Annotated in this window: 54 protein-coding genes and 1 tRNA gene (2 of these 55 running past the window's edge); 32 read left to right on the forward strand and 23 right to left on the reverse strand. The window is 64.6% G+C overall.

Annotated features, from left to right (window positions below; genetic code table 11):
- The 4 genes from BKY27_RS06095 to BKY27_RS06110 form a co-directional block, all read right to left on the reverse strand.
- Window positions 1-380, reverse strand: partial view of a thiamine pyrophosphate-dependent dehydrogenase E1 component subunit alpha gene (locus BKY27_RS06095; protein ID WP_071673560.1) — the 5' end (the start) only. It extends 628 nt beyond the left edge of the window; only the first 380 of its 1,008 coding nucleotides appear in the window; it begins with the start codon at window positions 378-380; its stop codon lies beyond the left edge, outside the window.
- A 104-nt stretch (window positions 381-484) separates the two neighbouring features.
- Complete coding sequence (locus tag BKY27_RS06100) at window positions 485-1,783, reverse strand: M24 family metallopeptidase (RefSeq protein WP_071673561.1); 1,299 nt, start codon at window positions 1,781-1,783, stop codon at window positions 485-487.
- 71 nt (window positions 1,784-1,854) lie between these two features.
- On the reverse strand, window positions 1,855-2,664 hold the full coding sequence (locus BKY27_RS06105; protein WP_071673562.1) for an SDR family NAD(P)-dependent oxidoreductase: 810 nt from the start codon (window positions 2,662-2,664) through the stop codon (window positions 1,855-1,857).
- An 11-nt stretch (window positions 2,665-2,675) separates the two neighbouring features.
- Complete coding sequence (locus BKY27_RS06110) at window positions 2,676-4,448, reverse strand: ABC transporter substrate-binding protein (protein WP_146636192.1); 1,773 nt, start codon at window positions 4,446-4,448, stop codon at window positions 2,676-2,678.
- Window positions 4,449-4,721: 273 nt separating this feature from the next.
- Here BKY27_RS06110 and BKY27_RS06115 point away from each other — a divergent pair, with 273 nt between their 5' ends.
- The 7 genes from BKY27_RS06115 to BKY27_RS06145 all read left to right on the forward strand — a co-directional run bounded on the left by BKY27_RS06115 (window position 4,722) and on the right by BKY27_RS06145 (window position 11,717).
- Complete coding sequence (locus BKY27_RS06115) at window positions 4,722-5,690, forward strand: sugar ABC transporter substrate-binding protein (RefSeq protein ID WP_084667875.1); 969 nt, start codon at window positions 4,722-4,724, stop codon at window positions 5,688-5,690.
- A 94-nt stretch (window positions 5,691-5,784) separates the two neighbouring features.
- Window positions 5,785-6,582, forward strand: a complete 798-nt coding sequence (locus BKY27_RS06120) for an SDR family NAD(P)-dependent oxidoreductase (RefSeq protein WP_071673563.1) — start codon at window positions 5,785-5,787, stop codon at window positions 6,580-6,582.
- A gap of 60 nt (window positions 6,583-6,642) precedes the next feature.
- The gene (locus BKY27_RS06125) at window positions 6,643-7,623 is read left to right on the forward strand and encodes an ABC transporter permease (protein ID WP_071673564.1); all 981 of its coding nucleotides are present in this window, start codon (window positions 6,643-6,645) and stop codon (window positions 7,621-7,623) included.
- Window positions 7,624-7,634: 11 nt separating this feature from the next.
- On the forward strand, window positions 7,635-8,636 hold the full coding sequence (locus tag BKY27_RS06130) for an ABC transporter permease (protein ID WP_071673565.1): 1,002 nt from the start codon (window positions 7,635-7,637) through the stop codon (window positions 8,634-8,636).
- Window positions 8,633-10,147, forward strand: coding sequence for a sugar ABC transporter ATP-binding protein (locus BKY27_RS06135; RefSeq protein WP_071673566.1), 1,515 nt, complete (start codon window positions 8,633-8,635; stop codon window positions 10,145-10,147). The genes BKY27_RS06130 and BKY27_RS06135 overlap by 4 nt, the downstream gene beginning before the upstream one ends.
- Window positions 10,147-11,016, forward strand: coding sequence for an NAD(P)-dependent oxidoreductase (locus BKY27_RS06140; protein WP_071673567.1), 870 nt, complete (start codon window positions 10,147-10,149; stop codon window positions 11,014-11,016). The genes BKY27_RS06135 and BKY27_RS06140 overlap by 1 nt, the downstream gene beginning before the upstream one ends.
- Complete coding sequence (locus BKY27_RS06145; RefSeq protein WP_071673568.1) at window positions 11,013-11,717, forward strand: ThuA domain-containing protein; 705 nt, start codon at window positions 11,013-11,015, stop codon at window positions 11,715-11,717. Before BKY27_RS06140 ends, BKY27_RS06145 begins: the two co-directional genes overlap by 4 nt.
- A gap of 21 nt (window positions 11,718-11,738) precedes the next feature.
- On the opposite strand, the gene BKY27_RS06150 is transcribed toward BKY27_RS06145, so the two are convergent.
- From BKY27_RS06150 to BKY27_RS06165, 4 genes are all read right to left on the reverse strand, one after another.
- Window positions 11,739-11,823: transfer RNA gene (locus BKY27_RS06150), tRNA-Leu, on the reverse strand.
- A gap of 13 nt (window positions 11,824-11,836) precedes the next feature.
- On the reverse strand, window positions 11,837-13,555 hold the full coding sequence (gene metG, locus BKY27_RS06155; RefSeq protein ID WP_071673569.1) for a methionine--tRNA ligase: 1,719 nt from the start codon (window positions 13,553-13,555) through the stop codon (window positions 11,837-11,839).
- Window positions 13,556-13,635: 80 nt separating this feature from the next.
- Entirely contained in the window at window positions 13,636-14,856 is a 1,221-nt protein-coding gene (locus BKY27_RS06160; protein ID WP_071673570.1) for an MFS transporter, read from the reverse strand.
- 144 nt (window positions 14,857-15,000) lie between these two features.
- Window positions 15,001-15,621, reverse strand: a complete 621-nt coding sequence (locus BKY27_RS06165) for an ImuA family protein (RefSeq protein WP_071673571.1) — start codon at window positions 15,619-15,621, stop codon at window positions 15,001-15,003.
- 105 nt (window positions 15,622-15,726) lie between these two features.
- Between BKY27_RS06165 and BKY27_RS06170 the strand changes: the two genes are divergently transcribed.
- Entirely contained in the window at window positions 15,727-16,773 is a 1,047-nt protein-coding gene (locus BKY27_RS06170) for an aldo/keto reductase (RefSeq protein ID WP_071673572.1), read from the forward strand.
- A 22-nt stretch (window positions 16,774-16,795) separates the two neighbouring features.
- On the opposite strand, the gene BKY27_RS06175 is transcribed toward BKY27_RS06170, so the two are convergent.
- Window positions 16,796-17,770, reverse strand: coding sequence for a GlxA family transcriptional regulator (locus BKY27_RS06175; protein WP_071673573.1), 975 nt, complete (start codon window positions 17,768-17,770; stop codon window positions 16,796-16,798).
- A gap of 76 nt (window positions 17,771-17,846) precedes the next feature.
- Between BKY27_RS06175 and BKY27_RS06180 the strand changes: the two genes are divergently transcribed.
- The 3 genes from BKY27_RS06180 to BKY27_RS06190 are packed head-to-tail and all read left to right on the forward strand — an operon-like array spanning window position 17,847 to window position 20,991.
- Window positions 17,847-18,761 carry a BKACE family enzyme gene (locus tag BKY27_RS06180; protein WP_071673574.1) on the forward strand — a complete coding sequence of 305 codons (915 nt, stop codon included), beginning with the start codon at window positions 17,847-17,849 and terminating at the stop codon, window positions 18,759-18,761.
- 9 nt (window positions 18,762-18,770) lie between these two features.
- Complete coding sequence (locus BKY27_RS06185) at window positions 18,771-19,547, forward strand: SDR family oxidoreductase (RefSeq protein ID WP_071673575.1); 777 nt, start codon at window positions 18,771-18,773, stop codon at window positions 19,545-19,547.
- Between the two features lies 1 nt (window position 19,548).
- Window positions 19,549-20,991, forward strand: a complete 1,443-nt coding sequence (locus BKY27_RS06190; protein ID WP_071673576.1) for a carnitine 3-dehydrogenase — start codon at window positions 19,549-19,551, stop codon at window positions 20,989-20,991.
- A gap of 198 nt (window positions 20,992-21,189) precedes the next feature.
- Here BKY27_RS06190 and BKY27_RS06195 read toward each other — a convergent pair whose 3' ends face one another.
- A complete protein-coding gene (locus tag BKY27_RS06195) occupies window positions 21,190-22,047 on the reverse strand; it encodes a helix-turn-helix domain-containing protein (RefSeq protein WP_071673577.1) in 858 nt (285 codons plus the stop codon).
- Between the two features lie 135 nt (window positions 22,048-22,182).
- On the opposite strand from BKY27_RS06195, the gene BKY27_RS06200 reads away from it, so the two are divergent.
- From BKY27_RS06200 to BKY27_RS06210, 3 genes are read left to right on the forward strand one after another with little or no spacing between them, the layout of a single operon-like run.
- Complete coding sequence (locus BKY27_RS06200; protein WP_071673578.1) at window positions 22,183-23,064, forward strand: fatty acid desaturase; 882 nt, start codon at window positions 22,183-22,185, stop codon at window positions 23,062-23,064.
- A gap of 41 nt (window positions 23,065-23,105) precedes the next feature.
- Window positions 23,106-24,017, forward strand: coding sequence for a DMT family transporter (locus BKY27_RS06205; protein ID WP_071673579.1), 912 nt, complete (start codon window positions 23,106-23,108; stop codon window positions 24,015-24,017).
- Between the two features lies 1 nt (window position 24,018).
- Window positions 24,019-24,951: an AEC family transporter gene (locus BKY27_RS06210; protein WP_071673580.1), complete on the forward strand. Its 933-nt coding sequence runs from the start codon at window positions 24,019-24,021 to the stop codon at window positions 24,949-24,951.
- A gap of 63 nt (window positions 24,952-25,014) precedes the next feature.
- Here the strand turns inward: BKY27_RS06210 and BKY27_RS06215 are convergent, their stop codons facing one another.
- Window positions 25,015-25,683, reverse strand: a complete 669-nt coding sequence (locus tag BKY27_RS06215; RefSeq protein ID WP_267888886.1) for an NUDIX hydrolase — start codon at window positions 25,681-25,683, stop codon at window positions 25,015-25,017.
- The gene (locus BKY27_RS06220; protein ID WP_071673582.1) at window positions 25,680-26,063 is read right to left on the reverse strand and encodes a DUF983 domain-containing protein; all 384 of its coding nucleotides are present in this window, start codon (window positions 26,061-26,063) and stop codon (window positions 25,680-25,682) included. Before BKY27_RS06220 ends, BKY27_RS06215 begins: the two co-directional genes overlap by 4 nt.
- A 197-nt stretch (window positions 26,064-26,260) precedes the next feature.
- Here BKY27_RS06220 and BKY27_RS06225 point away from each other — a divergent pair, with 197 nt between their 5' ends.
- The 4 genes from BKY27_RS06225 (at window position 26,261) to BKY27_RS06240 (ending at window position 28,333) form a co-directional block, all read left to right on the forward strand.
- Complete coding sequence (locus BKY27_RS06225) at window positions 26,261-26,830, forward strand: EF-hand domain-containing protein (protein WP_071673583.1); 570 nt, start codon at window positions 26,261-26,263, stop codon at window positions 26,828-26,830.
- Window positions 26,831-26,904: 74 nt separating this feature from the next.
- The gene (locus BKY27_RS06230) at window positions 26,905-27,489 is read left to right on the forward strand and encodes an RNA polymerase sigma factor (protein WP_071673584.1); all 585 of its coding nucleotides are present in this window, start codon (window positions 26,905-26,907) and stop codon (window positions 27,487-27,489) included.
- Window positions 27,479-27,835: a hypothetical protein gene (locus tag BKY27_RS06235; protein WP_146636194.1), complete on the forward strand. Its 357-nt coding sequence runs from the start codon at window positions 27,479-27,481 to the stop codon at window positions 27,833-27,835. Before BKY27_RS06230 ends, BKY27_RS06235 begins: the two co-directional genes overlap by 11 nt.
- Before the next feature lie 3 nt (window positions 27,836-27,838).
- Window positions 27,839-28,333 carry a periplasmic heavy metal sensor gene (locus BKY27_RS06240; protein ID WP_071673586.1) on the forward strand — a complete coding sequence of 165 codons (495 nt, stop codon included), beginning with the start codon at window positions 27,839-27,841 and terminating at the stop codon, window positions 28,331-28,333.
- A gap of 19 nt (window positions 28,334-28,352) precedes the next feature.
- Here BKY27_RS06240 and BKY27_RS06245 read toward each other — a convergent pair whose 3' ends face one another.
- Window positions 28,353-29,732 carry a diguanylate cyclase gene (locus BKY27_RS06245; protein WP_071673587.1) on the reverse strand — a complete coding sequence of 460 codons (1,380 nt, stop codon included), beginning with the start codon at window positions 29,730-29,732 and terminating at the stop codon, window positions 28,353-28,355.
- Window positions 29,733-29,823: 91 nt separating this feature from the next.
- Between BKY27_RS06245 and BKY27_RS06250 the strand changes: the two genes are divergently transcribed.
- Entirely contained in the window at window positions 29,824-30,102 is a 279-nt protein-coding gene (locus tag BKY27_RS06250) for a DUF3572 domain-containing protein (protein ID WP_071673588.1), read from the forward strand.
- A 216-nt stretch (window positions 30,103-30,318) separates the two neighbouring features.
- Here BKY27_RS06250 and BKY27_RS06255 read toward each other — a convergent pair whose 3' ends face one another.
- Window positions 30,319-30,771, reverse strand: a complete 453-nt coding sequence (locus tag BKY27_RS06255) for a MarR family winged helix-turn-helix transcriptional regulator (RefSeq protein ID WP_071673710.1) — start codon at window positions 30,769-30,771, stop codon at window positions 30,319-30,321.
- A 103-nt stretch (window positions 30,772-30,874) separates the two neighbouring features.
- On the opposite strand from BKY27_RS06255, the gene BKY27_RS06260 reads away from it, so the two are divergent.
- From BKY27_RS06260 to BKY27_RS06275, 4 genes are all read left to right on the forward strand, one after another.
- On the forward strand, window positions 30,875-31,630 hold the full coding sequence (locus BKY27_RS06260) for an HAD family hydrolase (RefSeq protein WP_071673589.1): 756 nt from the start codon (window positions 30,875-30,877) through the stop codon (window positions 31,628-31,630).
- Window positions 31,631-31,688: 58 nt separating this feature from the next.
- Window positions 31,689-33,245 (forward strand): trimethylamine methyltransferase family protein, encoded by a 1,557-nt coding sequence (locus tag BKY27_RS06265; protein ID WP_071673590.1) that lies wholly within the window; start codon window positions 31,689-31,691, stop codon window positions 33,243-33,245.
- 74 nt (window positions 33,246-33,319) lie between these two features.
- Window positions 33,320-33,907 (forward strand): heme NO-binding domain-containing protein, encoded by a 588-nt coding sequence (locus tag BKY27_RS06270; protein ID WP_071673591.1) that lies wholly within the window; start codon window positions 33,320-33,322, stop codon window positions 33,905-33,907.
- Window positions 33,904-34,926: a GGDEF domain-containing protein gene (locus tag BKY27_RS06275; RefSeq protein ID WP_071673592.1), complete on the forward strand. Its 1,023-nt coding sequence runs from the start codon at window positions 33,904-33,906 to the stop codon at window positions 34,924-34,926. Before BKY27_RS06270 ends, BKY27_RS06275 begins: the two co-directional genes overlap by 4 nt.
- Before the next feature lie 61 nt (window positions 34,927-34,987).
- Here the strand turns inward: BKY27_RS06275 and carB are convergent, their stop codons facing one another.
- A complete protein-coding gene (gene carB, locus BKY27_RS06280; RefSeq protein WP_071673593.1) occupies window positions 34,988-38,329 on the reverse strand; it encodes a carbamoyl-phosphate synthase large subunit in 3,342 nt (1,113 codons plus the stop codon).
- Between the two features lie 203 nt (window positions 38,330-38,532).
- Here carB and BKY27_RS06285 point away from each other — a divergent pair, with 203 nt between their 5' ends.
- The gene (locus BKY27_RS06285; protein ID WP_071673594.1) at window positions 38,533-39,663 is read left to right on the forward strand and encodes an aminodeoxychorismate synthase component I; all 1,131 of its coding nucleotides are present in this window, start codon (window positions 38,533-38,535) and stop codon (window positions 39,661-39,663) included.
- Window positions 39,618-40,253: an aminotransferase class IV family protein gene (locus tag BKY27_RS06290; protein WP_071673595.1), complete on the forward strand. Its 636-nt coding sequence runs from the start codon at window positions 39,618-39,620 to the stop codon at window positions 40,251-40,253. Before BKY27_RS06285 ends, BKY27_RS06290 begins: the two co-directional genes overlap by 46 nt.
- Here the strand turns inward: BKY27_RS06290 and BKY27_RS06295 are convergent.
- Window positions 40,218-41,450: an SAM-dependent methyltransferase gene (locus tag BKY27_RS06295; RefSeq protein ID WP_071673596.1), complete on the reverse strand. Its 1,233-nt coding sequence runs from the start codon at window positions 41,448-41,450 to the stop codon at window positions 40,218-40,220. The two genes, BKY27_RS06290 and BKY27_RS06295, sit on opposite strands and share 36 nt — an antisense overlap.
- A gap of 197 nt (window positions 41,451-41,647) precedes the next feature.
- Here BKY27_RS06295 and aspS point away from each other — a divergent pair, with 197 nt between their 5' ends.
- Window positions 41,648-43,546 (forward strand): aspartate--tRNA ligase, encoded by a 1,899-nt coding sequence (aspS, locus tag BKY27_RS06300; protein WP_071673597.1) that lies wholly within the window; start codon window positions 41,648-41,650, stop codon window positions 43,544-43,546.
- 101 nt (window positions 43,547-43,647) lie between these two features.
- Entirely contained in the window at window positions 43,648-44,361 is a 714-nt protein-coding gene (locus BKY27_RS06305) for a GNAT family N-acetyltransferase (RefSeq protein WP_071673598.1), read from the forward strand.
- Here the strand turns inward: BKY27_RS06305 and BKY27_RS06310 are convergent.
- Window positions 44,358-45,077, reverse strand: a complete 720-nt coding sequence (locus tag BKY27_RS06310; protein WP_071673599.1) for a response regulator — start codon at window positions 45,075-45,077, stop codon at window positions 44,358-44,360. The two genes, BKY27_RS06305 and BKY27_RS06310, sit on opposite strands and share 4 nt — an antisense overlap.
- A gap of 151 nt (window positions 45,078-45,228) precedes the next feature.
- Between BKY27_RS06310 and mce the strand changes: the two genes are divergently transcribed.
- Window positions 45,229-45,633 carry a methylmalonyl-CoA epimerase gene (gene mce, locus BKY27_RS06315; protein WP_071673600.1) on the forward strand — a complete coding sequence of 135 codons (405 nt, stop codon included), beginning with the start codon at window positions 45,229-45,231 and terminating at the stop codon, window positions 45,631-45,633.
- Complete coding sequence (locus BKY27_RS06320; RefSeq protein WP_071673601.1) at window positions 45,633-45,917, forward strand: DUF1467 family protein; 285 nt, start codon at window positions 45,633-45,635, stop codon at window positions 45,915-45,917. The genes mce and BKY27_RS06320 overlap by 1 nt, the downstream gene beginning before the upstream one ends.
- Here BKY27_RS06320 and BKY27_RS06325 read toward each other — a convergent pair.
- The 6 genes from BKY27_RS06325 to tldD all read right to left on the reverse strand — a co-directional run bounded on the left by BKY27_RS06325 (window position 45,883) and on the right by tldD (window position 53,232).
- Window positions 45,883-46,593 (reverse strand): EI24 domain-containing protein, encoded by a 711-nt coding sequence (locus BKY27_RS06325; RefSeq protein ID WP_071673602.1) that lies wholly within the window; start codon window positions 46,591-46,593, stop codon window positions 45,883-45,885. The two genes, BKY27_RS06320 and BKY27_RS06325, sit on opposite strands and share 35 nt — an antisense overlap.
- Window positions 46,590-47,183 (reverse strand): nitroreductase family protein, encoded by a 594-nt coding sequence (locus tag BKY27_RS06330; protein ID WP_071673603.1) that lies wholly within the window; start codon window positions 47,181-47,183, stop codon window positions 46,590-46,592. The genes BKY27_RS06325 and BKY27_RS06330 overlap by 4 nt, the downstream gene beginning before the upstream one ends.
- Before the next feature lie 167 nt (window positions 47,184-47,350).
- Window positions 47,351-49,945: a type I DNA topoisomerase gene (gene topA, locus BKY27_RS06335; protein WP_071673604.1), complete on the reverse strand. Its 2,595-nt coding sequence runs from the start codon at window positions 49,943-49,945 to the stop codon at window positions 47,351-47,353.
- Window positions 49,946-50,071: 126 nt separating this feature from the next.
- Window positions 50,072-51,262 carry a DNA-processing protein DprA gene (gene dprA, locus BKY27_RS06340; RefSeq protein WP_071673605.1) on the reverse strand — a complete coding sequence of 397 codons (1,191 nt, stop codon included), beginning with the start codon at window positions 51,260-51,262 and terminating at the stop codon, window positions 50,072-50,074.
- Window positions 51,263-51,319: 57 nt separating this feature from the next.
- Window positions 51,320-51,811 carry a GNAT family N-acetyltransferase gene (locus BKY27_RS06345; protein WP_071673606.1) on the reverse strand — a complete coding sequence of 164 codons (492 nt, stop codon included), beginning with the start codon at window positions 51,809-51,811 and terminating at the stop codon, window positions 51,320-51,322.
- Window positions 51,808-53,232: a metalloprotease TldD gene (tldD, locus tag BKY27_RS06350; RefSeq protein ID WP_071673711.1), complete on the reverse strand. Its 1,425-nt coding sequence runs from the start codon at window positions 53,230-53,232 to the stop codon at window positions 51,808-51,810. The genes BKY27_RS06345 and tldD overlap by 4 nt, the downstream gene beginning before the upstream one ends.
- Before the next feature lie 184 nt (window positions 53,233-53,416).
- Between tldD and coxB the strand changes: the two genes are divergently transcribed.
- The 3 genes from coxB to BKY27_RS06365 all read left to right on the forward strand — a co-directional run.
- Complete coding sequence (gene coxB, locus BKY27_RS06355; protein WP_071673607.1) at window positions 53,417-54,301, forward strand: cytochrome c oxidase subunit II; 885 nt, start codon at window positions 53,417-53,419, stop codon at window positions 54,299-54,301.
- 77 nt (window positions 54,302-54,378) lie between these two features.
- On the forward strand, window positions 54,379-55,317 hold the full coding sequence (cyoE, locus tag BKY27_RS06360; protein ID WP_071673608.1) for a heme o synthase: 939 nt from the start codon (window positions 54,379-54,381) through the stop codon (window positions 55,315-55,317).
- 1 nt (window position 55,318) lies between these two features.
- Window positions 55,319-55,347, forward strand: the start of a protein-coding gene (locus BKY27_RS06365; RefSeq protein WP_071673609.1) for a hypothetical protein. The gene runs 160 nt beyond the window's last position; the window shows 29 of its 189 coding nt (coding positions 1-29); it begins with the start codon at window positions 55,319-55,321; its stop codon lies off the right edge, out of view.

Consider the following 55,347-nt stretch of genomic DNA (forward strand, 5'->3'; position numbering starts at 1 on the left):
GTGGCGATGCCCATGGACCCGCCCACGATGGCGTTGGCCCCAAGGTTTCCGTGGCTTTGGTCGGCGATGTGCATCGAGCCGCCCTTGCCGCGACAATAGCCCTCTTCCTTGCCCAGAAGCTCGCAGAACATCTGCTTGAAGTCGGCCCCCTTGGCCACGCAATGGCCATGGCCCCGGTGGGTCGAGGTGATGCGGTCGCTGTCGGTCAGCGCCTCGCAAATTCCCACGGCAACGGCTTCTTCGCCGGAATACATATGGGTCAGCCCCGGCATCTTGGCCGAGAGGTAAAGCTGGTTGGCATTGTCTTCGAAGACGCGGATGCGCACCATCTGGCGATACATCCGCAGGTAGTCTTCGGTGTTGGTCTTGGCTTTGGCCATCTGACTGGTCCTTCTCGGGTGCGAATCCCTGTCGTCTTCTTCTTGGCGAAAATACTCTCGGGGGGTGCGGGGGGCAGACAGCCCCCCGCGGATCCCGTCAGGGATCAGTAGCGGTTCGCGATCGGCAGTTCCTGCGCCGGGAACAGCGAGATCACTTCGCAGCCGGTGTCGGTCACGACCACCTCTTCTTCGATCCGGGCGGCAGAATAGCCGTCGGAGGCCGGGCAGTAGGTTTCGAGGGCGAAGACCATGCCGGTCTGGATTTCCATCGGGTTGTCCAACGACACCGCGCGGCTGATGATCGGGCGTTCGTGCAGCGCCAGGCCCAGACCGTGGCCGAATTGCAAGCCGAAGGCGCTCAGCTCGTCGGGGAAGCCGAATTCCTCGGCCTTGGGCCAGAGCTTGGCGACCTGGTCAGTGGTGACGCCGGGGCGGATCGCCTGGATCGACGCGTCGATCCATTCGCGGGCCCGGATATAGGCGTCGCGCTGCGAGGGCGTGGACATGCCGATGTTGAACGTCCGGTAATAGCAGGTCCGGTAGCCCTGGTAACTTTGCAGGATGTCGAAGAACGCCTGATCGCCGGGGCGGAACTGGCGGTCGGTGAAGTTGTGGGGGTGCGGGTTGCAGCGTTCGCCCGAGATGGCGTTGATCGCCTCGACATCGTCCGAGCCCCATTCGTAGAGCAGCTTGTTCGACATGGCGACGATCTCGTTCTCGCGTACGCCGGGTTTCAGCTCTTCGTAGATCATGTGGTAGACGCCATCGACCATGCTGGCCGCTTGCGTCAGCAACTGGATTTCGTCCCAGTTCTTGATCTCGCGCGCGCTCAGCATGATCTGCTGGCCATCGACCACGTTCAGCCCGGCCTCTTTCAGGGCGTGGAACATGGCGGTTTCGGCGTAGTCCACGCCCACGGGCATGTCCTTCATCCCGGCGTCTTCGATCAGGCCGGCGATTTCTTCGGCGTATTTCTTCATCAAGCCAAAAGAGGGCGGGATCGTGCCCCGCATGCCGACGACACCGGCGCGGCAATGGTCGGGGACCAGCCAGTCGGAGTATTTCTTGTGGTGTACGGCTGCAGAGCCGAAATCCCACACGTAAGGCGCGTCGTCGCCGGTCAGCAGGCAGAAACGGCACATCTTGTCGCGTTCCCATTCACCGATCTTGGTGGCCGAGACGTAGCGGATGTTGTTCACGTCGAACAGCAGCAGGGTGCCGCAATCGCTGGCCTTCAGCGCTTCGCGGGTGCGCGACAGGCGATACCGGCGCAGGCGGTCATGATCGACGCGGCGTTCGAAATCAACCGAGGTGTGCCCCCAGGCGGGCAGGCGGCCTTCCCACTTCCAGTTCGGGTCGAGATCCTGCGGGGTGAGGACATTCGGGGTGAGTGCGCGGTTCATGGGTCTAAATCTCCTGCGGGTGCGCCATTGCGCACCCGGTTTGTTGGTGAATTGTCAAAGGGCCGGGGGGGCTACTGGATGCACCAGCCGCCGTCGATGTGGATCATCTGGCCGGTCATGTAGTCGCTGTCGTCGCTGGCGAGGAACGATGCGGTTCCGACGATATCCTTGGGATAGGAGACCCGCTTGATCACCAGTTCGTTCTCGACGATGTCGTCATAGGCCTGACCGGCGCGTTCCTTGAACCCGATCTCGACCAGATCCTTGTCGAGCTGTTCCCAGAGCGGTGTGACCACGACGCCGGGCGCGTAGCCGTTGACAGTGATGTTGTGTTCGGCCAGCCCGAGTGCGCCGCAATGGGTCAGCGCGAGGCAGCCGTATTTCGAGGTGCAATAGACGGTCACGTCGATCAGTGGCTTGCGCGAGGCGATCGAGCCCACGTTGATGATCTTGTAGGGGTGATCCTCCATCGGACCCTGCGCGATCATCTGGCGGGCGGCTTCCTGCATGCCCAGCCACATCGCCTTGGTGTTGACGTTCATGATCATGTCCCAGTTGTCTTCGTCGATATCCATGAAGAACCGGGGCTTGTTGAGGCCTGCGTTGAACAGGGCCACGTTGATATTGCCGAAGGCCTCGACCGTGGTGGCGACGGCGGCGGCGTTGTCCTCGCGCTTGGTTACGTCCATCCGGACGGCAATCGCCTTGCCGTTGCCGGCGGAATTGATGCGCTCGGCAACTTCCTGCGCCTCGTCGAGGTCGAGGTCACCGATACACACATTCGCGCCTTGCGCGGCGAAGGCCTCGGCATTGCCAGCACCCATGCCGCGCGCGGCCCCGGTGATGAGAATATTTTTCCCTTTCAGGCGATTGGGGTCCATGGGGTCCTCCTCTAGTCCCTTGTCGATTGCATCACCGCCTCGGCGCGGGACTGGGCCCGGGACAAGGCGTCGCGCGGGGTCGTGATGCCCCGCAACATGTCGTGGATTTCCTGACCGCAGATGGCGATCATCTCGGAAATCTGGGGCGCCGGCGGGCGCGGCCAGAATTGCAGCTCGTCGCGCCAGGACATGGCGTCGACGGCCTCGAAAATCGGTGAGAGCTGGCGCACCTCGGGGTCGGCCCCGACCGAGTAGCGGGGCGCCGTGCGGCTGCCGTTCATGACGTAGAGCTTCTGCGCCTCGGGCGAGGTGAAGGCGACCAGCGCCTCTGCCGCCTGCTGCTTGCGCTCGGCTGGCAGGTTCGACGGCAGGCACAGCACATAGCCGCCCACCGGCGCGATCGGCTGGCCATGCGGACCGGCGGGATGCGGCAGGTAGCCGGTGGCGCCGTGGGCGGGCGAGGACTCGTCCAGCTCGAAATAGGGCGCCAGCAGAGTGTAGCCGTAGGCCATGGCAATCTTGCCGGCGGCGTAGGGGCGCACGCGCTCGTACCACGACATCGACAGGATGTCGGTCGGCGAAAATTCCAGCAGCGCCATCAGGTATTCCGCCGCTTCCAGCGCGCGGGGGGTGTTCAATGTCGGCACCAGATCGCGACGGTCGAGATGATCGGCATCATAGCCGCCCGCGATGGCGTCGAGGTTGAAGACCGGCTGGCCGAAATCTGCGCAGGTCATCATGAAGGTGTGGCCAAGCGCAGTGCCGCGGGCCGCGTTCCACGCGATGCCATAGCGGCCACGGGCGGGATCGTGCAGGGCTTTCGCGGCGCGCAGCAGGTCGTCGGTGGTGGCGGGCGGTTCCAGCCCCGCCTCGGCGAACCAGTCCTTGCGGTAAAACAGCAGTTCCGGGGTGGTCTGGCTGGGCACACCGTAGGGACGCCCGCCCCAATGCGCCGCCCGCCAGCCCGCCGTGTGAAAATCGCTGGGGTCAAGCCGGTCGATGTCGAGCACATCGTCAAGCGGTGTCAACAGTCCGCGGGCAACGAACTCTCCCAGCCATGGCAGATCGACGGCGATGATGTCGTAGCGGCTGGCGCTGTGCTCGGCGTTGCGGATCGCCTCTTCGTGCAAGCGGTCAATGGAAAAGGCGCGCTGGCTGATCTTGGTGCCGATCACCTGCTCGAACTGGCGCTTGAGGTTTTCCATGACCATGAAGGTGGGGTCGCCGTGAACGAGGATGCGCAGGCCGCCCGGCAGCTTGAGCGGCTCTGGCAAAACCTTCGGCGGCTGGATCGACCGTGCCGATTTGTAGGAGCCGCCGAAGTAGTAATCGGCGCCCTCGCGGCTGTCCGGCGAGGGCGCGATCTGGTTGAGCCGGGTTTTCGCCAGCCGCAGGATGCGGTCCGACAATTGCGCCCAGTTTTGCAGCATGGCGGCACTTGGGTGCAGCGAAAAGCTCTTGCCTGACCGCGTGCGGGGGCGCTGTTCGATCAGGCCGGCGTCTTGCAACTCGGTCAGTTTTCGCCGCGCGGTGGCGTAGGGCACGCCCGAGGCCGCGATCACCGAGGACGCGGTGCAGATGCGGCCTTCGAGGTGGTTGCGGACAAGGTGAATGGCCATGTTGAGATAGGGGTTTGGCGCCGCGATATCGAGGGCCGTCTCGACCTCTGCTGAGAAATCTTCAATAAGATCAATGGCCTGATGGATTTCGGATGGACCAAACGGGGGCATTCCAGCAGTCACTGGCTTGCCTCCGAGTAAATATTCGTTTTGAACATTTTTCATGGCCCGCTCTTCTTCGGATGGGGGGCGAAAGCCTTGGCCTGGGCCCCGATTCACGTCGGTCATTGATCGACTCCCTCTGTTGTGTCGGAGTGGGTGTTCCGAGAGAACATCACAAATATCCGTTTTGAACTATCAGATGTTCAAAATGAACAAATCCAATACGGATCGAAAACCGTAAACAAGGGATCAATGCGGCGTCCGGTTGCCGGGCAGGGGTGATTCCCGCTTGGAGGTTGGCAACTGCGATCTATGAAAATCCAAGGGAGAGAGAGAATGACGAAACTGAACACTGCGATGCTGGCCGCCACCACCGCCCTCGCGGGCATGGCCTTTGCCGGTGCCGCGACCGCGCAGGACACCTGGCGCATCGGGATTACCCAGAACAACGTGGGCGTGGACAGCTACCAGACGACGTATGAAAGCGCCTTCATCGCCGCCGCAGAAGCCAACCCGAATGTCGAGGTGGTCGTCCTTGATGCCGGTGGCGACGTGGCCCGCCAGATCGCGCAAGTGCAGGATCTCATCCAGCAGGAAGTCGACGCGATCATTATCTGGCCGACCAACGGTCAGGCCGTGATCCCCGCTGTGCGTGAAGCCTTCCAGTCCGATATCCCGGTGATCGTGACCAACTCGAACATCGCGGAAGACGGCTTCCCGTTCGTGGCGTCCTTCTCGGGGCCCGACAACATTACCCAAGGCCGTCGCGCGGCGGAAATCATGTGCACCCGCTTTGAAGACCTGGGTATTCAGGACGAAGCGCAGATCGTGCAGATCACCGGTCAGCCGGGCTACACCACTGCCATCGAGCGCGCGCAGGGCTTTGAAGAACGCCTGCCCGAGGTCTGCCCGAACGTGACGCTGGTGGAAAGCCAGCCGGGCAATTGGAACCGCGAAGACGCGCAGCGCGTGATGGAAGCGTTCCTTGTCCAGTATGACAATATCGACGGTGTCTATTCCGGCGATGACAACATGGGCGTTGGCGCACTGAACGCTGCCCTTGCAGCCGGTCGCGCAGAGGGCATCACCTTCGTGGGGGCCACCAACTTCGCCGTGGGCTACGACGCCATGGGTCGTGGTGAATACTGGGGGTCCATCTACCAGTCGCCGGTGGATGACGCCGAGGCCGCGCTGCAAACCGCGCTCGACGTGCTGAACGGCGAGGACGTGCCGTTCCTCAACTACTTCGACACGCCGAAGATTACGCAAGAGAACATGGACCAGTACGACCGTCCGGTGTTCTGATTTTCCTCCCGCAGGGGGCCGGCCGGATCTTCCGCGTCGGCCCCTCGCACTGGAACGTCTCACAAGCCAGAATACAAAACCAAGGGAGGGCGTCATGGGACGTGTCTCGGGACGTGCCTGTATCGTGACGGGTGCCGCACAGGGGATCGGGCGCGCCATCGGGGAAGCGCTGCTCGACGAAGGGGCGGATGTGTGTTTCGCCGATATCAACGCCGACAAGGTGGCCGCCGTTGCCGATGCCAACCGCGAGCGGGCCGCGGAAAACGGCGGCAAGGTGATCTGGGCCGCCGTCGATGTGACCAAGCGCGAGCAGGTTCGCGCGATGATCGACAAGGCCGTCGCGGCCTTTGGTCGGCTCGATGTGAAATTCAACAATGCCGGGGTGAACAAGCCGATGAACTTCCTCGACGTGACCGAGGATAACTGGCGGTTCATCATGGATATCAACGGGCTTGGCTGCATGATCGGAATGCAGGAAGCCGCGCGCCAGATGATTGCGCAGGGCACGGGCGGCAAGATCGTGAACACCGCTTCGATCGCCAGCCGGCAAGGGTTCGATAACGTCGCGCCCTATTGCGCGTCGAAATTCGCCGTGGTCTCGTTGACGCAATCGGGTGCGCGCGATCTTGCCAAGCATGACATCACGGTGACCGGCTTTGCGCCGGGCGTGGTGGCCACGGAAATGTGGGAAGAGGTGGACCGCGACCTGATGGCCATCGGCGCAGCCGAGCGTCCGGGGCAGGCGATGGAGGAGTTTTCGGCCGATATCCTGAAAGGGCGGGTTGCCCGTCCTGACGATATCACCGGAACCACCACGTTCCTTGCGTCGCGCGACAGCGATTACATGACCGGTCAGATCGTGATGATCGACGGCGGCATGACACTGGTCTGAGGATCGGACGTTTCCGGCACCTCCCGAATGGCGGGGCTGGAGACTACTGGGAGGAAAGAGATGACGGACAGCAGAGCGAAGGCCCTTGGCGGCCTTCTGGCACGGCAGGGCATCCTGGTGGCCTTCGTGCTATTCATGGTCGGGTTTGCCCTGTGGAACCCGAGGTTCATCGGCATCGACAACGTGTTCGGGGTAATCCGGTCCTCGGCCATTCTGGGGGTCATGGCGCTTGGCGTGACCTTCGTGGTGATCGGCGGCAACCTTGACCTGTCGGTCGGGTCGATGATGTCGTTCTCGGCTATCGTGGTTCTGGACCTGCACGAAAATCCGGCTTTCGGGCCGGCGCTGGCGATTCCGGCGATGTTTGCCATGACCATGGCGCTCGGGGCGCTGATCGGCTTCCTTGTCGGCTATCTCAAGCTTAATTCGCTGATTGTCACGTTGGGAATGCTCTCGGCCATTCATGGGCTGACGCTGGCCTATAGTGGCGGGCAGAACATGGACATCGCCAACCAGCAGGCGACATGGTTCGGTGTCTTCGGACGCGGCACCGTGGCGGGCGTGCCGATCCCGGTGCTGATGTTCGGTGGGCTGGCGTTGATTCTGGCGGTCATATTGGCGAAGACGCCCTTTGGCCGAAAGGTCTACGCGGTCGGCGGCAACGGCACGGCGGCGACCTTTTCCGGTATCCCGCGCGCGCGGGTCGTTTTCATGACCTACCTGATCTCGTCTTTCTGCGTCGCCACGGCCGGCCTGATTCAGGCCAGCCGAACCATGGGCGCGCAGAACACCGTGGGCCAAGGGATGGAGCTTGAGGTTCTGGCCGCGGTTATCCTTGGCGGGGCCTCGCTGCTCGGCGGGTCCGGCACCGTGTTCAAGACCGTGATCGGCGTGCTGATCCTTGGCTTCATTCAGAACGGCCTGCTGTTGGCCGGACTGCAATTCTACGCTCAGTTCGTCGTGACCTGGGTCATCATCATCCTTGCGGTCTGGCTGGATATCGCGGCCAAGCGTGGCCGTCTCTGGTCACCGATCGCGTGAGGGAGGGGACAATGACAAAACCGACCCTATCCGGCCTGATCAAGAACGGCGCGATCTGGGGCTTCATCGTGTTGGAGCTGATCTTCTTCTCGGTCGCGGGCCATTTCTGGTCGATGTCCGAGAGCGCCTTCATGGATTTCGGCAACATGCTGCTGTTGCTCAAGCAATCGGCCCCCATCGGCATCATCGCCGTGGGCATGACCGTCATCATGATCAACGGCAATATCGACCTGAGCGTCGGGGCTACCTATGCCCTGTCCGCCGTGGTCATGCTCGACTCGATGAGTTGGCCGATCTTCGCCGGGCTTGGCGATTGGGTGATCCCGGTGGCATGGCTCTTGGCCCTGTTGACCGGTGTGACCCTTGGCCTGATCAACGGGTTGATCGTTTGGAAAACCGGCGTCGATGCCTTCATCGTGACCCTTGGCGCGATGCTGGGCTATCGCGGTCTGGTCTTCATGTATAACGGCGAGCAGCCGACCTATCACCTGAACTGGACCATGGTCGACATTGCCGAGGCCAACGTGCTGGGGCTGGAGACGCCCTCGCTCGTCCTGATCGCGGTGGTTGTGATCGTCTGGCTTTTGATGACGCGCACGGTGCATGGCCGCAACGCCTATGCCATCGGCGACAACCGCGAAGCGGCGGTGAATGCCGGTATCCGGGTCGGGCCACACATGCTGCTGAACTTTGCGTTGATCGGGTTCCTGTCTGCGCTGTCGGCGGTGGCCTTCTATTCCGCCAGCGGCTCGGTGAACCCCAATGACGGCACATTGTTCGAGTTGTGGGCCATCACGGCAGTGGTGCTTGGCGGCACCAAGCTGACCGGCGGCAGCGGCTCGATCATCGGCACCTTCGGCGGTGTCATTGCCATCCAGCTATTGCGCAAGGGGCTTGGCTATATCGGGGCTGACACCGAGACTGTGAACCTCGTGATCGGAACGATCCTGATCGCTGTCCTGTTCCTCGACAAGCAACTCAACCGCAAAGGACAAGAGGAGCTGAAGGTATGACCGATCAAACACCGGCCCTGCGGCTTGAAAACATCGTCAAGACCTTCCCCGGCGTGCGTGCGCTCGGCGGGGTGAGCTTCGAAGTCTTCCCCGGCGAAGTCCATGCCCTGATGGGCGAAAACGGGGCGGGGAAATCGACGCTTATGAAGGTGCTTGGCGGCATCTACCAGCCCGAGGAAGGCCGCATCTTCGTGGAAGAGGTCCAGACCGTGATGACATCGCCGCTTCAGGCCAAGGCCAAGGGCGTGATGTTCATCCACCAGGAACTGAGCCTTGCGGAAGAGTTGAGCGTGGCGGAAAACGTCTATCTGGGCGAGTTGCCGCGCAAGAGCTTTGGCCGCGTGGACTGGGCACGACTGTATGCCCAGACCGATGAAATCCTCGACCGGCTAAAGGTCAGCTTCAATGCCCGCACGCGGGTTGGGGATTTGTCGATCGCCAACCAGCAGATGGTGGAAATCGCCCGCGCCCTGACCGTGGAGGCCAAGGCGGTGATTTTTGATGAACCGACCGCCTCGCTGACCGATGCCGAGAAAGTCGTGCTGTTCGACGTGATCAGCGACCTGCGGGCCGATGGGGTGGGGATTGTCTACATTTCGCACCGGATGGAAGAAATCTTCAAGATCACCGACCGGATCTCGGTTCTGCGCGATGGCGAATACCGGGGCACCTTGGTCACCGCCGAGACCGACGAGGATGAAATCACCCAAATGATGATCGGGCGCAGCCTGGACCTGAGCCGGAACGCGGCCCCGGTCGAGGTCGGCGAGGTCGCCTTGCGGGTCGAAGGGCTGTCCTGTGGAGACCTGTTCCAGGATGTGAGTTTCGAGTTGCGGCAGGGCGAGGTCGTCGGCTTCTACGGTTTGGTGGGTGCAGGGCGCACCGAGATTGCCGAGACCCTCTTTGGACTGCGCACACCGTCGAGCGGCCGCATCTTCCTGAAAGACGAGGAGCTGAAAATCTCGTCGCCCATCGAGGCCATCGGGCACGGCATTTCGCTGGTGCCGGAAAGCCGCAAGGAACAGGGCCTGATCCTTGGCATGAATTGCCGGGACAACATCACCTTGCCACAGGTCGATGACATGACGGCGGGGCCCTTCGTGGCCGACGGGGCCGAGGTAGCGATCTTTGACCAGTACCGCGACCGGCTGCAAATCAAGACGCCGAGCTGGCGCACCTCTGTGGGCAGCCTGTCGGGCGGCAACCAGCAAAAGATCGTCATCGGCAAATGGCTGGCGATGCGGCCCGATGTGCTGATCGTCGACGAACCGACGCGCGGGATCGACGTGGGCTCCAAGTCGGAAATTCACAACCTGCTGCGCGATCTGGCCGCGCAGGGCTATGCCGTCATGGTGATCTCGTCGGAAATGCCCGAGGTGCTGCATGTGTCTGACCGGATCATCGCCATGTATCACGGGCGCATCATGCGCAAGTTCGGCGTCGGCGAGGTGACCGAGGACAGTCTGGTGCAGGCGATCTCGGGCATCGGCGGAGACGGGCAGGCCGCGTAATGCGTGTTGGATTTGCGGGGCTTGGCCGTATGGGCCAGCGCATGGCTGCGAACCTGATCGGGGCGGGGTATGACCTGACGGTCTGGACGCGGAACAGCGACAAGGCACAGGCGTTCGCGGTGGCGCAGGGATGCGCAGTCGCCGACAGCCCGCGCGCCCTGTCCGATGCGGTGGACGTGTTGGTCACGATGTTGGCCGACGATCCCGCTTCGCAAGACGTGCATCTGGGCGCGGACGGGCTGTTCAGGGGCACTCGCGCGCGCACCTTCGTGGAGATGGGCACGATGAGCCCCGCGCATATCGCCGCGCTGGCCGCCGCCGCGCCAGAAGGAGCCACCGTGATCGACGCGCCGGTGTCCGGTGCCACGCAGGCCGCCGCCGATGCGCAGCTGCTGATCATGGCAGGGGCAAAGGCCGACACGGTGGCAGAGGTCCAGCCGCTCTTTGACGCCATGGGCAAGGAGACCATCTGCCTTGGCCGCACTGGTGCGGGCGCGGTGATGAAACTGGCGGTCAACATGCTGATCCACGGCATCAACCAGACCTTCGCCGAGGCGATGACGCTGGCCGAGGCCTCCGGCATCCCCACCGGTGCAGCGTTCGAGGCGATCGAAGCGAGTGCCGCCTGCGCACCGATGCTGACGTATCGCAAGCCGCTCTACCTCGACGAGGCGGCCCATGACGTGACTTTCACCGTGGCACTCGCCCAGAAAGACATGCGGGTGACGGCGGCGCTGGCCGATTCCTACAACGTCGCGCTACCGCAATCGCGGGCCACGCTCGATATCCTCAACAAGGCGGTCGCCGCCGGGTATGACGCCCGCGACATGGCCGCCATCCTTGATTTCATGCGGGAGAGCAAACCATGAAAGCTGCGCTTTTTGTCGGGGGTTGGGAAGGCCACGCCCCCACCGATTTCAGTGATTGGTGCGAGGCCCTGCTGACCGACAACGGCTTTGAGGTCGATGTCTACAACACGCTGGAACCGCTGGAGCACCCCGAGACCCTGTCCGATGTCGACCTGATCGTGCCAATCTGGTCCTCGGCCCGGTCGGGCCACAAGGAAGAGTTCGGCAACATGACCAAGCCGCAGGAAGACGGGCTGTTGCAGCTTGTCTCGGAAGGGCGGGGCATCGCGGGCTGGCATGGCCATATGGGCGACGCGTTCCGCGACCGGCCAACCTATCATTTCTTGATCGGCGGGCAGTTCGTGGCGCATCCGCCGGGCTGGCCGGACAACCTGCAACCGCGCGAGGACTACATCGACTACGATGTGACCATCTGCAAACCCGCCGACCCGCTGGTCGAAGGCATCAAGAGCTTTCGCCTGCGGTCCGAGCAATATTACATGCTGGTGGACCCTTCGAACGAGGTTCTGGCCACGACGACCTTTTCCGGCGATCACCTGTGGTGGATCGAAGGCACGGTCATTCCCGTCGTCTGGAAGCGTCGGTGGGACAAGGGCCGCGTCTTCTATTGCTCGATCGGGCACGAGCTGGACGACCTGAAGGTGCCGCAGGTCACGGAAATCCTGCGCCGGGGCATGATCTGGGCGGCAACGCGGGGGTAAAACCCTGACTGGAAAGGGAAATGGTGCGGGCGGTGGGACTCGAACCCACACGGCACAAGGCCTTCGGATTTTAAGTCCGATATGTCTACCATTCCATCACGCCCGCATCTGGCCACCCGTCAATCGCGGGTGCCTGCAAACCGTTCCTGCCATGCCTCGCGGTCTTCGTCACTGATCTTGGCAAAAAGAACCTCTGGCACGGTAAAGCCGTGGCCCGGCTCCAGCACCGCCAATGCGTCACCGACCGAGCCCGGCCAGTCCGCGCCCTCTGTGCCCATGGCCGCCAGCATCTTGGCCGAGGCGTCGGGGATAAAGGGTGCCGACAACACCGCGTAGAACCGGATCAGGTTCAGCGATAGCCGCACGATGGCGGCGGCGCGCTCGGGGTCTTGTTTGAAGGCGGCCCAAGGCGCGGCGGCTTGCAGGTATTCGTTCCCGGCCACCCAGATCGCGCGCAGTTCGGCGGCGGATTTGCGGATTTCCATCGCCTCCATATGCGCTTCAAAGGCGTCGAGCTTTTCCTGAAGCTCGGCCACCAGCGCGAATTCCTGTTCGCCGTAGTCGCCGCCCTCTGGCACGACCTCGCCGAATTTCGACCGGCAGAACTTGGTGACGCGGCTGACGAAATTGCCGAGGACGTCGGCAAGGTCCTTGTTCACGGATTGCTGGAAATTTTCCCAGGTGAATTCGCTGTCCGAGCTTTCGGGCGCATGGGACAGCAGCCACCAACGCCAGTAGTCGGCGGGCAGGATGTCCAATGCCTGATCCATGAACACGCCGCGCCCGCGCGAGGTGCTGAACTGGCCACCGTCATAATTGAGGTAGTTGAACGACTTGATGTAATCGACCAGCTTCCACGGCTCGCCGGAACCGATGATCGTGGCCGGGAAGCTGAGGGTGTGGAAGGGCACGTTATCCTTGCCCATGAACTGGACATAGCGCACATCGCCCGCACCCTTGTCGGTGCGCCACCAGCGTTCCCAGTCGGCGTCGGTCTTGCCATTCGCCTCGGCCCATTCGGCACCGCAGGCGATGTATTCGATGGGGGCGTCGAACCAGACGTAGAAAACCTTGCCTTCCATGCCCGGCCAGTCCTCGTCCCCGCGCTTGACCGGGATGCCCCAGTCGAGATCGCGGGTGATGCCCCGGTCTTGCAGGCCGTCACCGTCGTTCAGCCATTTCTTGGCGATCGAGGTGGTCAGGACGGGCCAGTCGGACTTGGAGTCGATCCACGCCTCCAACTGGTCCTTCATCTGGCTTTGGCACAGGAACAGGTGCTTGGTTTCGCGCATTTCCAGATCGGTGGAGCCGGAAATCGTGGAATGCGGGTCGATCAGGTCGACCGGGTCAAGCTGCTTGGTGCAGTTGTCACACTGGTCGCCGCGCGCGCTGTCGAACCCGCAATTGGGGCAGGTGCCCTCGATGTAGCGGTCGGGCAGGAAGCGGCCATCGGCCTTGGAATACATCTGGTTTTCAGTGACTTCACGGATCAGCCCGGCCTCGGCCAGCGTGCCCGCGAAATGCTGGGTCAGGCGATGGTTCTGCGGGCTGGACGAGCGACCGAAATAGTCGAAGCTCAGGCGGAAGCCCTCGGCGATCTTGGCTTGGACCTCATGCATTTCGGCGCAATACGCGGCCACCGGCTTGCCGGCCTTGGCCGCGGCCAGTTCGGCAGGTGTGCCGTGCTCGTCCGTGGCGCACAGGAACATGACCTCGTTGCCGCGTCCACGTTGATAACGGGCATAAAGATCGGCGGGCAACTGAGAGCCCACGAGATTGCCCAGATGCTTGATCCCGTTGATATAGGGAATTGCCGAGGTGATGAGAATCCGTGCCATCTGACGCGCCTTTTTCCGTCTTCCACCGCCCCCTTTAACGAATGCATCCGGCTAGTTCCAGAACCCATGGGCGCTTGTGGCTAGGGTTTGGGCGACTTGCGGAAGATACGCCCCACGAGGAAGGTGGTGCGCGGCACCCAGACATAGGGCTGGCGCGTGCCAGAGCTTGGGCGGCGGCGCATCCTGATCAGGCCGAAGATCACCAGGATCAGGTGCGCGGCGGCGATGAAGACGAACAGCGCTGTCGGCCCGTAGAGCGTGATCAGGGCCGAGGTCAGCCACGGTGCGACGATGGCCCCGGCGGCAAAGAAGAACATCAGCGCGGCCGAAAGTTCGACCCGCTGGTGATCTTCGGTCCAGTCATGGGCATGGGCCGCCGAGATCGAGTAGATCGGGAAGGTCATCAGCCCGAAGAAGAACGCCGCGCTCATCACGGCCACTGTGCCAAAGCCCGATACCGCGATGGTGACGCCGCAGGCGGGCAGGGCGGCGATGGACATACCGATCAGAACCCACCGGCGATCGTAGCGGTCTGCCAGCCAGCCGACGGGCAGTTGCGCAATTGCGCCGCCCAAAACGAAGGCTGACAGGAAAAAGGCGATCTGGTCTGCCCGCAGGCCAACCTGCGCGCCGTAAAGCGGGCCGACCATTCTGAACGAGGCAGAGGACACGGCGGCCACCATTACCCCCGCCACCGCGAGGGGGGATTTGGACCACGCCAGCCCGGGGTTGAGGCGCGGGGCATTCGGGGTCTCGGGCTGCTTGGCCCGCGACAGCGTGATCGGCAGCAGCGTCGCACAGCACAGCAGGGCCAGCAGGTTGTAGGACACGTAGCTTGCCGGTTCGAGGATGCCGATCAGCATCTGCGCGGCCAGCGATCCGCCCATGTCCACCATCCGGTAACTGCCCATGGTGCGCCCGCGCGTGGCGTTGGTGACCTTGGACTGCAGCCACGCCTCGACCACCGTGTAGCAGCCCGCCACCGACAGGCCCGACGCCACCCGCATCAACGCCCATGCGTGCGGATCAAGCACCAGCATATGCGCCAGAAGCCCGATGGCGCCGGTCGCCGTGAAGGCCGCGAAGGCGCGGGAATGGCCGATCGTTCCCATCAGGCGCGGGGCCCACCAGCAGCCGATGAAAAAGCCGAGGTAATGGGCCGAGCCGAGCAGGCCGATCTGGTTGTTCGAGAACCCCAGAACGCTGCCTGACAGCACGTCGAGCGGCCCAACACCCCCGGTCGAGATCTGCAACAGGAAGATCGACAGGAACAGGGCGGCGAAGGAAATGAGCATGCGCATGGGCGGAGGGACCGGTGTTTTCGCTCAACCTGAGCGGGGCGGGAAGGCCCTGCTTTCTCATCCGCGACGTTTTCGGGGTCGTTTGAGGGCGCGTCTGTAAGGTGTAGCGATCTCTTCCGTCTGGGCAAGCCGGTTCATGGGCTGTCAGGCGGGGTGCAGGTCGCGGGGTGGGGCCGTGCCGGTGGCCTGGGCGATATCCGTGTCGGTCAGGGTCCAGCTTTTCGGTGGGGCCTGCCGTGCGCGCAGGCGGTGCAAGGTCCAGCGGCTGCGGCTGGCCTCGTGATCGGGCAAAAGCTGCCAGCGGGTTTCCACCCCCGCCGCGCCCCCGGTGCCGGGGGTCAGCAGCAGGCATAGCGGGGCTGCCCGCGCCTCGGCCCCGGTCTCGGCGGCCAGATGCAGGCGGCGCACCGGGGTCAGTCCCGGCGGTTCGGGCAATTCGCCGATCACCAGCGGCACTGCACCGGGGCGCAACGCCTCTTCCAGCGTCCACAGCAGATCCTCGGGCCGCGTCACCTCGACAAAGATCAGGCGACCGGGGTCGATCACCGGTTGCACCCCGCCCATATGCAGCCGGTCCGGGTGCCACGCGGGCCGCACCCACAGGATCGGGCCGGTGGTTTCGCGCGCTACCCACAGCGCCAGCCGCCGCCGGGCCGAGCCGCAAAATTCATGCGCCCGCGCCCGCGCCAGATCGAACCGCCCCAAGAGGCGCAGGGGCGCGGGGCCGGAACGCGGCGCGGTGCGGGTGAGGCGGGCAATCGACATGGGGGAAGTCTACATGTTCGCTAAATGTTCTGCAATCCGTGGCTTGTGCCCTGCCGGGAATGGCCTAGGTTTGGGCCAACGAAACGACGGACAGGACAGGATAAAATGCGCAAGGTTCCCTTTGGCTCGACGGGCCTGACGGTCTCGGAACTGTGCCTCGGCACGATGACATGGGGCAACCAGACCCCGCCAGAGGACGCGCATCGGCAAATGGACATGAGCCTCGCCGCCGGGATCGACATCGTGGACACTGCTGAGATGTACCCGGTGAACCCGGTCAGCAAAGAAACCGTGGGCGGCAGCGAGGCCATTCTCGGTGACTGGAACGCGGCCAACCCGTCGCGGCGCGGGGACTACATGCTCGCCACCAAGATTTCCGGCGAAAACGGCGGGTTCGTGCGTGATGGCGTGCCGATCAGCGGGGCCGAACTGCGCCGCGCACTGGACGGCTCGCTGAAACGGCTCAAGACCGATTATGTCGATCTCTACCAACTGCATTGGCCCAATCGCGGCTCGTTCCAGTTCCGCCAGAACTGGACCTATGACCCGAGCGGCCAGAACAAGGCCGAAACGCTGGCCCATATCACCGACGTGTTGGAAGAGGCCGAAAAACTGGTGGCCGAAGGCAAGATGCGGTTCATCGGTCTGTCCAACGAATCCTCGTGGGGCACCGCGCAATGGCTGCGCGTGTCCGAAGATCGGGGCCTGCCGCGCGTGCAGACGGTGCAGAACGAATATTCCCTGCTGTGCCGGATGTATGACACCGACATGGCCGAGATGTCGGTGAACGAGGACGTGACGCTCCTCTCCTTCTCGCCGCTCGCCGCAGGCTTCCTGACCGGGAAATACCAGAACGGCGCGGTGCCCGAGGGCTCTCGCATGTCGTTGGTGCCGGAAATGGGCGGTCGTAAATCCGCACGGGTGTTCGGCGCGGCGGCGGCCTATCTGGACATCGCAGACCGGCATGGGCTGGACCCGGTGCATATGGCACTGGCGTGGCAGCAAACGCGGCCCTTCCCGATCTCGGCCATTTTCGGCGCGACGACCTCGGCGCAACTGGACCGCATCCTTGACGCGGTGGATATCGAGCTGTGCCAGGACGTGCTGGACGAGATCACGGCGGCCCACAGGGCGCACCCGATGCCCTACTGAGCGGCCGGGCGCCGCCTGCGCCCTACCGCCCGGCCCTGAGGTCCGACACCGACTGGCCGAACGCCTTGCGAAAGGCGCGGGCCAGTGTCGAGGGGCCGGAAAACCCGGTGCGCACCGCGATTTCCTGCACCGTCAAGCCGGTGTCCAGCGCCAGTCGCCGGGCCTCGTTCAGGCGCAACCGCAGAAAGAAGGTGCCGGGGCCGATTTCCAGATGCTGGCGAAACAGCATTTCCAACCGCCGCGCCGACAGCCCGACCTGGCGGGCGATGGCGGCCATGGCGGGCGGCTCTTCCATCCGGTCTTCCATGATCGTCACGGCCTGCGCCACGGGGGGCGCGACAGCGGCCAGTCGGGCCTGCGGAACAAGGCGCTGCGGGGTGGGGCGATCCGCCGGATCATACAGCAATGCGTTGGCCACCTGCCCGGCCAGTTCCGCCCCGTGATGCGCGCGGATCAGGTGCAGCATCAGGTCCAGACAGGGTGCGGCCCCGCCGGTTGTCAGGGCAGGGCCGTCGATCACGAAGCGGTCGGGCAGCGGCTCCACATCCGGGAACGCGATCGAGAAGGCTTCCAGATCTTCCCAATGCGTCGTCGCGCAATGGCCGTTCAGCAACCCGGCCCGCGCCAGCACCCATGGGCCGCCATCGACGCCGCAATAGGAAATCTTGCGCCCGCGCAACTGCCGCAGCCAAGCCCGCAACGCGGGGGTCGCGTTGGCATCCAGCCGAAACCCTGCCACCATCACCAACAGGTCCATATCGGCATTCAGCGGCAGGGGATCGGTCTTGACCTCGACCCCACAGGTCAGGCTGAGCATTCCGCCTTGCGGCGACAGCACCTGCCAGTCATAGAGGGCCTTCCCCGCCCGCCGGTTGGCCGCGCGAAATGGGTCCAGCGCAGCCGCCATAGACAGCAGGTTGCAGTCCGGCAGCACAAGCAGGCCGATGCGGAACGGGCGCTCGCCGGGATTTCTTTTTCGAATTGCGGTATCAGTCATGATCCTTTCGTATAACGCAATGAATTGACTCGCAACTTGGCGTCTCATGTCCTCCAAACCGAGGATGGAGACGAGAATGCCCCTGACCCCTACACGCGACGTGTTCATTACCTGTGCGGTCACCGGCTCTGGCGGGACGCAGGATCGCAGCCCGCATGTGCCGCGCAGCCCTGAACAGATTGCCGAAAGCGCCATTGCCGCCGCCAAGGCCGGTGCCGCGGTTGTCCATTGCCATGTGCGCGACCCCGAAACCGGCACCCCCTCGCGCGAGCTGGAATACTACCGTGAGGTCACTGACCGTATCCGCGCCGCCGATGTGGACGTGGTGCTGAACCTGACCGCCGGGATGGGCGGCGACATCACCTTCGGCTCGACCGAGGCGCCGCTGCCGGTAAACGAGGCGGGAACCGACATGATCGGCGCGACCGAGCGGTTGGCCCACGTTGCCGACTGCCTGCCCGAGATCTGTACCCTCGATTGCGGCACGATGAACTTCGCCGAAGCCGACTACGTGATGACCAACACCCCCGGCATGTTGCGTGCCATGGGCCAGATGATGACCGATCTGGGCGTGAAGCCAGAAATCGAGGCGTTTGACACCGGCCATCTGTGGTTTGCCAAGCAACTGGTGGACGAAGGCATCCTGACCGATCCGGCCCTTGTCCAGCTTTGCATGGGGGTGCCATGGGGCGCGCCCAATGACCTCAACACCTTCATGGCGATGGTGAACAACGTGCCGTCCACCTGGACCTTCTCGGCCTTCTCGCTTGGCCGCAACCAGATGGATTATGTGGCTGCCTCCGTTCTGGCGGGCGGGCATGTGCGCGTCGGGCTGGAAGACAACCTTTGGCTCGGCAAGGGCGAATTGGCGACGAATGCGCAACTGGTCGAGCGGGCCGTCGGCATCGTCGAGCGGATGGGCAGCCGCGTGATGACACCGGCGGAGGTGCGCGAGAAGCTCGGGCTTGTCAAGCGCGCGCCGAAAGGGTGAGGGAGATCCATGCTGGGGCTTGAAAACGCGCGGGTTCTGATCACCGCCGGTGCGGCGGGGATCGGTCGGGTCATGGCGGAAAGCTTCGCGTCCCAAGGCGCGCGGGTCGCCGTGTGCGACGTGGATGAAGCGGCCTGTGCCCAGATGACAGAGGCCAATCCCGGCATCCTCGTCCGGCAGGTGGACGTGACCGACCAGATGCAGGTCGACGGGTTCTTCGACGAGGTGCTGGACGGTTTCGGCGGGCTCGACGTGGCCGCCGCAAATGCCGGGATCGGCGGGCCAGCCGCCGCGATCGAGGACCAGACTCTGGACGGCTGGAAGGCGACACTGGCCGTCAACCTCGACGGGGCCTTCCTGACCGCCCGCCGCGCGGCCCCGGTGATGAAGGCGCAGGGATCGGGGCTGTTGCTGCTGACCTCGTCAACATCCGGCCTCTTCGGGCACCCCTATCGCTCGCCCTACGCGACCGCGAAATGGGGCATCCTTGGCCTGATGAAGACGCTGGCGATGGAGCTTGGCCCCTTCGGCATCCGCGTCAACGCCCTCTGCCCCGGCGCGGTGGAAGGGCCTCGCATGGATCGGGTTGTCGCCAACGAGGCAAGGGCGCGCGGGATCAGCGAAGACGAGGTGCGCCAGATCTATGTGAAGGGCGTCTCGATGAAGACATGGGTGACGGCCGAGGACGTGGCCAACATGGCCCTCTTCCTTGCCTCTGATTTGGGCGCGAAAGTGTCGGGGCAGGCGATGGCCGTTGATGGACATACGGAAACGAACGGGGATTGAAATGAGCAAGACAGTAGCCATTCTGGGCGGCGGTGTGATCGGTGGGGGATGGGCCGCGCGCTTTCTTTTGATGGGCTGGGACGTGCGGGTGTTCGACCCGTCGCCTACGGCGGAAGAGGCCTTGCAAGGAATGCTCGACCGCGCACGCAAGGCACTGCCCGCACTATACGACGTTGGGTTGCCCGCCGAGGGCAGGCTCAGCTTTCACGACACGATCAGCGAGGCCGTCACCGGGGCAGTCTGGATTCAGGAAAGCGTGCCGGAACGCCTTGAACTGAAACAGAAACTCTACCAGCAGGTGCAGTCGGTCTGTGACCCCGAGGCGATCATCGCCTCATCAACCTCGGGCTTCATGCCGAGCGAGTTGCAGGGCTGCGCGACGCGACCTGGCCAGATCGTCGTGGCGCATCCGTTCAATCCGGTCTACCTGCTGCCGCTGATCGAACTTGTGGGGTCGGACAAGACCGCGCCGGGGCTGCTGGACAAGGCCGAGGCGCTGCTGCGCGAGGTGGGGATGTTCCCGTTGCGGGTGCGGGCGGAAATTCCCGCCCATATCGCCGACCGGTTCCTTGAGGCTGTGTGGCGCGAGGCGCTGTGGCTGATCAAGGATGGCGTGGCGACGACCGAGGAAATCGACGATGCGATCCGCATGGGGTTTGGCCTTCGGTGGGGGCAGATGGGCCTGTTCGAGACCTACCGCGTGGCGGGGGGACCGGCGGGGATGAAGCATTTCATCAGCCAATTCGGCCCGGCGCTGGAATGGCCGTGGACCAAGCTGATGGACGTGCCGGAATTGACCGAAGAGTTGGTGGATATGATCGCCAGCCAGTCCGATGCACAGTCGGGTCATATGTCGATTGCCGAGCTTGAATCCCTGCGTGATGGCAACCTTACGGCCATGATGCGCAGCCTGAAACAGCGCGAGGCGGCCGTGGGTAAAGTTTTGAAAGACCACGAGAAAACCCTTGCCCCAGACATGCCCGACCTGATGGCGCCGATGGTGACTTTGCGGCGGCAGGTGCCGACGGATTGGGGGGATGGAAACGGGCATATGAACGAGGCGCGCTACATGCAGGCGATGTCCGAGGCGAGCGATTGGTTCCTGCTGTGGATCGGATGCACGCCTGAGTATATCGCCGAGCGCGGAAGCTGGTTCACGGTCGAGAACCATGTGCGTTACCTGGCCGAGGTGATGATCGGGGAAGAGATCACGGTCACGACGCAAGTTCTGGAAGGAAAAGGCAAGAAACTCAAGCTCTTCCACACCATCCATTGCGGCGATCGGGTGGCCGCGACAGCGGAGCAATTCCTGATCCATGTCAGCATGATCACCCGCCGGGCCGAGGATCCGCCTGCGGAAATGGCCGCGCTGATCGAGCAGATCGTGACCGCCCATGCAAGCGTTCCGATGCCCGAAGGGGCCGGCGGAACCGGGCGGAAATAGGCCCAAAAGAGGCCGTCGCCGGGCGTACACCCACCGTGCACCCCCTGTGCACCCCCCGTACACCGGTTTGGCGGTTTTCGGGGGGCGGTTTGGCGATCGCGCGACGCTATTCGCGCGACTGCGTTGCAGAACCGTGTGCGAGGGCTGGAAGCCGCCGTTCGCGCCGGATTGGGGCAATGGCTTTGACGCGGTTCGTCCTCACCGCGCCACGCCCCGCAGGCCCTTCAGGTGCCCCGGCAGGTCGCGGGCCGACACCGTGGCTTCGCGCACCAGCCAGTCGAAGTGGCGGGTGACGGCGCGGACGCGGTCGCGGTCGCGGAAGGCGACGTAGTAGCGGCCCAGATAGATTGCCGCCAGCTTGGGGCCGAAGATGGTGATCGGCGCGGAATAGACCCGATGCGCGTCGTAGAGGAAGATGCGCAAGGTGGGGTAAAGCTGGTCGTGCACATCCAGAATCCAGTCGATCTGTTCGCGGCGCTGGGCGGCGCTGATCCCGGCATAGTAGCCGGTTCCAGCGGCGAAGCTTTGCAGCCTGTGCAGCGGCAGGGCAATTTCGTAATCGCATTCGGTCGAGCGCATCCAGTCGAGCCGGGCCTCGGCGGCGGCGATGGCCTGACCGGGGGTGCGGTTGGTGGTGGGGGCGTATTCCCATTCCATCACCGCGCGGGTCTTGATCATGTCGGGCAGGGTCGCCGGGACATGGCGGATCTTGTAGCCCGCCGCCTCCTTGTGCCACGCGAAAATCTGGTCTTCGGCAGAGGTCGCGCGTTCGGCCTCGGTCAGGGTGGCGGCGAGCAGGTGCGCCGCGCGTTCGGGCTGGTCCGACAGGCCAAGCAGCCAGTCTGCCGACACTTCCAACGCCAATGCGCAGGCCGCGACGAGGTGGCCGCCGGGCATCCGCGCATCCTCGGCCGCCAAGAGCTGGGTGATGGTGGAGCGGTCGACGCCGGTGGCCCGAGACAGTGCCGCGCGGCTTAGCCCGGATTGCGCCATCGCCTCGGTCAAGCGGGTGCGGAAAAGGCCCGCCCGGTCAGGTTTGTTGAGCGATGTGTGCATCGTTTGATTTTATCACCATTGTTGACTTCTTGTGGAGAATTCCCGGACTGCCCCGAAAAAGCAAGCGGTGATAGACAGATGAAACGGGCCACCAAGGGACTGGCAGCCCGGATCACGAACAAAATGAGGTGAAGAATGCGGGTCGAATGGCCGACCGTGCTGCTGATTGCGGCCTGTTACATGGTGTGGGCGCTTGGGCTGTTCTGGCTGCCCGGTCTCTGGATGCCGCTCGCCTTTGCCGCCCTCGTCTTTGCCATCGCGCTGCAATGCTCGCTGCAACATGAGGTTATCCATGGCCACCCGTTTGCGGGCCGGACATGGGGCGCGCCGCTGGTTTATGCGTCGCTGAACCTGGCCATTCCTTATGGCCGGTTCCGCGACACCCACCTGTCGCATCACCTCGATAGCAACCTGACCGACCCATATGACGACCCCGAGAGCAATTACCTCGACCCGGCGGTCTGGGGGCGCTTGACCGGGCCTGTGAAGGGCCTTTTGCGGCTGAACAACACGCTTCTGGGACGGATGGCTTTGGGGCCGCTCGTCGGGCAGATCACCTTCATCGCCGATGACGCACGGCAAATCCGGGCGGGCAATCGCCGGGTTCTGGGCAGTTGGCTGGGGCATATCGCGGCGTCGGTGCCGGTGATCTGGCTGGTGGTGGCCTCGCCTATGCCGCTGTGGCTGTATCTCGTGGCCTGCTACCTGGCGCTCGGGATGCTCAAGATCCGCACCTTTCTGGAACACCAGGCCCATGAAAAGGTGCGCGGGCGCACTGTGATCATCGAGGATCGGGGGCCGCTGGCCTTTCTCTTTCTCAACAACAACCTGCATGTCGTGCATCACATGCACCCGCGCACGCCGTGGTATCGGCTGCCGCAGCTTTATTTCCCCAACCGCGAGAAATACCTGACGCGCAATGCGGGCTATCGCTATGCCAGCTATGCCGAGGTCTTTCGCCGCTATTTGGTGACCGCGAAAGACCCGGTGCCGCATCCGCTCTGGCCGCGCGACTGATTTGACTTGCCAAGGCGGCGGGGCCGGGGGATGTAACGGCCATGCCCCTCTGGATCCCTGTCACATTGTTTGCCGCCTTCATGCAGAACCTGCGGTTCCTGTTGCAGCGGCACCTGAAGGTGACGACGCTGTCGACCGCCGGCGCGACATGGGCGCGGTTCCTGTATTCCGCGCCGTTGGTGGCGGTGGTGGTCTGGGGGGCTGCGCAGATCACGGGCGAGGCGTTGCCGGTGCCCAACCTGCGCTTTTGGGCCTTTATCCTGTCGGGCGGGCTGGCGCAGATCGTGGCCACCATGTGCGTGGTGGCGCTGTTTTCGCGGCGCAATTTCCCGGTCGGCATCACCTTGGCCAAGACCGAGGTGATCCTGACCGCGCTGTTGGGGCTGGTCATTCTGGGCGAGGGCGTATCGACGCCGGTGCTGATTGCCATCGGGGTGGGCTTTGTCGGAGTGGTGCTGCTGTCGGACCCGCCCAGGACCGACGTTATCCTGCATTGGCGGTCGCGGCTGTTCAACGCGGCCTCGGGCTATGGCATCGCGTCGGGCGTGCTCTTTGGGGTGTCGGCCGTGGGCTATCGCGGGGCATCGCTGGCGCTGGAGTCCGGCGCGGTGTTTTTGCGCGCGTCCTTCACCCTGTCGGCGGCGACGGCGGTGCAGACCGTTGTTCTTGGCCTGTGGCTTTTCTGGCGCGAGCGCGACGAGATCGGCAAGGTGCTGGCCTCGTGGCGGGTGTCGTCGCTGGTGGGGCTGACCTCGATGCTTGGCTCGCTTGGCTGGTTCACGGCCTTTACGCTGCAAACGGCGGCCTATGTGAAGGCGCTTGGGCAGATCGAGCTGCTGTTCACCTTTCTGTTCTCGGTCTTCTGGCTCAAGGAACGCTCCTCGGGCAAGGAGATCGGCGGTGCGGCGTTGATCGTGGCAAGCCTGTTCCTGATCCTGTGGGGGGCGCTTTGAGATGCAGATTTTCCTGAGCATCGCACCGGTTTTCGTGATGATCTGCCTTGGCTACGCGCTGCGGCGGGGCGGGATTCCGTCGACCGAGTTCTGGAACCTCAATGACCGGCTGGTCTATTTCCTGCTGATGCCCGCCCTGTTCTTCGTTCGTATCTCGACCGCCGACCTGTCGGGAGAAACCTTGGCCTCGCTCGCCTCGGTCATGTATCTGGCGTTTTTCCTGACCATGGGGTTCGGCATGCTGGCGGGGCTGGCGATCCGGCGGGACGGGACAGTCGTGACCTCTTTGTTGCAGGGGGTGGGGCGGTTCAACACCTTTATCGGGCTGGCTGTGGCCGAGGCGCTTTATGGCGCGCCCGCGCTGCAAATCGCGGTGCTGACGGCGGCGGCGCTGGTGCCGGTGGTCAACCTGACGGTGGTCAGCCTGTTTGCGGTTTACCTGCCCCATCCCGGCGCGCGGCCCGTGGTCACGGCGCTGAAGGGGCTGGCCAGGAACCCGCTGATCCTGTCGATCCTGGCCGGGCTGGGGGCGAACCTGTTGGGCCTTGGCGGCTTGCCGGTGCTGCACCAGACGCTGTCCATTCTGGGGGCTGCGGCGTTGCCGATCATGCTGCTGTGCGTGGGGGCAAACCTGAAACTGCGCGGCCTGTCGGGGGATGCGGGGCCGATCGTGCTGTCGGCCTTGGGCAAGCTGGTGGTGTTTCCGGGCGTGGTGGTGGTGCTGGCGATGGCCCTGGGCGTTGCCCCGATGGAGGCGCAGGTGCTGCTGATTTACGGCGCGCTGCCGACGGGGGTGGCGTCGTATACGCTGTCGCGGCAATTGGGGGGCGATGCGCCGCTGATGGCGGCGATGATCACGGTGCAGACATTGCTGAGCTTTGCCGCCATGCCGATCTGGATCGCGCTTGGCGAGGCGCTGTTTCTGGCGGGGTAGGGTCGGAGCGGGGGCGGTCTGGCGACCGCGCGGCGGCCTGACGGCCTTGATTCCGCGCGGATCTCACAACCGTTCGAAGCGGCTGACCTCGCCAAGGTTGTTGAAGAACGGAACGCCCGGTTGACCGGCCCCGGACAGGATGGCGCCGATTTCGGCCAGCACCACCTCGGTGATGAAGGGCATGTCGAACTGGCGCACCTCGTCGAGCGGCACCCATTGCAGGTGGCTCAGCTCATCTTCGGCGCGGCTGAAATCGTCGGGGTCATTGGCCAGCGATGCGGCATCGGCCAGAAAGAACCGCGCGTCAAAGCGGCGGGGGCGGCCCGGCGGTGTGATCGCGCGAAAGACGTAGCGCAGCGCAGCCCCGTCGGGCAGGTGGCCGGTGGCGAGATAGCCGCGCCAGCCGCGCGGCGCCTCGATCTGGCCGGCACGGTCGTCGCGGGTTCCCAAAAGCAGGCCGGTCTCTTCCCACAACTCGCGCGTGGCGGCGTTGAGCAGCGTCTCGGCCGGGGTCGTGCTGGTGTTGGCAAGACGCGCCGCGCAATCGGGATCGGGCGCGGTGCCCACGGGTATCGTGGCATCCACCGCATCGACGGCCCCGCCGGGAAAGACGAATTTCGACGGCATGAACACCGCGCCATGGCCGCGCTGCCCCATAAGGACGCGGGGACGCGTCGCCGCGTCTCGCACCATGATGATCGTTGCCGCGTCGCGGATGGGGATGTCGGTCACAGCCCGTGCATCCTCTTGGCCCATTGCAACGCCACGAAGGCCCCCTTGAAGCGGGGCAGAAGGTAGAGCGACAGCGCCACCGCGCCGATGGTAAAGCCGATGGCCATTTCCAGCGGCTCGGGGCGGAACCGGATGAAGACTTCGAGCATCGCGACCACCATGACATGGCCGACCACGAGGATGGTCAGGTAGGCCGGGCCGTCATCGGCGCGCGCCTTGCCGAGGTCGAGGCCGCAGACCTCGCATTCGGGCTTGAGCTTCAGGTAGCCTTGCAGAACCTTGCCCTCGCCGCAGCAGGGGCACCGCCGCCGCCAACCGCGCCGCAACGCCTGCCCAAGGGGCCGCTCTTCGGGGATGTTGTTTACCATGTCCGTGGCCATGTCCGGCCTCCTCGCGCGTTTCGAAGTCTCGATGCTTGTCGCGGGTAAATAGCACTCAACCGCCCACTCCTGAACCCCTGTCGGCCCGCGTCAAATGCCCGCCGTAGCGTCGCGCGAGAAAAAAAGTGCGCCGGAACCGACGGAACCCCGGCGCTGTCCCGTGGAAAGGTCAGACAGTCAAACAAGGAGATGTGCTGATGTCGATCAAGAAAGCCCTGCTGCTGAGCGCCCTGATCCCGCTTGGCCTTGCCATGACCCTGCCCGCCGCCGCTATGGGGCCGGGTGGAAACGGCGGTCCGGGCATGGGACGCCCCGCCTTTGCCGATCTCGACACCAACGGCGACGGCCAGTTGACGCTGGAAGAAGTCACCGCACTGCGCGACGCGCACATGGCGGCGGCAGATACCGATGGTGATGGCAACCTCAGCCGTGACGAGATGATCGCCATGGCGATGACCGGTGTCGAGGCCCGCATCGACGCGCGCATGGCACAGTTCGATGACAACGAGGACGGTATGCTCAGCCCCAACGAGCTGGACGACATGCGCCCGCGTGGACCCGGCCCCGAGCAGATGTTCGCCCGCGCCGATCGCAACGGCGATGGTGTGGTGACCGAGGCAGAGTTCGACCAGATGGCGGCCATGGGCCCGCAGAACCGGGGTGAGCGCGGACATGGCATGATGGACGGCGACGGCTATGGCCATCGGATGGGGCACGGCCAAGGCCAGGGCCACGGTTTCTGGCTGCGCAATGGCGATGCCGACTGAGCTGACAACGTCAGGGGGGCCGCCGCTGCGCGGCCTCTCTTCCCCCGCCGTTCGCGGCGGGCTAGGACAGAGGAATGGAGCCCTTGGACGCCGAGTTGGACCAGCTTCAGGACGATGCCCTGATGGTGCTGTTCGCCAATGGCGAGCCGGCGGCGGCACGGATTCTGACTGCGCGGCTATTGCCGCGGGTGCTGAACCACGCGGCGCGCGTACTGGGCGACCGGGCCGAGGCCGAGGACGTGGCGCAAGACGCTATGCTGCGGTTGTGGAAGGCCGCGAAGACATGGACCGCCGGGGGCGCGAAGCCCTCGACATGGCTTTACCGGGTGACCGCGAACCTTGCAGTGGACCGGTTGCGGCGCGCCGGGCGGGCCGTGGGGCTGGACGACACGGACGAGCCAGAGGATGATGCACCGGATGCCGAGGCACGTCTGGTCGAGGCGGGCCGGATGGCCGCGCTGGATGCGGCCCTCGCCCGGTTACCGGAACGGCAGCGCCAAGCGGTGGTGCTGCGCCATATCGAAGGGGTCTCGAACCCCGAAATCGCCGACGCGCTGGAGATCAGCGTCGAGGCCGTCGAAAGCCTGACCGCGCGCGGCAAGCGGGCGTTGGCCAAGGCTCTGGCCGGACAGAAGGAGGCCCTGGGATATGACGACTGACAGGGACATGCTGGACGAATTGTTCGCCGAGGCGCGCGACGCCGAGACGCCGGGCGATGCCCTTGTGGCGCGGGTGCTGGCGGATGCGGCGCGGGTGCAGGGCGAGACGCCGTTGTCCGACATGGCCCCGGTGCGGGGCGGCGGCGGTGGCTGGCTGTCGGGGATCGGGTCGTGGCTTGGGGCCGGGGGCCTCGTGGCGGCAACGGCGGCGGGGCTGCTGATTGGCGTGACCGCCCCCGACACGGTGGATAGCGCGCTTGGTGGTCGGCTGACCGATCTGGGGCTGGTGGCGCAGGACGATCTGGTGCCGACGCTCAGCTATCTGCTGCCCGGCGGAGGGGGATAGGACATGGACGAGACCACCGAGACGCCGCGCAAACGCCCCGGACGGGGGCTGAAAATCGCCCTCGGGCTGAGCCTTGCCCTGAACCTGCTGGTTCTGGGCGCGGTTGGCGGCGCGGTTCTGAATGGCGGTCCCGATGGCCGACTTCACGACCGGATGGATCTGGCACGGACGCTGGGGCTGGGGCCGGTCGGCGCGGCGCTGGACGGGGCCGACCGCGATGCGCTGATGGACCGGGCCCGGCAAGACCGGGACGATCTGCGCGCCCGCCGCGAGGGGCTGCTGGCCGATACGCTGGCCTTTGCCGAGGCGGTGCGCAGCGACCCCTTTGATCGCTCTGCCGCCGCCGCCCTGCTGGAAGACCAGCGCGCGCGGGTCAACGGGTTGCAGCAATGGGGGCACGAGGCGCTGCTGGACCGGTTGGACCGGATGCCGTGGGAGGCGCGCGCCGCCTTTGCCGATCGCCTGACGAGCGCGCTGAGCCGACATCAGCATCGCTGACCGATCGCGGCACCGCCGGTCAGGCCGCCGTGGCCGAGACCGTCACCTGATTGCGCCCCTCATGTTTGGAGCCGTACAGCGCCCGGTCCGCCCGCTCGATCAGTGCGACTGCGCCCTCGCCCGCGTCGACGGCCATGGCCAACCCGACGCTGAGCGTCACCGAAATCGGGTGCGGCGCGGCATCCGGCACCGGGCGGGCACCGATGGCCTCTCGCACCCGTTCGGCGCAGAACAGCGCCGTGTCCGGGTCGGTGTCTTGCAGTGCGACGAGAAATTCCTCGCCGCCGAGCCGCGCAATCAGGTCGCCGGGCCGCAAGGTGGCGCGCAGGCGCTTGGCCACGGTGGACAACACCCGGTCGCCCGCCGCATGGCCGTGCCGGTCGTTGACCAGCTTGAAATGATCGAGGTCCAGCATCATCACGGCCACCCCCCGGCCCGGCGCGGCCAGCATCCGGTCAAGCCGGCGCAGCGCGTAGCGGCGGTTGTGCAGCCCGGTCAGGCTGTCGGTGACGGCCAGTTCCAACCCTGCCTCGACCGTTTCGCGCAGCCGATCCGATTGCCGTTTCCGGCGCAGTTGGGTCTGGATGCGCACCGCCAGTTCTTCGGGCCGGAAAGGATCGTAAAGGATGTCGCCCGCGCCCAGATCGAGCGCGACCGCCCCCCGTTCGGCATCGTTGCGCGGCAGGATCATCACGGCAGCGGCATGGCGTGTGGCGGGGCGCGAGCGCAGGTCGGACAACAGCCGCAGACCATCGTTGCGCGCGCCAAGATCGGCGGCAATCACGTAGACGTCGGGGGCGCTGCCCCCGCCCGGCACGCCGCCGGGCTGCGCCTGAAGGGCGCGTTCGCGGGGCAGCACGTCATACCGGCAGCTGCCGCGCGGTTCCAGCGCGCGTTTCCACGTCAGGCCGGTCGCCGGATCGGGGGCCACGAGCGCCACCTTGCCCGGCCCGTCAAAACCGCTGGCGGTTTCGGAAAACCCGAGACCGGCGTAGGAGTCTTCCCGCAGGCGCAATTCGCGCTGGATTTCATGGGCGCGCAGCAGCGACCGGACCCGCGCCAGCAGCGTGATCTCATCGACCGGCTTGGTCAGGTAATCGTCCGCCCCGCATTGCAGCCCCTGCATCTTGCTGGCGTGATCGCACAGGGCGGTGACGAGGATGATCGGAATATCGGCTGTCGCCGGGTCGGCCTTGAGCCGCTGACAGACGCTGACCCCGCTCATGTCCGGCATCATCACGTCGAGCAGGATCAGGTCGGGCTGTTCCGACGCGGCCAGCCGCAGCGCGGCCTCTCCGCAATCGGCCTGCAATACGCTGTAGCAGGCCGCCGCGAGCTTGACCTTCATGACGATGCGATTGGTGGCCACGTCGTCCACAACAAGAATACGCCCTGTCATCGAATGCTCCGCCGCTGTTTCTCTCTGGGCTTTCTTCCTTCTTGCGCCCAAAAGGTTAACAAACCCTTTAGCCGCGAGGAGGCAGAGTAAGATGACAGAGAGCAGGGCCGAGGAAATCGCGTTGCTGGCCATGGGCTGGCTGGCGGGCAATGACGCGTTGTTGCCAGTCTTCATGGGGGCCAGCGGCGCCTCGCTCGACGACCTGCGCAAAGGCGCGTCTGACCCTGCTTTTCTTGGCTCTGTGCTGGATTTCCTGATGATGGATGACGCGTGGGTCATCGCCTGCTGCGACTCGCTGAGCCTGCCCTACGAGACGATGTTGCAAGCGCGTCAGGGGCTGCCCGGCGGAAATCTGCCGAGCTGGACCTAGTGTTTCTGGCCCAACGCAAGAGACCCGCCCAGCCCCTTTTGCCGTCATGCAGCCTGTGGGAAACCGCGGCCGCAGGACGCCGCGCATCATCGCCGGGCCGTCCCCCGGCACGTCGATTTGGCCGGGCTTGGCGCCCCGCTCTGGCCTATGTATTTCGCATGTTCGAGAAGGGCAAAACCGGTTCCCACTGGTGCCCGACATGCGCCGAGGCCAAGTTCAGCCCGCGGGCGCGGTTTCACCTGCGCTGAGCTTGCCAAGCAGGCGCTTGAGTTCCTGCTGTTCGGCGGCGGTCAGCTTGGCGTTGAAATGGTCCATGTTCTCGGAACAGACGGGCACCGCCTGAATCATCCGGTCATACCCGGCCTGTGTCATCGTCACCTCGGTCATGCGGCGGTCTTCCCGTCCGATGGCGCGGCTGATAAGCCCCTCGTTTTCCAAGGCCCGCAACGCGCGCGATGTGGCGGTGCGGTCGATCCCGACAAAGGCGGCGATGTCGGACGGGTTCTTCAGCCCCTCTTCGGCTACCGCCAGCAGGATGCACCAACCGATCCGCGTCAGGCCGAAATTGCGCAGCCCATCCTCGACCCGGCGTTCGACCAGTCGGGCGGCAAGCGTCGCGTGATAGCCGATGCTGTCATGCAGCCCGTATTTCTTTGAGTGTCCATCCATGATTGTCATGGACAATATTTCGCGCTCTTGGTCAAGGCTTTCGCATGCACGGGTGACAAAATCGTTACGGATCGGCAGTATGTGGCCCACGGGAGGACATTTCATGATTTCTGCGATCCTGTTCGACAAGGACGGCACTCTTTTTGACTTTCAAGTCAGCTGGTCGGCGTGGGCTGTTGCCCTGCTGGACGATCTGGCACAGGGCGACGCGGCGCGGGCGGCGCAGTTGGGCGATCTGGTCGGATTCGACTGGGCCACGCGGCGTTTCCGTCCTGACAGCGTTGTCATCGCCGACACCGATGACGAGATCATCGAAGCCTTGTTGCCAGCCTTGCCCGGCGCCACCGGCGCGGCCCTGCGCACCCGGATCGGGCTGGCCGCGGCCCAGGCCCCGATGTGCGAGGCGGTGCCGCTGGCCCCGTTTCTCGATGGCCTCAAGGCGCGCGGGTTGCGCGTCGGGGTGGCCACCAATGACAGCGAGCAAGTGGCCCGCGCCCACCTGACCCAAGCCGGGGTGCTGGACCGGTTCGATTTCGTGACCGGCGCCGACAGCGGCCACGGTGCCAAGCCCGCCCCCGGCATGTGCCTCGCCTTTGCCAAGGCGGTCGCGGTCCCGCCCGAGCGGGTGCTGATGGTGGGCGACAGCCTGCACGACCTCTGGGCCGGGCGCGCGGCCGGGATGCGGACACTGGCCGTGCTGACCGGCATGGCCGAGGCCGGGGTGCTGGCCCCCCATGCCGACCACCTGCTGCCCGATATCGGCGGACTCGACGGGTTGCTCGACTCTGACAATCGCCTGCCGCCGACTCTTCCGGCGCGAAATCCGACGCAAACGGAATCAGAATCCGTCGCTATCTGAAAACTAACCCGCCGGTCGCTCGTCCACTCTGATCGCAACAGGATCGGAGAGGAACCGAATGACCGACGCAACCCCCCGCCGCCGCCGCGCAGGTGGCCGCCGCGGACATGCCGACCGCGCAGGACACGCCGTCATCGACCAGATGCCGTGGCGCATTCCGGTCAACCCCGACCGTCCGGTCGAGCCGCTGACCGAAGAGGGGGTGCAGGCGATCCACCGCGGGGCCATGCGCATCCTGTCCGAGATCGGGATCGAGTTCCTCAACGAAGAGGCGGTGGCGTATCTCAAACAGGCCGGGTGCCTCGTTGACGGCACCAATGTGCGCATGGACGAGGATTTCGTGATGGACATGGTGGGCCGCGCGCCCGACCGGTTCACGATCACGCCGCGCAACCCCGAGCGAAAGCTGACGATCGGCGGCAATCACATCGTTTTCGGCAATGTCTCGTCGCCGCCCAATGCCTGGGATATGGAACGCGGAAAACGCTCGGGCGATTTCGAAACCTACAAGGAATTCCTGAAGCTTACCCAGTATTTCAACTGCATCCACTTCGCCGGGGGCTATGCGCCCGAACCCATCGACGTGCATGCCTCGGTGCGGCATCTGGAATGCCTTTATGAAAAGCTGACGCTGACCGACAAGGTGGCCCATGCCTATTCGCTCGGGCGCGAGCGAGTCGAAGACGTGATGGAGATGGTGCGCATCGCGGGTGGTCTCAGCCCGGAAGAGTTCGCAGCCACGCCGCGGATGTATACCAACATCAACTCGGTCTCGCCGCTCAAGCATGATTTCCCGATGCTGGAAGGCGCGATGATCCTGGCCCGTGCCCGGCAGGGGGTGATCGTGACGCCCTTCACGCTGGCGGGGGCGATGGCCCCGGTCACCATGTCCGGTGCGGTCACGCTCAGCCTTGCCGAGGGGCTCGCCGCGATTGTCCTTTTGCAATACATATCCCCAGGATGCCCCGTCGGAATTGGCACCTTTACGTCAAATGTCGACATGAAGTCCGGGGCCCCTGCCTTCGGAACCCCGGAATACATGCGCGCCACCCAGATGACCGGCCAGATGGCCCGGTTCTATGGCCTGCCGATGCGCGCCAGCGGTGTGTGTGCCGCCAACGTGCCCGATGGGCAGGCGATGTGGGAGACCTCGAATTCGCTGTGGTCGGCGGTGCAGTCCGGCACCAACATGGTCTATCACGCGGCGGGCTGGCTGGAGGGCGGGCTGATCGCCTCGCCCGAGAAATTCGTAATGGATTGCGAAGTCTTGCAGATGATCCAGCGCTATTTCGAACCGGCGCTGTGGTCCACGGGCGACGAGGATATCGCCATCGACGCGATCCGCGAGGTCGGCCCCGGCGGGCATTACTTCGGGGTTCAGCACACGCAGGACAGGTATCAGGATGCCTTCTATGCGCCCATCGTCAGCGACTGGCGCAACTACGAGGCGTGGGACGCCGCTGGCGCCGTCTGGACGGCGGAACGGGCCCACAATATCTACAAGGAGATCATCGCAGGCTTTGAAGCGCCGCCGATGGACGAGGCCGTGCGCGAGGAATTGCGCGCCTTCGTGGACCGCCGCATCGCCGAGGGCGGCGCACCGACCGATTTCTGAGACTGCACCGGGGGCAACCGTTTCTTAACGATTGCCCCCTAACACTGGCCCTCGAAACAGTGGGAGTCAGCGACATGCATGGTCTGGTAAACCGTGCCCTTCAGGGGTTCCTGACCGATACCTATGGCCAGGAGATCTGGGACGAGGTGCGCAGTCAGGCGGGGCTGCCGGTTGATGGCTTCGAGTCGATGTTGCACTACGAGGATCAACTGACTGCCGACACGATCTCGGCCGCGTCCGCCGTGCTGCACAAGGACCGCTGCACCCTGCTGGAAGACCTCGGCACCTACCTGTTGTCGCATCCCAACCAAGAGGCGCTGAGGCGCCTGTTGCGCTTTGGCGGTGACCGGTTTTTCGATTTCATTCAATCGCTTGACGACCTGTCGGGGCGTGCGCGGCTGGCCGTGCCCGATCTCGACATGCCCGATCTGACGATCCGGCAGGACAACCGCAATCGCTTCGTTCTAGAGGTGCGGTGGGGTCTGCCGGGGGCGGGGTCGGTGTTTCTCGGGGCGCTGCGGGCGATGGCGGACGACTATGGAACGCTCGCCTTTTTCGAGGCGGGCGAGGGCGAGGAGGGCGTTGAAACCGTCGTGATCGAGTTGCTGGATCAATCCTTCTCGGCCGGGCGCAGCTTTTCCCTTGGGGAGCATCCGGCATGATCCCGGACCGGGTGATCGGGCTGCCCGGGACGGCGCTGGATCAGGTCATGCCGATGCATCTGTGGTTCGGGGCCTCCGGGTTGATCAACCGGGCCGGGCCGACCCTTGGCAAGATCGCCCGCGACGATCTGCGAAGGCGCCCGCTCTTTGACGTGCTTGATATCAAGCGCCCCCGGATCGCCGCCACCATACCCGCGCTATTGTCGTTGCAGGGGGTGCGGCTGTCGATCTGTCTGCGGGCCCGCCCCGACCTGCCATTGCGAGGAATGGTGGTGGCCTTGCCAGCGGGCACCGGCGGTTTGGTCAACCTCTCGCTCGGTCTGTCCTTTGCCAAGGCAGTGGCCGATTGCGGCCTGACGCTCAAGGATTTTTCCCCCTGTGATCAAACGGTTGACCTGCTCTATCTGCGCGAGGCCAACGCCGCCATCGCACATGAATCCCGTCTGTTGACGGGGCGGCTGCAAACCGCCCGCGCCGCCGCCGAAGAACAGGCCCTGACCGACACGCTGACGGGGCTGGCCAACCGCCGGGCGATGGATTCCGCCCTGAAATCTCTGACCGACGCACCGATGCCGCGGTTTGGCCTGATGCATCTCGATCTCGATTTCTTCAAGGAAGTGAATGACAGCCTTGGCCATGCCGCCGGCGATCATGTGCTGACCCATGTGGCCGATGTCCTGCGCTCGGAAATCCGGTTGGGCGACGTGGTGGCGCGGGTCGGCGGCGATGAATTCGTGCTGCTCTTCCGGGATTGCGACGACCCCGACCTGTTGCAGGCCATCGGGGCGCGGCTCATTTCCCGGCTTGAGGAGCCGACGATTTTCGACGGCCAGCCCTGCCGCATTTCCGCCAGCGCCGGCTCTGTCCTGGCCTCGCGCTATGACCGGCCCGATCCCGACCGGATGCTGAACGACGCTGATATCGCGCTTTATGCGTCGAAAAACCGGGGCCGCGCACAGCATACGCTGTTCGAGGAGGATCTGCTTGCCCTGCCGCCGAACCGGGCCCGCCCGAATTGACCGGACCCGCGCCGGGGCGCGGGCCTGTGTAAGGGGTCTTTGCAAGGGGCCTTACGCAGGGTCAGGCCGCCGGGGTGGCCTGAAGGCTTTGCACGCCCACATCGCCCTCGCGCGCCGCGCGCATGGCCAGCGCCGCCGCATGTGACCCTGCTGCCGTGGTGTAATAGGGGATCTTGTCATAAAGCGCGACCGAGCGGATTTCGCGACTGTCTTCAACCGCTTGCGCGCCCTCGGTCGTGTTCATCACCAGTGCGATCTCGCCATCCTTGAGCAGATCGACAATGTTCGGGCGCCCCTCGTAGACCTTGTTCACCGTCTCGCAGGCCAGCCCGTGACCGGCCAGCCAGTCGGCGGTGCCGCGGGTGGCGACCAGCGTAAAGCCAAGGTCGATCAGTATCTGCGCCGCCTCCAGCATCACCGCGCCCTTGTCGGCATCCTTGATCGACACGAAAACGCGCCCTTCGGTCGGCAGGTGGGTGCCCGCCCCGATCTGCGCCTTCAGGAAGGCGCGGGGGAAGGAAATGTCCCATCCCATGACCTCGCCGGTCGAGCGCATTTCCGGCCCGAGAATGGTGTCGACGCCGGGAAACCGGGCAAAGGGCAGTACCGCCTCTTTCACCGAATACCAAGGCATGTTCGGATCGGCCAGCGTCATCGGGTCGGCGCCGGGCAAGGTGCCCGGCTTGGCGCCGTCGGGGTAGGGCGCGCGCATCGGGAAGGTGGACAGCGGCTCGCCTGCCATCAGCCGCGCCGCGATCGACGCGATGGCGCTGTCGGTGGCCTTGGCGACGAAGGGGACCGTGCGGCTGGCACGCGGGTTCACCTCGATCAGGTAAACCTCGCCCCCCTTGACCGCGAACTGCACGTTCATCAGGCCGACCACGTTCAACGCCAGCGCCAGTGCGTTGGCCTGCTCCTTGATCACCTCGATGATCTCTTTGGGCAGGGAATAGGGCGGCAGCGAACAGGCGGAGTCGCCGGAATGCACGCCGGCCTCTTCGATATGCTGCATGATCCCCGCGATATGCACCTCTTTGCCATCGCAAAGTGCATCGACATCCAGTTCGGTCGCGCCGTCCAGATAACTGTCGAGCAGCACCGGGCTATCGCCCGAAACCACCACGGCCTCGGCGATGTAGCGCTTGAGGTGGTCCATGTCGCGCACGATTTCCATCGCACGGCCGCCCAGAACGTAAGAGGGCCGGATCACCAGCGGAAAACCAAGTTCTTCGGCGATGGCAATGGCCTGCGCGTCGGTCGAGGCGATGCCGTTCTTGGGCTGCTTCAGCCCAAGCCGGTTGACCAGGTCCTGGAACCGCTCGCGGTCCTCGGCAAGGTCGATGGCGTCGGGCGTGGTCCCGAGGATCGGAATGCCCGCCTCTTGCAGCGCGTTGGCCAGCTTCAGCGGCGTCTGGCCGCCGAACTGTACGATCACGCCGTGCAGCGTGCCTTTTGCCTGCTCGACCCGCATGATCTCCATCACGTGTTCAAAGGTCAGCGGCTCGAAATAGAGGCGATCCGAGGTGTCATAATCGGTGGAAACTGTCTCGGGGTTGCAGTTGACCATGATGGTTTCATAGCCAGCCTCCGTCAGCGCGAAACAGGCGTGACAGCAGCAATAGTCAAACTCGATGCCTTGGCCGATCCGGTTGGGTCCACCGCCCAAAATCACTACTTTTCGGGCATTTGAGGGGCGCGCTTCACATTCTGCTTCACCCATCACGCTGTGTTCATATGTTGAATACATGTAAGGAGTCTGTGCTTCGAATTCCGCCGCACAGGTGTCGATCCGCTTGAATTGTGCGGTTACGCCAAGGTTGACGCGTGCCCGCCGCACGTTGTCTTCGTCGCGGCCCGTCAGCTTGGCAAGGCGGGCATCGGTAAAGCCCATCATCTTGACCGCGCGCAGGCCCTCTTCGGTCACCGGCAGGCCGTCCTTGCGGATCTGCTCTTCGGTGTCGATGATCTCGCGGATACGGGCTAGGAACCACGGATCATACGAGGTGATGGCCTGGATCTCGTCATTGGTGAACTCGTGCCGCATGGCTTGCGCAATCACGCGCAGGCGGTCCGGGGTCTGCTCGCTCAGGGCCTTGGAAATGGCGGCCTTGTCGGGGGCACCGGGAATGGCGATCTCGTCAAAGCCGGTCAGGCCGGTTTCCATCGAGGCCAGAGCCTTTTGCACAGACTCGTGAAAGCTGCGCCCGATGGACATGGCCTCGCCCACCGATTTCATCGCGGTGGTCAGATGGGGCTTCGATCCGGGGAATTTTTCAAACGCAAAGCGCGGGATCTTGGTGACGACATAGTCGATCGTCGGTTCAAAGCTGGCCGGTGTCACCTTGGTGATGTCGTTGTCCAGCTCATCCAGTGTATATCCCACGGCCAGTTTTGCCGCAATCTTGGCAATCGGGAAGCCGGTCGCCTTGGACGCCAGAGCAGATGACCGCGACACGCGCGGGTTCATCTCGATCACAACCATGCGCCCGTCTTCGGGGTTGATCGCCCATTGCACGTTGGACCCGCCGGTTTCGACGCCGATTTCGCGCAGCACGGCGATGGAGCCGTTGCGCATGATCTGGTATTCCTTGTCGGTCAGCGTCAGGGCCGGGGCGACGGTGATGGAGTCGCCGGTATGCACGCCCATCGGGTCCACGTTCTCGATGGAACAGACGATGATGGCGTTGTCGGCGGTATCGCGCACCACCTCCATCTCGAATTCCTTCCAGCCAAGCAGGCTTTCATCGACGAGGATCTGGTTCACCGGCGAAGCATCCATGCCCGAACGGCAATAATGGATATAGTCCTCGCGGTTATAGGCGACGCCGCCGCCGGTGCCGCCGAGGGTAAACGCTGGCCGAATGATGGCAGGCAGGCCGATGCCCTCCAACTCGTCCAGCGCCAGTTGCACGCCGGCCTCAAGATCGGCCGCGCCGTTGTCTTTCTTGGGCGCGGTGATGATGGTGGCCTTGGGGTTTTCCAGCCCGATCCGGTCCATCGCCTCGCGGAACAGCCTGCGGTCCTCGGCCATTTCGATGGCTTCGCGCTTGGCGCCGATCATCTCGACACCGTATTTCGCCAGCACGCCCATTTCTTCCAGCGCCAGCGAGGTGTTCAGCCCGGTCTGCCCGCCCATGGTGGGCAACAACGCGTCGGGGCGTTCTTTTTCGATGATCTTGGCGACGATCTCGGGGGTGATCGGCTCGATATAGGTCGCATCGGCCAGTCCCGGATCGGTCATGATCGTGGCCGGGTTGGAATTGACCAGGATGACGCGATACCCTTCCTCGCGCAGCGCCTTGCACGCTTGGGCCCCCGAGTAGTCGAACTCGCAGGCCTGTCCGATCACGATGGGCCCCGCGCCGATGATCATGATGGATTGGATATCGGTTCTCTTAGGCATGGCGTGTCCCCGGCAGCAGACATGAATGCACGGCGGCCAAAACGGCGCGCGCAAATTGTTCTGCGTTTTAGGGAATACAGGCGCAGGCGCAAGGGGGGTCTGGAATGAATCTTTTTCTGCCGCATGTGGCCTGTCGGATCGGCAAGAAAGGGCCTATCACTCCCTGACTGGATTGAATCACCTGTTTGAGGCGGCACCACGCCATGCGTATCACCTTTGATCATGGGCCAAGCGGGGACCGTGAGAAATTCGAGTCGCCCCGCAGGCTGATCGTGGCCGACAGCCCCGAAACCGTGCCCGATGCCTTGGTGGCGCTCGACGATGCCCGGGCTCAGGGAATGTGGCTTGCGGGTTATGCAAGCTATGAGCTCGGCTACGTTCTGGAACCCCGCCTGCTGCACCTGCTGCCCGAGGCGCGGCGGCTGCCGTTGCTGGCCTTCGGCGTCTACGACGGCCCGATCCCGGCGCAGGGGGCTGCCCGCATGGTTGTGCGCCCGCGCGATGTGTCGCCAAGGTGGAGCCTCGGGCGGTATTCCGACGCCTTCCGCGAGCTGCACGAGCTGATCGGGCAGGGCGACCTGTATCAGGCAAACCTGACCTTCCCTATCGACATGGAACTGCCGGGCTACAACGCGGCCTCGCTCTACGAGGCGCTGATGCAGGGGCAGGCGGTCGGATATGGGGCGCTGGTCGAACAGATCGAAGGCCCCGACATCCTCAGCCGCAGCCCCGAGTTGTTTTTCCGCACCACCACCGACGGAGTGGTGCAGACCCGACCGATGAAGGGCACGCAACCCCGCGCCAGGACGCAGGCGGAAGACGAGGCGCGCAAGGCGTTCCTGCGAACGGATGAAAAGAACCTCGCCGAGAACCTGATGATCGTCGATCTGTTGCGCAACGACATCAGCCGCGTCTGCGAACCGGGCAGCGTGCATGTGCCCGAACTCTTCACGGTCGAAAGCTACGCCACCGTTCACCAGATGGTGTCGCTGATCGAGGGCCGGTTGCAGCCGGGCGTCGGACTGTCCGCCATCCTCGCCGCATTGCACCCCTGCGGGTCGGTCACCGGCGCGCCCAAGATCCGCGCGATGGAGGTGATCCGCGCGTTGGAACCGTGGCCGCGCGAAATCTATTGCGGCAGCATCGGGTGGGCTGCCCCCGATGGCCGCTCGGAATTCAACGTCGCCATCCGCACCCTGATGCGCGACAAACCCGGCCATGCGCTGCTGAATGTGGGCGGCGGCGTGGTGTGGGATTCGACGGCCCAATCCGAATACGAGGAGGCGCTGTGGAAAGCCCGTTTCCTGAGCCAGTTCCTGCCGGAACCCGGCTGATCGAAACCTTCTTCTGGTCGCCCGAGTCCGGTGCGCCGCGTTTGACAGCCCATCTCGTCCGGATGGCGTCCAGTGCCGTGGCGTTCGGCTTTCCCTTCGATGCGGCCAAGGCCCGGCCCATGCTGGCGGGGCTTGGGGATGGTCCCCTGCGCTGCCGCCTGACCCTTGGCGCGGCAGGGGACCTGGAGCTGACCACCGCCCCCCTGCCGCCTGTCGCCCCCGGCCCGTGGCGCGTGGCGATCCATCCCACGCGTCTGCGGACGGGCGATCCCTGGCTGGCCCACAAGACCACTCATCGCGCGCTCTATGACAGCGCCCGCGCGGCGCTGCCTGCGGGGGGCGACGAATGGCTGTTCCTCAATGACCGTGACGAGCTTTGCGAAGGCACGATCACCAACCTTCTGGTCCACGTGGACGGGCAACGCATCACGCCGCCCCTGTCCTCGGGCCTGTTGCCGGGCGTCCGCCGGGCCGAATGGATCGCCGCAGGCGCTGTCGAGGCCCCGGTGACACAGGCCATGCTGGCCGCCGCCACGATGCTCACCTTGGGCAATTCACTGCGCGGCGACATCCCCGCCGGTCTTCTCTGACCCGCGATAGATGTAGTCGCGCGCCAGCGGCACCGCCTCTTGTCGGCGGGCCATCTGGTACTGGAACACGCATTGGCGGGCGTTGCGAAAGGTCATTTCGCTGGCCTTGAGGTAATAGCGCCACATCCGCGTAAAGCGCGCGTCATACAACGCTCGCGCCTCTTCCTCTCGGGCGGTGAACCGATCGTACCAATGGCGCAGCGTTTCGGCATAATGCAGCCGCCAGACCTCGACATCCGTCGGATACAGCCCCGCCTTTTCCACCTGCGACGACATTTCCGACAGCGCCGGAACATAGCCGCCGGGGAAGATATACTTGGTGATCCACGGGCTGGTGGTGCCCGGTGGCGAGGCCCGCCCGATGGTGTGGATCAGCGCCACGCCATCCTCGGTCAGCCGGTCGTGCACGGTGTTGAAATACGCGCGGTAATGCGGCGCGCCCACATGCTCGAACATGCCGACCGACACGATCCGGTCGAACTGTCCCGTCACGGCGCGGTAGTCCATCAATTCGAACCGCACCTTGTCTGAAAGCCCGGCCTCTTCCACCCGCTGGCGCGAATAATTGAGCTGCTCTGTCGACAGCGTCACGCCAAGAACCTCGGCCCCGAAATCGCGCGCCAGCGTCAGCGCCATGCCGCCCCAGCCCGAGCCGATCTCGAACACTTTCATCCCCGGCTCCAGGCACAGCTTGCGTGCGATATGGGCCTTCTTGGCCGCCTGCGCCTCGTCCAGCGACATGCCGGGATGGGGGAAATAGGCGCAGGAATACTGCCGGTCGGCGTCGAGGAACAGATCATAGAGCCGCGCCGAGAGGTCGTAGTGATGCGCCACGTTCGCCCGCGCTTTCGGGGCTGGGTTCCACTGGTCGATGCGCCGCCGCGCCAGCCGCAGCACATGGGTCAGCTTGCGCCACCACAACCGGTCCGAGCGGTCGATATTCTGCATCAGAACGGTAAAGAACAGCCCCAGATCGTCGTCCTCGACCACAATCGTGCCGTCCATGTAGCCTTCGCCAAGCGCCATGTCGGGCGACAGCGCCAGCTTGCGCGGCAGGTCAGGCTCTGTCAGCCGGATCGCAATTCCCGGTCCGGGGCGGCCTTGGTAAACGCGTTTCACGCCGTCGGGGAAGGTCACTTCGAACGTGCCGACCGTAATCAGGCCGCGCAGCATGGTGTCGAGCAGTTTGTCCCACATCCTTTTCAAAACCTCCGTTTTGGCCGGATCTTGTGTCCCAATCTGACCGCTACTTTGCCAAATTCAGCGAAAAAATAAAGTTTTCCGCACCGTTAAGCCGGAAGCGGCCAAACCCGGCCCGCCCATGGCTTGACTTCGCCGCCCCAAGCGGGTGTATCGGCGCGGTGAAATTCCAATCCCCGAAGGGACAGAAACCCATGCATGCTTTCCGCAGCCATACCTGTGCCGACCTGACCAAGGAAAACGTGGGCCAGACCGTGCGCCTGTCCGGGTGGGTCCACCGGGTGCGCGACCACGGCGGCATCCTGTTCATCGACTTGCGTGACCATTTCGGCATGACACAGGTTCTGGCAGACCCCGACTCGGCGGCCTTCGCCGATGTGGAAAAGGTCCGCTCCGAATGGTGCATCCGCATTGATGGCGAGGTGAAGGCCCGCGACCCCGAACTGATCAACCCGAGGATTCCGACTGGCGAGGTGGAGGTCTTCATCCGCGAAATCGAGGTTCTGGGCGCCGCTGGCGAACTGCCGCTGATGGTCTTTGGCGATCAGGACTACCCCGAGGAAACCCGCCTGCGCTATCGCTTCCTCGACCTGCGCCGCGAGAAGATGCAGAAGAACATGAAGCTGCGCTCGGACGTGGTCCGCTCGATCCGCCAGCGCATGTGGGACAAGGATTTCAACGAATTCCAGACGCCGATCATAACCGCGTCCAGCCCCGAAGGCGCGCGTGACTTCCTGGTGCCGTCACGCCTGCATCCGGGCAAGTTCTACGCGCTGCCGCAGGCTCCGCAGCAGTTCAAGCAATTGCTCATGGTCTCGGGCTTCGACAAATATTTCCAGATCGCGCCCTGTTTCCGCGACGAAGATCCGCGCGCCGACCGCTCGCCCACCGATTTCTACCAACTCGACCTGGAAATGAGCTTCGTCACCCAACAGGACGTGTTCGACACCATCCAGCCGGTGATCGAAGGCGTTTTCGAGGAATTTGGCGGCGGGCATACCGTCGACAAGCACTGGCCGCAGATCTCTTACAAGGACGCGGCGCTGTGGTATGGCACCGACAAGCCCGACCTGCGCAACCCGATCAAGATGCAGGACGTGTCCGAACATTTCGCCGGGTCCGGGTTCGCCATCTTCGCCAAGATCCTGGAACAGGACGGCACCCAGATCCGCGCCATCCCCGCCCCCACCGGCGGCAGTCGCAAGTTCTGCGACCGGATGAACAAGTTCGCGCAGGAACAGGGCCTGCCGGGGATGGGATATATCTTCTGGCGTAAAGTTGATCCCTCCGGCGGAGGTGATGGCGAAGGCGGCGGCTATGGATTTGGGGCTGCCGCTGCTAACGATCCGTCTCACCTTGCAGCACTTGCGAAGGATGGGATCGTATACGACCATGGGCAAAAACACTTCTTTGAAGCCGCAGGTCCACTCGCCAAGAACATCGGCCCCGAACGCACCGAGGCGATCCGCAAGCAATTGAAATTGGGAGCGGGCGATGCGGCCTTCTTCCTTGGCGGCAAGCCCGAAAGCTTCGAGGCCGTGGCCGGCCGCGCCCGTACCGTCATCGGAAACGAACTGGGCCTCACCGAACAAAACCGCTTCGCCTTCGCCTGGATCGTCGATTTCCCGATGTACGAGGCCGACGAGGAAAGCGGCAAGATCGACTTCAGCCACAACCCCTTCTCCATGCCGCAGGGCGGGATGGAAGCGTTGGACGGCAACCCGCTCGACGTGCTCGGCTATCAGTATGACCTTGCCTGCAACGGCTATGAACTGGTGTCCGGCGCGATCCGGAACCACAAGCCGGAAATCATGTTCAAGGCCTTCGGGCTGGCGGGCTACGGCGAAGACGAGGTGCGCAAGCGCTTCGGCGGCATGGTCAACGCCTTCCAATACGGCGCCCCTCCGCACGGTGGCTGCGCGGCGGGCATCGACCGCATCGTGATGCTGCTGGCCGACGAGGCCAACATCCGCGAGGTCATGCTCTTCCCGATGAACCAGCGCGCGGAAGACCTGATGATGAACGCCCCCTCCGAGCCTGCCCCGGATCAGCTCATGGAACTGGGCCTGCGCGTCATCCCGCAAGAGGATTGATCGGTTCGGGGCCGCATCCCGGCCTCGCCATGCCCCCAAGGACTTGCCCTTGTGTCGGAAATTCCGTTTTCTGGCGGGCGGGGACAGCAAGGGGATGATGCATGTCAGAGAAACGATTCGGCGACCCGGTGCCCGATTGGGTCGTCCCGTCACGCCCGACAATGGCCCCGCTGACGGGGCGCTACGCGCGGCTTGTGCGGCTTGACGCCGACACCCACGCCGCCGACCTGCACCGCGCCAATTCCGCCGATGACGCGATCTGGGATTACCTACCCTACGGGCCGTTTTCCTCAGCCGCAGCCTATCACCGGTGGGCCCGCCAGATCACGAGTGGCGACGACCCGCTGTTCTATGCTGTCCAGTCGGTCGAGACCGGCCATTTCTGCGGCGTCGCCAGCTATCTGCGGATCACCCCCGACATGGGCACGATCGAGGTCGGCCACATCAACTTCGCCCCCGAATTGCAGCGCAGCCGCGCCGCGACCGAGGCGCTTTTCCTGATGATGCAATGGGCTTTCGACGCGGGCTATCGCCGTTTTGAATGGAAATGCGACGCGCTCAATTTCCCGTCGCGCCGGGCCGCGCAGCGCTTGGGGTTTTCCTACGAAGGCACCTTCCGGCAGGCCGCCATCGTCAAGGGCCGCAACCGCGACACCGCATGGTTTGCCTGTATCGACAGCGAATGGCCCGCCCTGCGCGAGGCTTATCGCGCATGGCTCGACCCGTCCAATTTCCGCGCCGATGGCCAGCAGGTCGAACGCCTGTCCGACCTGACCCGTCTGGTGCGCGTGGCCGCCGATCCGGCACTGCCCTAAACCGTCGCCATCCCCGCCACCCGGTCGGCCAGCAGGGCACGCAGGTTCGCGCGGTCGGCATGGGCAGGGCGCGGCGGCAGGGCGCGGGCGGTTTCCAGCAGGCCGGTATCGCGCGACACCCGTGCCACCCCAAGCAGGAAGCGCCGCAAATAGCCCGTGGGCACCGGATCGCTGTTCAGCAGGTCCAGCGCATGGGCCAGATCTTCGCGCAGGGCCAGTGGGTCAGGCTCTACCCCGTCCGCCGCCACCGTGCGCGGGCCGCGCGGGTGCAGGTGCGGTGGCAGCGGGTCCAGAATAGCCTGTTGAAACGCGGCAAGGCTGTCGACCGGTTTCGGCAGGAACGCGTCCGCCCCGGCCTTGGCCGCATCGCGCGCCGCCGCCGCCCGCTCGGCCCCCGAGGTGGCCAGCAACACCGGCACCCGCGGGACCGCCCCGGCCATTTCCTCGATCAGCGACAGGCCCGACCCGTCCGGCAAGCCAAGGTCGATGATCACCGCCGTCGGGCGGTAGGTGTTCAGATGCCGATGCGCCGAGGCAAGGCAGTCGGCCCGCCGGATGCGCGCCCCCGACCGCAGGCACATCAGGCGCAGCGCCTCTGACGCGAAGCGGCTGTCCTCGACCACCAGCACGGTCATTCCCGCAAGCGGGCGGTCCGCTGTCGGTGTCGGCTGGAAAAACGGGATCTCGTCCCGCACGCATCTGTCTGTTCGGTCCATGTCCAAAAGCCCCCAATGGCGATTCTCCCCTCGATTAAACCGCCACAAGGTTGACCGAGTGTTAATGCCCCCCGCGTCGATGCACCGCTTGCCAAGCCTGCCGTCGCGGCCCCATATGCGCCCCAAGACGCGAGACCAAGGAGACAGCAACATGATCGGACGGCTCAACCACGTGGCCATTGCGGTCCCAGACCTGGCGGCCGCTTCGGCGCAATACCGCGATACGCTCGGCGCCAAGGTGAACCCGCCGCAGGACGAACCGGACCATGGCGTGACCGTGGTCTTCATCGAACTGCCGAATACCAAGATCGAGCTGCTTTACCCCTTGGGCGACAACAGCCCGATTGCCGGGTTCCTTGAAAAGAACCCCGCGGGCGGCATCCATCACATCTGTTACGAGGTCGACGACATCCTGGCCGCACGCGACAAGCTGCAAGCCGCGGGCGCGCGCGTTCTGGGGTCGGGCGAGCCCCGGATCGGGGCCCATGGAAAACCGGTCCTGTTCCTGCACCCCAAGGATTTTACCGGCACCCTCGTGGAATTGGAGCAAGTCTGATGAACTGGTTTACCGCGCTCGTCCTGCTCGCCGTGCTGTGGTTCATGACCCTGTTCGTGATCCTGCCGATCCGCATGAAAACCCAAGGCGAAGAAGGCGAGGTCGTGCCCGGCACCCCCTCTTCCGCGCCCGCGAACCTGTCGCTGAAGCGCAAGTTCCTTGTCACGTCAGCCGTGGCCGTCGGTGTCTGGGCCGTGATCCTGTTCGTGATCCTGTCGGGCTATGTCACCCGCGAGGATCTGGACCTCTTCACCCGGTTCGGCGGGCACCTGTACCACTACTAAGCCGGTGGAACAGATGGGTGAAAGTGGCGGCGCCAAGGATCGGCACCACAAGGTTCACCACAGGGATGGTCAGCGGGATCGCCATCAACACCCCGGCGGCGAAAATCTCGATCCGGTTGCGGCGGCGAAACTGACGGGCGCCCGCCGCATCGAGGCGACGCAGCGCAACCATCTGCGCGTATTCCCGGCCCAGAAGCACACCGTTCACACCCCAGAACAGCAAGGGCGAAATCGGCGCGAAGATCAGGTAGACGATCAGCGCCAACAGGTTCACCACGATCACCACGCCCAGAAATTGCAGGGCGTCGATGATGCTTTCCACGATGCCGACGGGCCGTGCCGGGGGCAGGGCAGGGTAATGCCGGTCCTCCACCGCATCGGCGATCTGGTCCAGAAAGATGCCGATAAAGGCGGTTGCCACAGGCACCATCAGAAAGACCGACGCGATCAGCATCACCGGAATTGCCGCCCATGACAACGCCGTGTCGATGCCGCCGACCTCGCCGATCCATGGCAGGCTCAGCGTGTCTGGCACGATCCAGCCGATGGCCAGCGTGAAAAGCCAGTAGACCCCCACCAGCAGCGCGACGGTCAGTGCCAGCCCGAACAGCAGCACGCGCAGAAAACGCGGGTCCGACAGTTGCCGCAGCGCCTTGAGGACATCGTCGAAAATCATGCGCTGACCCATTCGGTCAGGGCGGCCACGTCCGGGCGTGGGCGTTCCGGCGGAACTATGGTCTCGGTGCCAAGATGGATAAACCCGGCGACGATCTCGGTTTCTGCCAGCCCCAGTCCCCGGCTCAGGAAGGCGCGGTCGAAAGCCATCCAGTCGGTCAGCCAGTTCGCGCCCCACCCGCAGGCGAGCGCGGCATTGACAAGCGACAGGCAGGCCGCGCCCGCGCTTAGCACCTGTTCGGTCTCGGGCACCTTGTCCGAGGGCTTGGGCACCGACACCACGGCCACAACCAGATGCGCGTCGGCAAAGGCGCGGGTGGATTTCTCCAGCTTCTCGGGGCCAAGCGGGCGATCGGCCCCGATTTCGCGCGCCAGCGCCGCCAGCCGCGTGCACGCGGCGCGTTCCAGCACAAGGAACCGCCACGGCTCCAGCTTGCCATGGTCGGGGCAGCGTGCGGCGGCGGTCAGCAGCGTGTCCACCGTGCCCCGGTCCGGCACGGGCGCGCGCAGCGTCTTGGCCGGGCGCGAGCGGCGTGTCAGAAGAAAGTCGAGCACCTCGGGGCGCGCGGAGAGGGGGGAAATATCAGCCATGCTGTCCTTCGTTCGTCGGTCAAGGGACATGTCGGCAGACCGGGGCGCAAGGTCAACCCTTGGCCCGTCGCAAAAAGGGCGAATTCCGATCCGGACCCCGCCCCCCGTTTGATAATTTTTCCCGACAGACCTGTCAGAAATTTCCGACGCGCCTGTCGGAAATGCCGCTACTTGGACGCCTTCTTGCGCGTGGTCTTCTTCTTGCCGCCCTTGGCCTCACGCTCGACGATCAATTCCATCGCCATATCCATGGTCACGTCCTCGGGCTTAACGTCCTTGGGGATGGTGGCATTGACCTTTTCCCACTTCACGTATGGCCCGTAGCGCCCTTCCATGACATTCACCGCGCCGCCGCGTTCCGGGTATTCACCCAATTCTTTCAGGGCCTTGGCAGCCGCACGGCCACCGCCGCGCGCGCGTTTTTCCGCCAGCAGTTCCACGGCCCGGTTCATGCCGATTTCGAACACGTCATTGGGGTCGCGCAGGTTGGCATAGGTGGGTTTCGCCGCGCCTTCGGCGTGGTGCATCACATACGGCCCGAACCGTCCGAAATTCGAGCTGATCATGTTGCCATCTTCCGGATGCGCCCCGATTTCCCGTGGAAGACTGAGCAAAGTCAATGCCTTATCAAGGTCCATCTCATCAGCGGCCCACCCCTTGGGCAGCGAGGCGCGCGGCGGCTTCTTGTTCTCTTCCGTCACCTCGCCCTTCTGCACATAAGGCCCGAACCGCCCCGAGCGCAGCGCCACCGCCTCACCCTCGTCATGCCCCAGCACCTTGTCGCCTGCCTGCGCGTCGGCATCGCCGCCGATGGGGCGGGTGTAGCGGCATTCGGGGTAGCGCGAACAGCCCACGAAGCCACCGGTGCGCGAGGTTTTCAGGTGCAGGCTGCCTTCGCCACAGAGCGGGCAAACGCGTGGATCGGTGCCGTCTTCGCGGGGGGGATACAACTGCGGGGCCAGTGCCGCGTCGAGCTTGTCGAGCACCTCGGTGATGCGCAGCTCCGAGGTTTCCGCGATGGCCGCCGAGAAATCGCGCCAGAATTTCGCCAGCACTTCCTTGTAGTTCAGGTCGCCCGCCGAGATCTCGTCAAGCTCTTCTTCCAACTCGGCGGTGAACTCGTAACCCACGTATTTCTTGAAGAAATTCAACAAGAAGATGGTGACGATGCGGCCTTTGTCCTCGGGGAAAAGGCGGTTCTTGTCCTTGCGCACATATTCGCGGTCCTGGATCGTGGTGATCACCGACGCATAGGTAGAGGGCCGGCCAATGCCGAGTTCTTCCATCTTCTTGACCAGCGTCGCCTCGGTATAACGGGGCGGCGGTTGGGTGAAATGCTGTTGTCCCAGAACCGCGCCATCGTCCGACAGCAAGGCCGTGCCATCTTGCGTCAGGCGGCTGTGTTCTTCGGCCATGGCGGTGCCGACCTTGTTAACGGCCTCGCCCTGCATGATCTGCGGCAGGCGGCGATCATCGTCCGAGGCCGCCACATCGTCGCGCCCTTCTTCGTAGACCTTCATGAACCCGTCAAACAGCACCACCTGACCGGTCGCGCGCAGCACCACCTGTTCGTCATCGCTGCTGATATCGACCGTGGTGCGCTCCAGCCGCGCGGCCTCCATCTGGCTGGCGATCGTCCGCTTCCAGATCAGGTCATACAGTTTCTTCTGGTCGATTTCCGACACGCGCAGATCGTCGGGGGCCTTGGACATCTCTGTGGGGCGGATACATTCGTGGGCCTCCTGCGCGTTTTTGGCCTTGTTTTTATACATGCGCGGGCTGCTTGGCAGGTAGCTCGCGCCGTAGCGATCCTTGATCGCGTCGCGCGCGGCCATCACCGCCTCGGGTGCCATGTCGATGCCGTCGGTCCGCATATAGGTAATGTGCCCGGCTTCATACAGGCGCTGTGCCGCGTTCATGGTCTGCCGTGCGCCAAAGCCGAATTTCCGGCTCGCTTCCTGTTGCAGGGTCGAGGTCATGAACGGGGCCGAGGGGTTGCGGGTCGACGGCTTGGCCTCGACCGAGCCGACCGACAGCGCACGGGACGAGACGGCGTGAACCGCCATCGACGCGGCGGCCTCGCTGTCGAGGTCGTAGCGGTCGAGCTTTTTGCCCCCCAGAACGGTCAGCCGGGCCTCGAAGGTCTGGCCGCGCGGGGTTTCCAGCACGGCGCGCACCGACCAGTATTCGCGCGGCGTGAAGGCCTCGATCTCCATCTCGCGTTCCACGATCAGGCGCAGGCAGACCGATTGCACCCGTCCGGCCGAGCGCGCGCCGGGCAGTTTGCGCCACAGCACCGGGCTGAGGTTGAAGCCGACGAGATAATCGAGGGCGCGGCGGGCCAGGTAGGCCTCGACCAGCGGCTCATCAACCTGGCGCGGGTTCTTCATCGCCTCGGTCACGGCGCTCTTGGTGATCGCGTTGAATACCACGCGGCTGACGGCGGTCGATTTCTTGATCGCGCGGCGCTTGGTCAGGGCCTGTTGCAGGTGCCACGAAATCGCCTCGCCCTCGCGGTCGGGGTCGGTGGCGAGGATCAGGGTATCGTCGTCCTTCAGCGCGTCGGCGATGGCCTTGACGTGCTTCTTGCTGTCGTTTCCGACCTCCCATTTCATCTCGAAGTCATGCTCGGTGTCGACCGATCCATCCTTCGGGGGCAGGTCACGGACATGCCCGTAAGAGGCCAGAACAGTGAAGTCGCTCCCCAAATACTTGTTGATTGTCTTAGCTTTAGCCGGAGATTCGACGACGACGACGGGCATTCAGAAACACCTTTTGGAAACGCAATGAGAGTGGCGCGGGAACATGTGGCGAGCATCCGGCCCTTGTCAATGCGTCTTCGGAAAAAGATACTGCGACCTTTCCAGCGGCTGAGCTGTCGGTCGCGGTCAGCGTCCGCGTTTGGCGTTCCGGTCCTGCCGGATGTGTCCAAGCGAGATCAGCCCGCCCGGCTGGCGCGTGACCTGCCCCTCCAGTTCCATTACCGCCAGTGTCGTCGCGGCCTGTTCCGGCGTCAGGCCGAGGTCGCGCAACAATTGGTCCTCGGCCACTGGCGACGGCCCCAGTTGCGCAAGGATCTGGCTGTTGAGCGCCGCACGGTCACGCCATGGGCGCTCGGGTTGCGGCGGGGGAAATGGCAGGTCCGGGGTCTTGGGCGTGCGGCTTGGCGTCGTGGCGGGACCGAGGGTCTCGATCACGTCTTCGGCCCCGCGCACCAGCGTGGCGCCGTCGCGGATCAACAGGTTGCACCCCGAGGCGCGGGTATCGAGCGGATGGCCGGGCACGGCCAGAACATCGCGCCCCTGATCAAGCGCGTTGCGCGCGGTGATGAGCGAACCGGACCGCGCGGCGGCCTCGACCACCACCACGGCACGCGCAAGGCCCGAGATGATGCGGTTGCGCTGCGGGAAATGGCGGGCTTGCGGCCCAAGGCCAAAGGGTTGTTCCGACAGGCGCAAACCCCGGCGGCCGATGTCGTGGGCCAGTTCGGTGTTTTCCGCAGGGTAGATCACGTCCAGCCCGCCCGCCTGCACCGCGATGGTGCCCCCGTCCAGCGCGGCGTGATGGGCGATGGCGTCGATCCCGCGGGCAAGGCCCGAGACGATGGTAAAGCCCGCGCCCGACAGGTCCGCCGCCAGCCGCCGTGTCATGCGCGCCCCGAGGGAAGAGGCGTTGCGCGTGCCGACCATGGCGATAGCGGGGCGTGCGAGCAGGTCGATGTCACCAAGCGCCCAGAAGAGGGGCGGGGCATCGGAGCAGTCGGCCAGCAAGGCCGGGTAGCCGGGATCACCGAGCGTGATCATCTTTGCGCCAAGACGCTTTGCGGCGCGGATTTCAGCGCGGGCGGCGGCCTCGCTGCATGGGGCATAAACTTTCACCCCGGCGGCGAGTGCCACATCGGGCAGGGCGGCGAGGGCGGTGGCCGCGTCGCCATGTTCGGCCATCAACCGCCGAAAGGTGGCAGGGCCGACCCGGCGCGAGCGGATCAGGCGCAGCCGGGCAAACCGGTCCTCCTGCCCTGCTGGGGGCGCCGGGCAATAGGCGCTGGCCGCCTCGAAAAATCCGTCGTCGAGATCCATCCTCATGAGTCGGAAGGTTAGGCCCCGAGAGGTTAACAGCCGGTTTACGGCACCGGGTCAGTCCACGATGCCGACGTGCTTGGCGAACACCCGCAGCCGCAGCCGGAACGGCCCGGCGGAACTGTCGACATCGGTGACCACGGTTCCGGTCTCCTGCCAGCCGTGGCGCAGGTAGAACCGCGCGGCGAGGTCATTGCCAATCCCGACATCCAGCCGCGCCATGCCAACCCCGCGCGCCGCAAGCCGTGCTTCGCCATTGGCCAGCAATCGCGCCGCCAGCCCGGTGCCACGGGCGGCGGGGGTGACGAACAGTTGATACAGTTCATCGTCGCGGATCGCACAGAACCCGAGCGGGTCCGGCGCGGGCCCGGCCATCCGGATATCCGGCAACAGGGCGTGCAGGCGGCGCGTGAAATCCGCCTCGGTGCGCAAGGCGGTCAGCGCGGCGGGCGTATAGGCAGCGTGGGCCTCGTGCCAGCCCCGATGCCAGAGCCGGGCCAGACCGGGCAGGTCATCCGGGGTTGCGGGCCGAATGTCGGTCCGGGTCATGCAGCCGAGCCCCCTATGGTCAGACCTCCGATCAACACGGTGGGCTGCCCTACGCCCACCGGCACCCATTGCCCGGCCTTGCCACAGGTGCCCATGCCGGGGTCGAGCGCCATGTCATTGCCGATCGCGCGGATCTGTTGCAGCGCGGTGGCCCCGTCGCCGATCAGCGTGGCACCCTTTACAGGTGCGCCGACCTTGCCGTTCTCGACGCGATACGCCTCGGTACAGGAGAACACGAACTTACCGTTGGTGATATCGACCTGCCCGCCGCCGAAGCCCACGGCGTAGATGCCATCCTTGACCTCGGCCACGATATCGCCGGGGGCCGTTTCGCCACCCAGCATATAAGTGTTGGTCATCCGCGGCATCGGGGCGTGGGCATGGCTTTCCCGGCGCCCGTTGCCAGTGGGGGCGACCCCCACCAGGCGGGCGTTCTGGCGGTCCTGCATGAAACCCACCAAGACGCCGTCTTCGATCAGCGTGGTCCTGGAAGAGGGCGTGCCTTCGTCGTCGACGGTAAGCGACCCGCGCCGGTCGGGGATGGTGCCGTCATCGAGCACGGTTACACCCTTGGCGGCAACCTGCTGTCCCAACAGGCCCGCGAAGGCCGAACTCTTCTTGCGGTTGAAATCGCCCTCCAGCCCGTGGCCCACGGCTTCGTGCAACAGGATGCCGGGCCAGCCGGGTCCAAGCGCCACATCCATGATCCCGGCGGGTGCCGGAACCGCGCCCAGATTGACCACGGCGATGCGCAGGGCCTCTTGGACCAGTCCTTTCCAATTGTCGAGATCCAGCCAGTCGGCCATGTCGATCCGGCCACCGCCACCGGCGCTGCCGGCCTCTCGGCGACCGTTTTCCTCGACGATGACCGAGACGTTGACGCGCACCATGGGGCGGGTGTCTCCGACATGAATGCCGTCAGGGCGCAGGATCTCGACCTCTTGATGCGATGCAGCGAGGCTGACCGACACCTGCACCACGCGTCGGTCGAGGGCGCGGGCGAAAGCATCGACCTCTTTCAGGATGTCGAGCTTGGCCGCGAATCCCGCGCCGGCCATCGGATCGGCGTCGGTGTAGAGGCGTTGATTCGTCTTTGCGGGGGCGTCAGACCAGGTTCCGCCGCCATTCCCGACCGCCAGCCGCGCGGTTTCCATTGCGCGACGCAGCGCGTTTTCCGAGATTTCGGTTGCGTGCGCATAGCCCGCAACCTCGCCCCGCACCGCCCGCAACCCGAACCCTTCCGACGCGTCGTAGCTGGCGGTCTTGACCCGGCCGTCGTCGAACAGCAGCATCTCGGACCGCTTGCGTTCAAGGAAAAGCTCGCCATCGTCGGCCCCCTCGGTGGCCGCGCGCAGGATCGAGAGCGTGACGTCCTTGTCGAGCTGCGTCTCGAAGGGGCGGAAGGGGGCGGTCTGGGCCATGGCGGAAACCTTTCGGAGCCGGAGAAAATGATCCATGTCAATTAAAACGGTCAAATCGACCGGGTGAGACATTTTTCACCACTGTCTTGTCATGAACCCATCTATATGGTTCATCAGCAGATAATCGCAACGGGGAGGAGCAGGGCCTGGGACGGCCCCTCTCCGCAAGGACAGGACGAAAAACATGCGACTTCTTTCGAAGCTGAACGGCCTTTGGGCCGGTGTTGGTGCAACACTCGCGGCGGGTGCCGCAACTGCACAATCCGCCCCTGAGGGCCTGCAAATCATCGGCGCGCCGACGGATGGCGAAATGGGCTTTCAGCCTGCGGCGACCAACCTCGCGGCGCAAATCCATTTCCTCGACGGGATGCTCAACTACATCATCGCCGCCATCGTGCTGTTCGTTCTGGCCCTGCTGCTTTGGGTCGTTCTGCGCTACAATGCCCGCTCGAACCCGACACCGGCGACCTTCAGCCACAACACCCCGGTCGAGGTCACGTGGACCTTGGTGCCGCTGGCCATTCTGGTCTTTATCGGTGCCTTCTCGCTGCCCGTTCTGTTCAACCAGCAGGAGATTCCCGAGGGCGACGTGGTCATCAAGGCCACCGGGTATCAGTGGTACTGGGGCTATGAATACCCCGAGGAAGACATCGACTTCATGAGCTTCATGCTGGAACGCGACCAGTTGGAAGAATACGGCTACAGCCAGGACGAATATCGCCTTGCCACCGACACTGCGATGGTCGTTCCGACCGGCCAGACCGTGGTTGTTCAGGTGACCGGCGCCGACGTGATCCACGCATGGACCGTACCCGCGTTCGGCGTGAAGCAGGATGGCGTTCCGGGCCGCCTGGCCGAACTGTGGTTCGAGGTTGAGCCCGGCATGGAAGGCATCTATTTCGGTCAGTGTTCGCAACTTTGCGGTCTGAACCACGCCTTCATGCCGATCACCGTGATGGCCGTGACCCCGGATGAGTACGAAGCGTGGCTCTCCTCTGGAGGCACCGATTTCGCCTCGCTGATGAACGGCCAGAGCGGCGACATCCAACTGGCCGCCGTCGAAGAGTAGCACGGACCCAATCAAGCTGTGGGCGGACCTGTCCCCGCCCGCGGCATTCCCTTCCAGCGTGACGAGCCAGACACCAGATGAGCGACTTTACCGCGAATAGCGATGCGACCCCGCAAGAGGCCCGGTTCGGCGATTATTTTGCCCTGCTGAAGCCGCGCGTGATGTCGCTGGTCGTGTTCACCGCCTTTGTTGGTCTGATGGTTGCGCCCGCTGGCGTGCCGCCGGTCGAGGCCTTTACCGCGATCTTGTTCATCGCGCTTGGCGGAGGGGCCTCTGGTGCGCTGAACATGTGGTACGATTCCGATATCGACCGGGTAATGAAGCGCACCGCCGGGCGTCCCATCCCCTCGGGTCGCGTGTCCGGGGGCGAGGCGCTGAGCCTTGGCCTGTGGCTGTCGGGCATTTCCGTGGTGATGCTTGGTCTGGCCGCCAATTGGTTCGCGGCCGGGTTCCTTGCCTTTACCATATTCTTCTATGCCGTGATCTACACCATGTGGCTCAAGCGCTGGACGCCGCAAAACATCGTCATCGGCGGCGCGGCAGGCGCGTTCCCCCCGATGATCGGGTGGGCCGTGGCCACCGGCGGAATCTCGATCGAGTCGGTCCTGATGTTTGCCCTCGTCTTCATGTGGACCCCGCCCCATTTCTGGGCACTGGCGCTGTTCATGAAGTCCGATTACGACGAGGCCAAGGTGCCGATGCTGACCGTCACCCATGGCCGCCCGCATACCCGCAAGATGATCTTCGCCTACACGATCCTGCTGGCACCGGTCGCCATCGCCACCGGGCTGACCGCGATCGGCGGCCCGGTCTACATGGCTGCGGCTGTCGTGCTGAACGTGATCTTCGTCAAGGGCGGCTTCGACATCTGGCGGCGCAGCGAAGAGCAGGCCGTGGCGGACGACTACAAGACCGAAAAGAAGGTCTTCCGCTTCTCGCTGCTCTATCTTTTCTTGCATTTCGGCGCGCTGCTGGTTCAGGCCGGCCTAGGCGCCTATGGCCTTGGAGGCTGGTAAGATGCCGATTACCGAAACCCACGAAATCCA

This window comes from Nioella nitratireducens, from assembly GCF_001879715.1.
GTDB classification, from domain to species: domain Bacteria; phylum Pseudomonadota; class Alphaproteobacteria; order Rhodobacterales; family Rhodobacteraceae; genus Nioella; species Nioella nitratireducens.

Excerpts from the sequence above, each read along its gene's own strand:
- BKY27_RS06265 (WP_071673590.1), top strand. The coding sequence starts at position 31,689 with ATGACCGACGCAACCCCCCGCCGCCGCCGCGCAGGTGGCCGCCGCGGA.
- BKY27_RS06190 (WP_071673576.1), top strand. The coding sequence starts at position 19,549 with ATGAGCAAGACAGTAGCCATTCTGGGCGGCGGTGTGATCGGTGGGGGA.
- BKY27_RS06275 (WP_071673592.1), top strand. The coding sequence starts at position 33,904 with ATGATCCCGGACCGGGTGATCGGGCTGCCCGGGACGGCGCTGGATCAG.
- BKY27_RS06180 (WP_071673574.1), top strand. The coding sequence starts at position 17,847 with ATGCCCCTGACCCCTACACGCGACGTGTTCATTACCTGTGCGGTCACC.
- topA (WP_071673604.1), bottom strand. The coding sequence starts at position 49,945 with ATGCCCGTCGTCGTCGTCGAATCTCCGGCTAAAGCTAAGACAATCAAC.
- BKY27_RS06140 (WP_071673567.1), top strand. The coding sequence starts at position 10,147 with ATGCGTGTTGGATTTGCGGGGCTTGGCCGTATGGGCCAGCGCATGGCT.
- BKY27_RS06310 (WP_071673599.1), bottom strand. The coding sequence starts at position 45,077 with ATGGACCGAACAGACAGATGCGTGCGGGACGAGATCCCGTTTTTCCAG.
- BKY27_RS06320 (WP_071673601.1), top strand. The coding sequence starts at position 45,633 with ATGAACTGGTTTACCGCGCTCGTCCTGCTCGCCGTGCTGTGGTTCATG.
- BKY27_RS06255 (WP_071673710.1), bottom strand. The coding sequence starts at position 30,771 with ATGGATGGACACTCAAAGAAATACGGGCTGCATGACAGCATCGGCTAT.
- BKY27_RS06195 (WP_071673577.1), bottom strand. The coding sequence starts at position 22,047 with ATGCACACATCGCTCAACAAACCTGACCGGGCGGGCCTTTTCCGCACC.
- BKY27_RS06270 (WP_071673591.1), top strand. The coding sequence starts at position 33,320 with ATGCATGGTCTGGTAAACCGTGCCCTTCAGGGGTTCCTGACCGATACC.
- BKY27_RS06305 (WP_071673598.1), top strand. The coding sequence starts at position 43,648 with ATGTCAGAGAAACGATTCGGCGACCCGGTGCCCGATTGGGTCGTCCCG.
- BKY27_RS06115 (WP_084667875.1), top strand. The coding sequence starts at position 4,722 with ATGACGAAACTGAACACTGCGATGCTGGCCGCCACCACCGCCCTCGCG.
- BKY27_RS06165 (WP_071673571.1), bottom strand. The coding sequence starts at position 15,621 with ATGTCGATTGCCCGCCTCACCCGCACCGCGCCGCGTTCCGGCCCCGCG.
- BKY27_RS06160 (WP_071673570.1), bottom strand. The coding sequence starts at position 14,856 with ATGCGCATGCTCATTTCCTTCGCCGCCCTGTTCCTGTCGATCTTCCTG.
- metG (WP_071673569.1), bottom strand. The coding sequence starts at position 13,555 with ATGGCACGGATTCTCATCACCTCGGCAATTCCCTATATCAACGGGATC.
- cyoE (WP_071673608.1), top strand. The coding sequence starts at position 54,379 with ATGAGCGACTTTACCGCGAATAGCGATGCGACCCCGCAAGAGGCCCGG.
- BKY27_RS06235 (WP_146636194.1), top strand. The coding sequence starts at position 27,479 with ATGACGACTGACAGGGACATGCTGGACGAATTGTTCGCCGAGGCGCGC.
- BKY27_RS06175 (WP_071673573.1), bottom strand. The coding sequence starts at position 17,770 with ATGACTGATACCGCAATTCGAAAAAGAAATCCCGGCGAGCGCCCGTTC.
- BKY27_RS06120 (WP_071673563.1), top strand. The coding sequence starts at position 5,785 with ATGGGACGTGTCTCGGGACGTGCCTGTATCGTGACGGGTGCCGCACAG.
- BKY27_RS06100 (WP_071673561.1), bottom strand. The coding sequence starts at position 1,783 with ATGAACCGCGCACTCACCCCGAATGTCCTCACCCCGCAGGATCTCGAC.
- tldD (WP_071673711.1), bottom strand. The coding sequence starts at position 53,232 with ATGGCCCAGACCGCCCCCTTCCGCCCCTTCGAGACGCAGCTCGACAAG.
- coxB (WP_071673607.1), top strand. The coding sequence starts at position 53,417 with ATGCGACTTCTTTCGAAGCTGAACGGCCTTTGGGCCGGTGTTGGTGCA.
- BKY27_RS06250 (WP_071673588.1), top strand. The coding sequence starts at position 29,824 with ATGACAGAGAGCAGGGCCGAGGAAATCGCGTTGCTGGCCATGGGCTGG.
- BKY27_RS06260 (WP_071673589.1), top strand. The coding sequence starts at position 30,875 with ATGATTTCTGCGATCCTGTTCGACAAGGACGGCACTCTTTTTGACTTT.
- BKY27_RS06295 (WP_071673596.1), bottom strand. The coding sequence starts at position 41,450 with ATGTGGGACAAACTGCTCGACACCATGCTGCGCGGCCTGATTACGGTC.
- BKY27_RS06205 (WP_071673579.1), top strand. The coding sequence starts at position 23,106 with ATGCCCCTCTGGATCCCTGTCACATTGTTTGCCGCCTTCATGCAGAAC.
- aspS (WP_071673597.1), top strand. The coding sequence starts at position 41,648 with ATGCATGCTTTCCGCAGCCATACCTGTGCCGACCTGACCAAGGAAAAC.
- BKY27_RS06135 (WP_071673566.1), top strand. The coding sequence starts at position 8,633 with ATGACCGATCAAACACCGGCCCTGCGGCTTGAAAACATCGTCAAGACC.
- BKY27_RS06185 (WP_071673575.1), top strand. The coding sequence starts at position 18,771 with ATGCTGGGGCTTGAAAACGCGCGGGTTCTGATCACCGCCGGTGCGGCG.
- dprA (WP_071673605.1), bottom strand. The coding sequence starts at position 51,262 with ATGGATCTCGACGACGGATTTTTCGAGGCGGCCAGCGCCTATTGCCCG.
- BKY27_RS06200 (WP_071673578.1), top strand. The coding sequence starts at position 22,183 with ATGCGGGTCGAATGGCCGACCGTGCTGCTGATTGCGGCCTGTTACATG.
- BKY27_RS06105 (WP_071673562.1), bottom strand. The coding sequence starts at position 2,664 with ATGGACCCCAATCGCCTGAAAGGGAAAAATATTCTCATCACCGGGGCC.
- BKY27_RS06225 (WP_071673583.1), top strand. The coding sequence starts at position 26,261 with ATGTCGATCAAGAAAGCCCTGCTGCTGAGCGCCCTGATCCCGCTTGGC.
- BKY27_RS06285 (WP_071673594.1), top strand. The coding sequence starts at position 38,533 with ATGCGTATCACCTTTGATCATGGGCCAAGCGGGGACCGTGAGAAATTC.
- BKY27_RS06230 (WP_071673584.1), top strand. The coding sequence starts at position 26,905 with ATGGAGCCCTTGGACGCCGAGTTGGACCAGCTTCAGGACGATGCCCTG.
- BKY27_RS06240 (WP_071673586.1), top strand. The coding sequence starts at position 27,839 with ATGGACGAGACCACCGAGACGCCGCGCAAACGCCCCGGACGGGGGCTG.
- BKY27_RS06210 (WP_071673580.1), top strand. The coding sequence starts at position 24,019 with ATGCAGATTTTCCTGAGCATCGCACCGGTTTTCGTGATGATCTGCCTT.
- carB (WP_071673593.1), bottom strand. The coding sequence starts at position 38,329 with ATGCCTAAGAGAACCGATATCCAATCCATCATGATCATCGGCGCGGGG.
- BKY27_RS06345 (WP_071673606.1), bottom strand. The coding sequence starts at position 51,811 with ATGACCCGGACCGACATTCGGCCCGCAACCCCGGATGACCTGCCCGGT.
- BKY27_RS06130 (WP_071673565.1), top strand. The coding sequence starts at position 7,635 with ATGACAAAACCGACCCTATCCGGCCTGATCAAGAACGGCGCGATCTGG.
- BKY27_RS06170 (WP_071673572.1), top strand. The coding sequence starts at position 15,727 with ATGCGCAAGGTTCCCTTTGGCTCGACGGGCCTGACGGTCTCGGAACTG.
- BKY27_RS06325 (WP_071673602.1), bottom strand. The coding sequence starts at position 46,593 with ATGATTTTCGACGATGTCCTCAAGGCGCTGCGGCAACTGTCGGACCCG.
- BKY27_RS06110 (WP_146636192.1), bottom strand. The coding sequence starts at position 4,448 with ATGAAAAATGTTCAAAACGAATATTTACTCGGAGGCAAGCCAGTGACT.
- BKY27_RS06330 (WP_071673603.1), bottom strand. The coding sequence starts at position 47,183 with ATGGCTGATATTTCCCCCCTCTCCGCGCGCCCCGAGGTGCTCGACTTT.
- BKY27_RS06220 (WP_071673582.1), bottom strand. The coding sequence starts at position 26,063 with ATGGCCACGGACATGGTAAACAACATCCCCGAAGAGCGGCCCCTTGGG.
- mce (WP_071673600.1), top strand. The coding sequence starts at position 45,229 with ATGATCGGACGGCTCAACCACGTGGCCATTGCGGTCCCAGACCTGGCG.
- BKY27_RS06125 (WP_071673564.1), top strand. The coding sequence starts at position 6,643 with ATGACGGACAGCAGAGCGAAGGCCCTTGGCGGCCTTCTGGCACGGCAG.
- BKY27_RS06245 (WP_071673587.1), bottom strand. The coding sequence starts at position 29,732 with ATGACAGGGCGTATTCTTGTTGTGGACGACGTGGCCACCAATCGCATC.
- BKY27_RS06145 (WP_071673568.1), top strand. The coding sequence starts at position 11,013 with ATGAAAGCTGCGCTTTTTGTCGGGGGTTGGGAAGGCCACGCCCCCACC.